Origin of the sequence: Vibrio aestuarianus, assembly GCF_028858425.1 — a bacterium.
Classification (GTDB): Bacteria; Pseudomonadota; Gammaproteobacteria; order Enterobacterales; family Vibrionaceae; genus Vibrio; species Vibrio aestuarianus.
In genome coordinates this window covers 1,553,617-1,611,287 of the sequence record NZ_JAKNYQ010000001.1, presented here as the reverse complement: position 1 = coordinate 1,611,287, position 57,671 = coordinate 1,553,617, and the positions used below count along the sequence as shown (strand labels likewise).

The 57,671-nt window shown below is 43.6% G+C and carries 38 protein-coding genes, 2 tRNA genes and 6 pseudogenes (1 of these 46 running past the window's edge); 18 read left to right on the top strand and 28 right to left on the bottom strand.

Going from position 1 to position 57,671, the window contains the following annotated elements:
• Positions 1-45 precede the first annotated feature (45 nt).
• The 5 genes and pseudogenes from MCT08_RS07600 to MCT08_RS18620 all read left to right on the top strand — a co-directional run.
• Positions 46-176, top strand: a pseudogene (locus MCT08_RS07600) (IS3-like element ISVa4 family transposase); the annotation flags it as partial.
• 151 nt (positions 177-327) lie between these two features.
• The gene (tnpA, locus tag MCT08_RS07595; RefSeq protein WP_274678170.1) at positions 328-636 is read left to right on the top strand and encodes an IS66 family insertion sequence element accessory protein TnpA; all 309 of its coding nucleotides are present in this window, start codon (positions 328-330) and stop codon (positions 634-636) included.
• The gene (gene tnpB, locus MCT08_RS07590; protein ID WP_168524632.1) at positions 630-977 is read left to right on the top strand and encodes an IS66 family insertion sequence element accessory protein TnpB; all 348 of its coding nucleotides are present in this window, start codon (positions 630-632) and stop codon (positions 975-977) included. Before tnpA (MCT08_RS07595) ends, tnpB (MCT08_RS07590) begins: the two co-directional genes overlap by 7 nt.
• An 86-nt stretch (positions 978-1,063) precedes the next feature.
• On the top strand, positions 1,064-2,587 hold the full coding sequence (gene tnpC, locus MCT08_RS07585) for an IS66 family transposase (protein WP_274678169.1): 1,524 nt from the start codon (positions 1,064-1,066) through the stop codon (positions 2,585-2,587).
• 27 nt (positions 2,588-2,614) lie between these two features.
• A pseudogene (locus tag MCT08_RS18620) lies at positions 2,615-2,713 on the top strand (SDR family oxidoreductase); the annotation flags it as partial.
• A gap of 692 nt (positions 2,714-3,405) precedes the next feature.
• Here the strand turns inward: MCT08_RS18620 and MCT08_RS07580 are convergent.
• Together MCT08_RS07580 and MCT08_RS07575 are read right to left on the bottom strand one after the other, a co-directional pair.
• On the bottom strand, positions 3,406-4,776 hold the full coding sequence (locus tag MCT08_RS07580; RefSeq protein WP_168521950.1) for an L-serine ammonia-lyase: 1,371 nt from the start codon (positions 4,774-4,776) through the stop codon (positions 3,406-3,408).
• Between the two features lie 11 nt (positions 4,777-4,787).
• On the bottom strand, positions 4,788-6,329 hold the full coding sequence (locus tag MCT08_RS07575) for a sodium:solute symporter family protein (RefSeq protein ID WP_274678168.1): 1,542 nt from the start codon (positions 6,327-6,329) through the stop codon (positions 4,788-4,790).
• 348 nt (positions 6,330-6,677) lie between these two features.
• Between MCT08_RS07575 and MCT08_RS07570 the strand changes: the two genes are divergently transcribed.
• The 4 genes from MCT08_RS07570 (at position 6,678) to MCT08_RS07555 (ending at position 11,640) form a co-directional block, all read left to right on the top strand.
• On the top strand, positions 6,678-7,973 hold the full coding sequence (locus tag MCT08_RS07570; RefSeq protein ID WP_274678167.1) for an MFS transporter: 1,296 nt from the start codon (positions 6,678-6,680) through the stop codon (positions 7,971-7,973).
• A gap of 126 nt (positions 7,974-8,099) precedes the next feature.
• A complete protein-coding gene (locus tag MCT08_RS07565) occupies positions 8,100-9,116 on the top strand; it encodes a nuclear transport factor 2 family protein (protein WP_274678166.1) in 1,017 nt (338 codons plus the stop codon).
• A 177-nt stretch (positions 9,117-9,293) separates the two neighbouring features.
• Positions 9,294-10,379, top strand: a complete 1,086-nt coding sequence (locus MCT08_RS07560; RefSeq protein WP_274678165.1) for a porin — start codon at positions 9,294-9,296, stop codon at positions 10,377-10,379.
• A 256-nt stretch (positions 10,380-10,635) separates the two neighbouring features.
• The gene (locus tag MCT08_RS07555) at positions 10,636-11,640 is read left to right on the top strand and encodes a LacI family DNA-binding transcriptional regulator (protein ID WP_274678164.1); all 1,005 of its coding nucleotides are present in this window, start codon (positions 10,636-10,638) and stop codon (positions 11,638-11,640) included.
• A gap of 509 nt (positions 11,641-12,149) precedes the next feature.
• Here MCT08_RS07555 and MCT08_RS07550 read toward each other — a convergent pair.
• The 13 genes and pseudogenes from MCT08_RS07550 to MCT08_RS07495 form a co-directional block, all read right to left on the bottom strand.
• On the bottom strand, positions 12,150-13,394 hold the full coding sequence (locus MCT08_RS07550; RefSeq protein ID WP_274678163.1) for a cyanophycinase: 1,245 nt from the start codon (positions 13,392-13,394) through the stop codon (positions 12,150-12,152).
• 73 nt (positions 13,395-13,467) lie between these two features.
• Entirely contained in the window at positions 13,468-14,946 is a 1,479-nt protein-coding gene (locus MCT08_RS07545) for a YfcC family protein (RefSeq protein ID WP_053310592.1), read from the bottom strand.
• Between the two features lie 30 nt (positions 14,947-14,976).
• Entirely contained in the window at positions 14,977-16,119 is a 1,143-nt protein-coding gene (iadA, locus tag MCT08_RS07540) for a beta-aspartyl-peptidase (RefSeq protein ID WP_274678162.1), read from the bottom strand.
• Between the two features lie 724 nt (positions 16,120-16,843).
• Entirely contained in the window at positions 16,844-18,175 is a 1,332-nt protein-coding gene (locus tag MCT08_RS07535; protein WP_274678161.1) for a hypothetical protein, read from the bottom strand.
• A gap of 54 nt (positions 18,176-18,229) precedes the next feature.
• The gene (gene hhe / locus MCT08_RS07530; protein ID WP_274678160.1) at positions 18,230-23,938 is read right to left on the bottom strand and encodes a DUF4011 domain-containing anti-phage protein Hhe; all 5,709 of its coding nucleotides are present in this window, start codon (positions 23,936-23,938) and stop codon (positions 18,230-18,232) included.
• Positions 23,939-24,224: 286 nt separating this feature from the next.
• A pseudogene (locus tag MCT08_RS07525) lies at positions 24,225-24,781 on the bottom strand (ISAs1 family transposase); the annotation flags it as partial.
• A pseudogene (locus tag MCT08_RS18670) lies at positions 24,775-25,042 on the bottom strand (DEAD/DEAH box helicase family protein); the annotation flags it as partial. The pseudogenes MCT08_RS07525 and MCT08_RS18670, both read right to left, overlap by 7 nt.
• A gap of 72 nt (positions 25,043-25,114) precedes the next feature.
• Positions 25,115-25,958 (bottom strand): annotated as a pseudogene (locus MCT08_RS07520) (type I restriction endonuclease); the annotation flags it as partial.
• Positions 25,933-26,865 carry a hypothetical protein gene (locus tag MCT08_RS07515; protein ID WP_274678684.1) on the bottom strand — a complete coding sequence of 311 codons (933 nt, stop codon included), beginning with the start codon at positions 26,863-26,865 and terminating at the stop codon, positions 25,933-25,935. The gene MCT08_RS07515 and the pseudogene MCT08_RS07520, both read right to left, overlap by 26 nt.
• 278 nt (positions 26,866-27,143) lie before the next feature.
• Positions 27,144-27,323, bottom strand: coding sequence for a hypothetical protein (locus MCT08_RS07510; protein ID WP_274678159.1), 180 nt, complete (start codon positions 27,321-27,323; stop codon positions 27,144-27,146).
• Positions 27,324-27,346: 23 nt separating this feature from the next.
• Positions 27,347-27,670, bottom strand: coding sequence for a hypothetical protein (locus MCT08_RS07505; RefSeq protein ID WP_274678158.1), 324 nt, complete (start codon positions 27,668-27,670; stop codon positions 27,347-27,349).
• A complete protein-coding gene (locus tag MCT08_RS07500; RefSeq protein WP_274678157.1) occupies positions 27,667-28,878 on the bottom strand; it encodes an Arm DNA-binding domain-containing protein in 1,212 nt (403 codons plus the stop codon). The genes MCT08_RS07505 and MCT08_RS07500 overlap by 4 nt, the downstream gene beginning before the upstream one ends.
• Complete coding sequence (locus MCT08_RS07495) at positions 28,871-29,107, bottom strand: hypothetical protein (RefSeq protein ID WP_130200629.1); 237 nt, start codon at positions 29,105-29,107, stop codon at positions 28,871-28,873. The genes MCT08_RS07500 and MCT08_RS07495 overlap by 8 nt, the downstream gene beginning before the upstream one ends.
• 126 nt (positions 29,108-29,233) lie before the next feature.
• On the opposite strand from MCT08_RS07495, the gene MCT08_RS07490 reads away from it, so the two are divergent.
• Positions 29,234-29,434, top strand: a complete 201-nt coding sequence (locus tag MCT08_RS07490; RefSeq protein ID WP_242506669.1) for a helix-turn-helix domain-containing protein — start codon at positions 29,234-29,236, stop codon at positions 29,432-29,434.
• A gap of 512 nt (positions 29,435-29,946) precedes the next feature.
• Positions 29,947-30,669 carry a hypothetical protein gene (locus tag MCT08_RS07485; RefSeq protein ID WP_274678156.1) on the top strand — a complete coding sequence of 241 codons (723 nt, stop codon included), beginning with the start codon at positions 29,947-29,949 and terminating at the stop codon, positions 30,667-30,669.
• A gap of 635 nt (positions 30,670-31,304) precedes the next feature.
• On the opposite strand, the gene MCT08_RS07480 is transcribed toward MCT08_RS07485, so the two are convergent.
• Positions 31,305-32,318 (bottom strand): IS110 family RNA-guided transposase, encoded by a 1,014-nt coding sequence (locus tag MCT08_RS07480; RefSeq protein ID WP_274678155.1) that lies wholly within the window; start codon positions 32,316-32,318, stop codon positions 31,305-31,307.
• Between the two features lie 137 nt (positions 32,319-32,455).
• Positions 32,456-32,938 carry a tetratricopeptide repeat protein gene (locus tag MCT08_RS07475; protein WP_274678154.1) on the bottom strand — a complete coding sequence of 161 codons (483 nt, stop codon included), beginning with the start codon at positions 32,936-32,938 and terminating at the stop codon, positions 32,456-32,458.
• Positions 32,939-33,176: 238 nt separating this feature from the next.
• On the opposite strand from MCT08_RS07475, the gene MCT08_RS07470 reads away from it, so the two are divergent.
• Positions 33,177-35,813, top strand: a complete 2,637-nt coding sequence (locus tag MCT08_RS07470) for an Ig-like domain-containing protein (protein WP_274678153.1) — start codon at positions 33,177-33,179, stop codon at positions 35,811-35,813.
• Positions 35,814-36,479: 666 nt separating this feature from the next.
• On the top strand, positions 36,480-37,952 hold the full coding sequence (gene ltrA / locus MCT08_RS07465; protein ID WP_274678152.1) for a group II intron reverse transcriptase/maturase: 1,473 nt from the start codon (positions 36,480-36,482) through the stop codon (positions 37,950-37,952).
• Positions 37,953-38,732: 780 nt separating this feature from the next.
• Here ltrA and MCT08_RS07460 read toward each other — a convergent pair.
• Both MCT08_RS07460 and MCT08_RS07455 read right to left on the bottom strand, forming a co-directional pair.
• Positions 38,733-39,500: an ABC transporter ATP-binding protein gene (locus MCT08_RS07460; RefSeq protein WP_261927055.1), complete on the bottom strand. Its 768-nt coding sequence runs from the start codon at positions 39,498-39,500 to the stop codon at positions 38,733-38,735.
• Between the two features lie 2 nt (positions 39,501-39,502).
• Positions 39,503-40,555: a FecCD family ABC transporter permease gene (locus MCT08_RS07455; protein ID WP_274678151.1), complete on the bottom strand. Its 1,053-nt coding sequence runs from the start codon at positions 40,553-40,555 to the stop codon at positions 39,503-39,505.
• A gap of 208 nt (positions 40,556-40,763) precedes the next feature.
• On the opposite strand from MCT08_RS07455, the gene MCT08_RS07450 reads away from it, so the two are divergent.
• From MCT08_RS07450 to MCT08_RS07435, 4 genes are all read left to right on the top strand, one after another.
• Positions 40,764-41,846 (top strand): ABC transporter substrate-binding protein, encoded by a 1,083-nt coding sequence (locus MCT08_RS07450; protein ID WP_274678150.1) that lies wholly within the window; start codon positions 40,764-40,766, stop codon positions 41,844-41,846.
• 312 nt (positions 41,847-42,158) lie between these two features.
• Entirely contained in the window at positions 42,159-42,584 is a 426-nt protein-coding gene (locus tag MCT08_RS07445) for a LexA family protein (protein WP_274678662.1), read from the top strand.
• Positions 42,572-43,828 carry a Y-family DNA polymerase gene (locus tag MCT08_RS07440; RefSeq protein ID WP_274678149.1) on the top strand — a complete coding sequence of 419 codons (1,257 nt, stop codon included), beginning with the start codon at positions 42,572-42,574 and terminating at the stop codon, positions 43,826-43,828. The genes MCT08_RS07445 and MCT08_RS07440 overlap by 13 nt, the downstream gene beginning before the upstream one ends.
• Before the next feature lie 344 nt (positions 43,829-44,172).
• Positions 44,173-45,342 (top strand): helix-turn-helix domain-containing protein, encoded by a 1,170-nt coding sequence (locus tag MCT08_RS07435; RefSeq protein ID WP_274678148.1) that lies wholly within the window; start codon positions 44,173-44,175, stop codon positions 45,340-45,342.
• A 73-nt stretch (positions 45,343-45,415) separates the two neighbouring features.
• Here MCT08_RS07435 and MCT08_RS07430 read toward each other — a convergent pair.
• The 7 genes and pseudogenes from MCT08_RS07430 to MCT08_RS07400 form a co-directional block, all read right to left on the bottom strand.
• A pseudogene (locus MCT08_RS07430) lies at positions 45,416-45,822 on the bottom strand (tyrosine-type recombinase/integrase); the annotation flags it as partial.
• A gap of 26 nt (positions 45,823-45,848) precedes the next feature.
• A complete protein-coding gene (gene tnpC / locus MCT08_RS07425) occupies positions 45,849-47,411 on the bottom strand; it encodes an IS66 family transposase (RefSeq protein ID WP_274678147.1) in 1,563 nt (520 codons plus the stop codon).
• Positions 47,412-47,470: 59 nt separating this feature from the next.
• On the bottom strand, positions 47,471-47,824 hold the full coding sequence (gene tnpB, locus MCT08_RS07420; protein WP_136677075.1) for an IS66 family insertion sequence element accessory protein TnpB: 354 nt from the start codon (positions 47,822-47,824) through the stop codon (positions 47,471-47,473).
• Positions 47,821-48,141 carry an IS66 family insertion sequence element accessory protein TnpA gene (tnpA, locus tag MCT08_RS07415; RefSeq protein WP_081245520.1) on the bottom strand — a complete coding sequence of 107 codons (321 nt, stop codon included), beginning with the start codon at positions 48,139-48,141 and terminating at the stop codon, positions 47,821-47,823. The genes tnpB (MCT08_RS07420) and tnpA (MCT08_RS07415) overlap by 4 nt, the downstream gene beginning before the upstream one ends.
• Positions 48,142-48,206: 65 nt before the next feature.
• Entirely contained in the window at positions 48,207-48,854 is a 648-nt protein-coding gene (locus MCT08_RS07410; RefSeq protein ID WP_274678146.1) for a peptidase M15, read from the bottom strand.
• A gap of 324 nt (positions 48,855-49,178) precedes the next feature.
• Positions 49,179-49,255: transfer RNA gene (locus MCT08_RS07405), tRNA-Val, on the bottom strand.
• 38 nt (positions 49,256-49,293) lie between these two features.
• Positions 49,294-49,370, bottom strand: a tRNA-Val gene (locus MCT08_RS07400).
• 272 nt (positions 49,371-49,642) lie between these two features.
• Here MCT08_RS07400 and MCT08_RS07395 point away from each other — a divergent pair.
• Positions 49,643-50,704, top strand: coding sequence for a GGDEF domain-containing protein (locus MCT08_RS07395; RefSeq protein ID WP_274678145.1), 1,062 nt, complete (start codon positions 49,643-49,645; stop codon positions 50,702-50,704).
• On the opposite strand, the gene MCT08_RS07390 is transcribed toward MCT08_RS07395, so the two are convergent.
• Together MCT08_RS07390 and pulA are read right to left on the bottom strand one after the other, a co-directional pair.
• Positions 50,692-51,366: a DUF2726 domain-containing protein gene (locus MCT08_RS07390; protein ID WP_053309403.1), complete on the bottom strand. Its 675-nt coding sequence runs from the start codon at positions 51,364-51,366 to the stop codon at positions 50,692-50,694. The genes MCT08_RS07395 and MCT08_RS07390 overlap by 13 nt on opposite strands.
• A gap of 330 nt (positions 51,367-51,696) precedes the next feature.
• A protein-coding gene (gene pulA, locus MCT08_RS07385) for a pullulanase-type alpha-1,6-glucosidase (RefSeq protein ID WP_274678144.1) crosses the window boundary here: on the bottom strand, positions 51,697-57,671 show its 3' portion. Its footprint extends 67 nt past the window's final position; only the last 5,975 of its 6,042 coding nucleotides appear in the window; its start codon lies beyond the right edge, outside the window — the gene reads right to left on this strand; its stop codon occupies positions 51,697-51,699.

The following is a 57,671-nucleotide window of genomic DNA, read 5'->3' as shown; positions in this document are numbered from 1 at the left end:
CTTGGATGGTATTTAAGCCTTATCACTACTTATAAGAAATCTGATATGCCACCAAAACTACAAGTGCAAATCCTCCTCAACAGAAGCTTGAATATGCCAAGATGATGGTTGAAGATGTTTACACCAATCAACAGATACAAGATATCAGTGGTACTTGTTAATCAGCTGTAGTGCGCTGAAAGCGCCAATATAAAGAAGAAATGTTAAGCATGACACCCACTAATAGGAAGGCAAGGTAACAGTAGAAGAGAGGTAAGCGTCGATTTAACCCCACCTACTAATATTTCCGCATGCTCGGCATAGTGATTCCATAACTAAGGAGTCACCATGAACCCATCCAATAAACCTCAGTTCTGGGCTGAAATCATTGAACAGCAGAGCCAAAGTGAGTTATCCATTGTCGCGTTCTGCAAAGCAAATCAATTGACGGAACATACTTTTTATTACTGGCGTAAAAAACTTTACGGCGGGGGTCAATGTCAGCTTGTCCATCCTGTTGTGATCGAAGATAAACCGAAAATAAAAAGCAATATTCAATCGGTAGTGCTCTCACTACCAACAGGAATAACGGCTGAGTTGCCCGCTGAAATGCCAGCACACCAAATCCAGAACTGGTTACAGGCACTGATGTGTTAACACCAAATTCGGGTATTTATCTGGTCTCTGGTATTACCGATATGCGTAAGTCCATTGATGGCCTGTCACTGATTGTTGCTGATGTACTGGACATGGATCCGTTCAGTGAAGCCTGGTTTATCTTCTGCAACCGTGGACGAGATAAAATCAAAATTCTCTTTTGGGATACCAATGGCTTCTGGCTTTATTACCGCCGACTGGAGAAAGGCCGCTTTAAATGGCCGAAACCAAATAAATCGGGTCACGTAGCTATTTCCAGACAGCAGCTTCAGTGGCTATTATCAGGGCTTAATCTGGAGCATCCTAAGGCTCACCAGCCCTTATATGGTCTTGAAGTGTGAGCTAAAACCATGATCGATATAAAGGGCTTGAACGATCCTTTTCCCCTGTCAGACTAACAGCATAATCTTGACCAAGAGCCTGACAAATGAATGACCTTCCTGATGATGTAGAACAACTGAAAGCGATGCTGTTAGCGCTTCAGGAAGCCAACCTGGCTAAGGATAAACTGCTACAGGCTCAGCAAGAAGAAATGGCTGAGCTTAAAACACGGGTGGAACTTCTACTTGAGCAACTCAATCTCAGTAAATCCAAACGGTTCTCTTCCCAAAGTGAAAAGGTGGCTAAAGGTACCTTTAACGAAGCAGAGCAGCAAAATGCGTTGAACAAGCCAGCCCATCATAAAAAAGGACGTAAGCCTTTACCCGAAGAGTTAGAGCGGGAAGTTCAGGTGCATACGCTGAATGCGCCACACTGCGAATGTTGCGGTCATGAACTGCATAAGTGTGGCGTGGAGACTTCGGAAGAGCTGAAGATCATCCCTCAGAGAATCAGTGTGCTCCGTCATGAACGAACCAAATATGCTTGCCGCCAGTGCGAGCATACCGAAATCAGTAGTAAGATAGTGACAGCTCCAAGACCCGCTAGCATGATCCCCAAAAGTATCGGCAGCCCAGAAACCTTCGCCGCCATCGTTACAGCAAAATATGTGGATGCATTACCGTTATACAGACAGGTTGATATCCTCAAACGCGGTAATATCGATATCAGCCGAGGTACTTTGGCAAACTGGTGCGTTCAGTTAGGGAGTAAAATTGACGTCATTATCGACCAGATGAAAGCCCGTCTGTTATCAGAAAGCCTTATCTGCGCAGATGAAACCACGGTACAGGTGCTATCGGAGCCAGGAAAGACAGCTCAGAGTCAATCCTACATGTGGGTCTACCGAAGTGGCGAGTTCCATACGACTCCCGTAGTCATCTACGATTACCAACCGAGTCGAAGTGCAAATTGTGTAAAAACCTTCTTGGGTGACTACTCCGGGTATCTACTGTCAGATGGATATCCTGCCTATGACACACTGAAAACAGTAACACAAGCGGGTTGCATGGCACATGTGAGACGTAAGTTCACCGATGCTCAAAAAGCCCAACCAACAAAGAAAGTGGGCCGTGTAGAGAAAGCGTTGAACTATATTGGAAAACTCTACGGCATTGAACGGGAAGTCAGAGAGCTAAGTCCAGAAATACGACAGCAGATTAGGCAACAAAAATCCAGCCCCGTTCTTGATGAGTTCCACAAATGGCTGGTCGGAATCAAAGAAACACAATTACCTAAGGGAAAGCTCGGGGTTGCTATCAACTATACGATAAACCAGTGGCCAAAACTCCTTACCTATCTGGCAGACGGAAATATCAGCATCGATAATAACGTGACTGAAAGAGATGTGCGTCCGTTTACGACTGGGCGCAAAAATTGGATGTTCTCAACTTCAGTTGGCGGAGCAAAGGCCAGTGCAAACCTCTATAGCCTAGTCATGACTTGTCGCGCTAACGATATCAATCCGTACTTCTACTTCGTGCACCTGTTCAGGGAATTACCGAAGCGCTCTTCAAGTGATGATCTGACCGATCTTATGCCATGGAATGTAGAAATCCGTGAGGCTGAATAAGGCCTCACTGGTTAATTAAGCGTTTACGAAGAGAGTGTTAAAGGCATGCTTAATGTTATCCACAATTTAAAACTTAAACATTCAGGTTCATTTTTTGTCTACGATGGTACTCAATTGCCATGGTAAGCCTAGTAGTTACGTCACAAACAAACTCTAAGGTTAGGTTATGCTTTTAACCTTTATAGTTTTAATCCTTTCTATTGTCGCTTTGCTCGGATGGTATTTACACAAAGTCTCCCGTGATATTTCCCAAATTGACTGGGAGTGGGGTGATGATGAAATTCTATAAATTGATATTGCCTGCATCTATGGCTAATCAGATTACATATTAGGGAAAACTGCGAGATTTCTCTGATACTGAATAAATACTTTAACGCGAAATGGTACAGAAACAAGCCAACTTTAACCTCGCTGACTTGGTGCAACAAAAATGAAGTGCGGAAGTCAATGTAGTGAGCGGTGAGTACTCGCCATTCGCGTGCTTTGCGATGGTCTATTCCACATAAGAACCAAAAAAGCGAGCACAAAACTCGCCTTTATCTATTTGATTTTAAATGTAATTATAGCAAATCAACAGACTACTGGGCAATGACGAATTCTTCGTTAGTTGGTTTTCTATTGGTATCACAAATGCTTTAATGCACCACCTGAAACACTTTTGGACAGAACCTCGTCAATGAGTTTGCTAAATTAGAGGTTCAGTTATAACTTTAAGTATTGAAAAATAGCTTTTACTTATCTACTTGGGTTAAGTAAGCAATTCTTACATAATTGTCATAATGGTAGATAAATTTTAGATGTCAGATAATAATTACACCCTAATCACAAGGTGGAGACAGATGAATTAGTGCTAATCCTCCTAATGACGTTTCTCGATACTTTTTGTTCATGTCCTTGCCAGTTTGGTACATGGTTTCAATTACCTTATCTAAAGAGATCAGGCATTTGCTGTTACGTTTGAGTGCCATACGAGAGGCGTTAATCGCTTTCATCGCTCCCATGGCATTACGCTCAATGCACGGCACCTGAACCAAGCCCCCTATGGGGTCACATGTCATACCCAATGAGTGTTCCATGGCAATCTCAGCAGCAATACAAATCTGCTCATTGCTACCACCTCGAAGTGCGGTCAAGCCTGCTGCCGCCATAGAAGAAGAGACCCCCACTTCGCCCTGACACCCTACTTCGGCCCCTGAGATCGATGCATTGGTTTTGTACAAAATGCCAATCGCACCAGACACGGCGAGAAAATCCTTTAACTGTTTTGTATCTAGCTCTTTGATAAAACGATGGTAATACATTAGCACTGCTGGAATAACACCCGCCGCGCCATTGGTCGGAGACGTCACGACTTGGCCGCCAGCGGCGTTTTCTTCACTTACGGCAAACGCAAACAGGTTTATCCAATCCATGATTTCCATTGGGTCGTTTTCGACCGCAGCGTTTGCTTCGAGCTTTTTCAACAAATTTGGCGCACGGCGAGTGACATTCAAACCACCATCAAGAATACCTTCCGTTTCGAAACCGCGTTCCATGCAACGCGTCATCACACGCCAGATCTGTTCTGCGCGCTGATTGATGGCTTCCATATCCTGAAACGCTTGTTCGTTTTTCAGAATCATGCCGCCTATGCTCATACCGTTCTTCTCTGCTTGTGCCAACATTTCGTCTGCGCTGGAGAATGGGAACTCAACCTCTACGGGTGCACTCGCACTGCCATTTTGCAGTTCATCCGCCGTTGCGATAAAACCACCACCGATAGAGTAGTAAGTTTCAAAACCAACCTGATTGCCGTGCGCATCTAACGCAGTAATCGTCATGCCATTCTCATGCAAAGGAAGGTTTTCTTCATGGAACAACATATCCGTTTTGTAGTTGAATTCAATTTCATGACGGCCATCGACAGACATCATGCCCTCTTCAATCGCCTTGCGCATCGCTCTGTTCGCGGAAGCAATTTTGATGGTATCTGGCTTGTTACCCAACAGACCCAAAATCGTTGCACGGTCAGTATGGTGACCAATCCCCGTTAACGAAAGTGAGCCGAATAAATCGACTTGAATACGAACCACTTTTGCCAAGTTCGATTCAATCAAACGTGTGAAGCGGTAACCCGCGATCATTGGACCATTAGTGTGAGAGCTAGAAGGACCAACACCAATCTTGTAAATATCAAAGATGGACAGCATAAACTTACCTATTACGACAATACAGCATAAAGCCAATCAGGGAGAACCATACAAGCAGCAATGGTCGCCACGGCGAACACCAATAGCCCGTAATGGCTTGCAGTTGGCTTTGCAAAAAGATGTTTTTGATTATTGATAAAGATTTGTTGCTCGGCAGTCACTGAGCCCCAACGACGGCTCACTAACACACCAAACACAAGGAAGACAAACGTACCGATAGGCGCAAACCAAGGCCACGCTACATTAAGCGACATTGCAACAAATACCGCAATGACGCTCATAACACTGCCGATCACAATGCCGCTTTCATTGGCTTTGGTCCAGAATAGCCCCAGAACAAATGAACCCAAGCGAATGCCGACAAATATTGAGGTTAAACTGGCGATAGTTTTGAGCACAGATTCGTTCGACACTGCAAGGAACGCAGGCACAACAACCATCGCTGCCGACAATAGACCCATTTTCCTTGCAACTCGCTCATAATGTTGGTCACTGGCATTATTGCGAACAAACCGTTTGTAGATATCAAACGTGGCAACGGTTGCCATTGAGTTATAAGAGGAGTCTAACGTTGACATCGCTGCCGCCGCGAGTGCAGAGATGACTAAACCGACGACTATTGGATTGGTATGGTTGAAGACAAAATCCAAAATCACTTCATTACTGTTCTCAAAGGATTGGTCTTGATAAAAAACGCTCAGCAGCACGCCAAGCACAGCAAAGAAAAGGTAAATGAAAAAAGAGCCGTAGCCACACAATAACATGGACTTCTGTGCCGTCTTTTCGCATTTTGTCGCCAACGTGCGTTGGATAATCAACTGATTGGTACCATACACACTTAAATGCAGAAAGCTCACCGCAACAACGCCTGCCCACAATGTGGTATCCACGCCTAAATCAAAGTCTAAGTTGATGATATTCAATTGGTTACGAGAAAGGTAATCTGCTGTATTAATCTCAGTGATTAGAATGGAAAAGATGGCGATACTGCCCGCAACCAACACTGCGGATTGCAGCATATCGGTCCAAATAACCGTGGAAATACCACCTGCATAGGTATAGCAAGCGGTGAAAATACTGATGTAGATAATGGCTTCCGAAATACTGATTGGCAGAACTTGCACCAATATCAGTGCTACCGCGTACAGAATCACTCCCGCAGAAATGCATTGAACCACAATAAAGACAATCGAATTGATGGTTCTTGCATATACCCCAAAGCGGTGCTCTAAGTATTCATAAATCGAGGTTAGGCCAAGCTTATAAAACACCGGAACAAAGAAAACCACAGCGAAAAAGATCACTATTGGATAGTTTAAGTGAACGCTCATCGCTTCCATGCCAGAGCTATAAACCCAGCCCGGCATACCAACGAACGTCATTGCGCTGATGTAGGTTGCAAGAATCGACACACCTGCTGTAAACCAACCAAACTGTTTTCCACCAGTCGAAAAGTCGCCACCGACGCTATAGCGCCTATTTACTAAGTAGCTGATAAACAAAGTAGTTAGCACATAAAGAGCAATAACCACAAAACTTGAGTACGTAACCATTTTAGATTCCGTTTATTGTCTGTCGCAAAATAATTCGCCTCCAATAGTACTCATAAATGGATACTTCCCCTAAAAAATCCACAATAAGTGTGACTATCATCACTAACATAGACAATTAAACGTTCAATTCGACCCATAAATCACAAACATGTGGGAAAATGAGATCAAGATCACCAAACCACCCAAAATGGGTTCGTACTCATTTTAAAATTGACTTTGATCACAGATCTAATAACCACAAAAATTCTATTATCTCTCCCGAAATGAAGACGGTGTGATGAAGCTTAAGAATCACCACACAATAATCAACACTACAAACACCCTATATAAAATAAAGGTTTATCGGTCATGACTACTAAAAAACACATGAGCGAAGTTCCTATGATTCAAAGGGTAGCTGCTTATCTTGCAATTCTAGTTGGCTACTTTTTCTATTGTTATAACTTTGTGATTATTGACTACGTACGCCCATACATCGTTGATGCGTATGATGGTATTAACTTGGCGGATACCGCTCAGTTCTATACATGGCAGTCGGTTGGTGCACTTATTGGTGCTCTAAGCTGTGCATGGGTGGCATCAAACTTTGGTAAGAAGTCGACTCTTATTGTCATCACAGCACTGAACGGCGGTGCAACCATCATCAACATGATGTTTACTGACTACGCTATGTGGGCAGCGATGCGTTTCATTATCGGTATTTCTTTAGGTGGTTACTTCACGGTAGCTGTAAGCTTGATGATCGGCCTCTTTACACCAACGGTTCGCGGTAAGTTAACCGCATTCGCTTCTTCTATGTTCTCTGTGGCTCTGATGGCAATGGGTGCGTACGCAGCGTTTATCTCTAGCATTGACGCTCCTTGGCAGAGCCTAATGTGGGTAGGTGGTATTCCTCCTTTAGTTGCCGCTGCATTAATGATCTTCGTCCTGCCTAGCGACAAGAAAGTGATCGCTTACGGCGAAGAAGGACAAGCTGAAGCTGAAGCGTCAAACACACCAGCACAAAAAGGTTCTTGGGGCGAAATGCTAAGCGCGCCTTACCGCAAGCTAACCATCACTTGTCTATTACTGGCGGGCCTTAACTTCTACGGCTACCAATTCTTCTCTGGCTTCGTGACAACTTACCTAAAAGAAGTTCGCCAGTTTGACGGTTCAACTATCGGTATCATCTTCTCTATCTCTGCATTCGGTTCTCTATTCGGTGCTTGGGTATGGGGCGCAATCGCGGATAAGTACGGCCGTAAAGTGAACGCGTTTGGTTTCATCCTTGCGGGTGTAATGGCTTCAGTATTCTTCGTAGCGCCAAGCGACGTGATGATCGGCAGCCTAAACATGCTGGCTATCCTAGGTCTTATCTATAACTTCGGCCTAGCAGCTTCTGCGGTATGGGGTGGTTACTTCTCTGAATTGTTCCCAGCTCACCTACGTAGCTTCGGTGCAGCACTGTTCCACGGCGGTCGTATCATCGGCATGTGGGCACCAATGGTGTTGGTATTCATCCAAGAGCGCAGCGACCTTGCGACAGCAATGTGGGGCTCACCAATCGTATGGATTGTTGCTGGTCTACTGTGGCTATCTCTACCAGAAACACTGAAAGGCGGTATCTTCGACAAAAACAAAAAAGCGGAAACAGCAAAAGCTTAATCCCCTTTGGTTGAAGGTCTCTCAGGCAAGAAACAAACATCAATCCGGCTGAATAGTCAGCCGGTAACAAAATCCAAATCGAGTCCTGTTCCGAATGTTGACTCGACAACACAAAGAGAAATTATTATGTCTAAATATCAAGAAGCGAAACGCGTTGTACGTGAATACTTCAGCGCAATGGAAAACGCAACTCACGAGAACGTGGCAGAAGTACTAAAAACACATACTTCAGAAGATTACCTATGGCGTGGTGTTTACCCATTCCGTGAGCAACAAGGCGCTCAAGCAGCGGCTGACGTGTTCTGGGCTCCTTTGATGAAATCAATGACTCGCATGCAGCGTCGTCAAGACATCTTCATCGGTGGTGAGAACGAAGTAACATCAGGTGAAATTTGGGTAATGAGCATGGGTCACTTCATGGGTCTATTCGACGCTGAATACCTAGGCATGCGCCCAACAGGCAAGATCATGAACATCCGTTACGCAGAATTTAACTGTGTTGAAAACGGCAAAATCACTAAAACTGGCTTGTTCCTAGATCTACTTGGTGCGATGGATCAAGCGGGTTGCTACCCACTACCACCATCAACAGGTAAGCACTTCGTATATCCTGGGCCTCGTAACCACGACGGTCTGCTGTTCGAAGACGCAGCACCAGAAGAAGGCGTAGCAACACTAGCACTAGTGAACAAGATGGTTGATGACCTATCTGCACTAAACGACAGCGGCGCAATGGGATGCCCACCAGAAGTTCTTGAGAAGAGCTGGTCTAAAGACATGATCTGGTACGGTCCATGTGGTATCGGTGCGTCTTACACAATCCCTCGTTACCAACAGCAGCACCAATTGCCGTTCCGTAACAACCTAAAAGACAAGAAGTTTAACGGCCACGTATGTCGTTTCGCAGAAGGTAACTTCTCTTGTTTCTTCGGCTGGCCAAACCTATCTAACACGCCAATCGGTGGTTTCCTAGGTATGACAGGTGGTGAAGTACGTGCAGACATGCAAGTGGTTGACGTTTACTACCGTGACGGCGACAAGCTATCTGAGAACTGGGTACTGATCGACCTTCCTTATTGGCTAAAACAGCAAGGTCTAGACGTGTTCGAGCGTACTCAACAGATCCTAAACCCTTCTCTATAAGAAGCCCTAGGGGCGGATTGTCAACCCGCCTTTATGTTGCCTGAATCCCCTCTCGGTTCAGGTGACATGCTCCCAACTCGTGCCTCAAGGATGGGGCATAACCTCAAGATAGAACCCTTATTCAAAACGGGCATGAACGCACGGTGGCTTTCTGCACCCTGAATAATGAGATTGATGATGAAAAAGTCGACCCTTTCTGCAGTGATTTTAGCAGCGCTTACTTCTAGCTCAGCCTTTGCTGCACACACTTTTGTTAATGACGCTGGCGACAGCCTAACCATCGATGGCCGTTTCGATCTTCGCTACCAAGACCGTGGCGGTGATGACAACGGCGAATGGAACAGCGGCAGCTCACGTTTCGGTTTGAAAGGCCAAATGGGTCTGGATAACGGCTGGACTGGTTTCGGTCACGCGGAATGGGGCTACAACTCTGGCGCGAACGGCGACAACATTTACGATCGCTTGCTATACGCAGGTGTTGATCACGAAAAATACGGCAAGATTGCTGCGGGTACTAAGCAGTGGTCTACCTTCTACGACGTAGCATGGTACACCGACTTAGGTCGTGTATTCGGCACTCGTGGCTCAGGTGTTTACAACCTAGCTGACTGGGGTATCGCATCAGGTGCTGGTCGTGCAGAAAACTCAATTACGTACCGAAATTCAATTAATGAAAAAGTGAGCTACGGCTTTACTTACCAAACCACGCGTGAAGATGTCGCTCTAGCAAACAATGCGACAGCCTCACTGAAAAACGGCATGGGTGCGTCGATCACTTACAAACCCGTTGATGGCATAACACTTGGTGCGGCTTACCATCAAAATGAAGTTACCGATCTAGACGCAAGAGTGGTTGGAGTAGAAAACGGCGACAACATGCGCATCATGCTACTGGGCGCAAACTACAGCAACGGTGGCTTTTACGCGGGTGCGACTTTCCACGTTGGCGAAAACTGGGAAGCGGTAAGCCAAGGCGGTACGGACCTGATGTTCGATACCCTAGGTGGCGAAATCTACACTTACTACCACTTCGACAACGGCCTACGCCCAACGTTGAACTACAACTACATGGAAGATCGTGGTGACGAGACGCAAGGTTACGAGCGTAACTTGCTGATTCCTGGTCTTGAATACCACTTCCAGAAGAACAAATTCCTAGTTTGGACTGAATACCAGTTCGACCTAGGTAAAGATCAGTACGATGGCAGCAAATTCGAAAACCGTGATGATCAATTCGCGGCAGGTATTCGCTACTACTTCTGATAACCACGAGATAAGTTATTCCGGTTACATAACTTATCCGATTCAGTGGAAATGGGAAATAAGAGCAAGCCTTACCTTTTTGGGTAAGGCTTTTTTCATATACTAAATATGAAATGTGACTTGGGTTCTACCCAAATTACACCACCAAAGGCAAACTAACCCATTATTTACTTAAATCTTGCTTATTTCCATTTATGACTACGTACCTATTTGTGTTACCCTAGTCACAGTTAAACTGACTTATGAATCAACTCACATGAATCCTGCAAAACAAACCGTAACATCGAAGGACGTCGCCAAACTGGCTGGCGTTTCTCAATCTACTGTATCGCGTGTGTTTGTTCCGGGTAGCTCAGTGTCAGAAAAGACCAAGCAAAAGGTCTTCGAAGCCGCGAAATCCCTAAACTACCGTCCAAATGCTTTTGCACGTAGCCTGACCACAAACGAATCTAAGTTGATCGGTTTGGTATTCCCAGATGCGGACTACCCTATCCACATGAAAACACTTCAATTAATTTCAAGTGAATTGCAGAAGCAAGGCTACTCAGCGGTGTTGATTCCATGGCAAGTGGATGATGAAGACAACCACTCGATCCCAAACATCTTCCAATACCGAGTAGATGGTGTGATCGCCGCTTCGGCCACCTTCAACAAATCACTTTATGAAGAGTGTGAAGAGTTCAATATCCCTATAGTTCAGTACGCACGCGTCGTAGAAGGCACCAAGAGCAGTTACGTCATCAGTGACAACTACGAAGCGGGCCAACAGGCCGCACAAGTGTTACACGATAGCGGTGTGGAAAATGCGGTTTACCTGACAGGTGAAGTGCCAACGTTTACCAACGACGAACGCCAAAGTGGCTTCTGCTCAGAGTTTGAAGATCTAACAGGTAAAACGCCGCGCATCATTGAAGCAAGCTACGACTATGCAGGTTCACTGGATAAAGTACGTGCCATGCTGGCCGATAAGAATCGTCCGGAAGCCGTGTTCTGCGCGACAGACAACCTTGCAATGGCTGTTATGGACATTGCGCGTATCGAATGTGGTATTCGCATACCTCAAGATCTGAAAGTCATCGGATTCGACAACATTCCACAAACGGAATGGTTGAGCTACCAACTGACCACTTTCCGCCAAGACTTCCGTCGTCTCGCTCGTGAATGTGTAAAGATCATCGTTGATCAAATAAAAAATAAAAACAGTAGCTTGGTGAAGATGATGGTGCCGGTCAAATTGGTTAAAAGAAGTACTACGTTGTAAGGCATTGCCCTTGATACTCTAGAGTTTTGCTAATTAATAGGTATGGAGTCAAGAGTTCGATGGGCATTTACACTAAACAATTTCGGGGCATAACCAAGCCAACACTAACTTCACTAACTAAGGGGCAATTACAGAAGTCAATGTAGTGAGTAATCGCTGTGTCGCCATTCGCGCGCTTTGCGGTGATCTATCCAACATATGATCACAAAAAAAAGCGAGCACCAAGCTCGCTCATATTTGTTTGATTTTAAATGTAATTACAGCAATTCAACCGACTACTGGGCAATGCCGAATTCTTCGTTATTGGGTTTCTATTAGTATCGCATCTACTCATAGGAATTTGGACATTTCCAAGTTGCGTTATTGCTAATTTAGCAAATAATGCATTCTCAAAAATATACCCAAAGTCGCTTCCAAATAGTAAACAGCATTATCCGGAAGCCACTTTGTACTAGCGAACAGAATCGACAATTCGCCGACTTTAAAAACAGATTAGGCCAGAAAAACTTCTAGTCATTGAACTGAACAAAAATCGGTTCAATGTTCAGTTTTAAGTGCTCAAAACTGTAGACGTCTGCTGTGATATCTTGACTCCAATAACCTTGAGTTTTTTCATCCTGATTAAAGGTAAGTCTAACCCCTTGATTCTTTCCATCTAGAACCCACGATACTGCTTGTGCCGCACTTTTATTGTCTAATAAATTAAAACCAATGAACTCATCTAAGTTTCTATTCGAACTCATGATACCGCTGACTGATGCACTGGGTACGTCAAAATACTCATGACCCACGGTTTTATAGCTTTTAGGACGAGATTTATAAACATGTGAGGATAGGTTGTATTCATCGCCTGGCTGCAAATAACTTAAACGAATATTTGACACTTTGAGTGGGTATTGATTCTGTGTGTGTTTCGCCGAACTCACATCAACGACTGTAACCCCCCCTTGCCCTACAACGGTTGCAATATCATTCTTGACAACCATGGCTGTACCTTCGTCTACGCCATAACCTGGCTGACTATCAGCCTGTTCCAGCAAAGAGACTATCAAGCGCCCTAAACGGGCTTTGCGGTCAAAGTGCTGATCGATAGTACCGTAGGTGAAGAAGTTAACACCTTTACGAGTGACGACAGGTCCATATTCTTGCTCATCCATGCTCGTATAGTCCTGTTTAAAGCCTTCGAACAATGCGCCTGTACTGTTTCCACCAGCGATCATGGTTTCTGACATAATCGCCGCGCCCGCACTTGTTCCCCCAATAACGCCTCCGTTATGGAACACTTCTCGAATTGAACCGAGCACTTCCGTATCCGTCCCATCTTTATTAAGTAAAACTTTGGTGATTAAGGTTTGATCTCCACCGACAAACCATATGGCGTTCAACTTCTTCACGTCATTTGCCAATTGTGTATCGTTACCATTGGCTACCCATGTCGATTCATCCGTATCTTTTGTTTTTTTGTCATCTTTTACTGCAAGCGGTAGCAATACGACATGATTTTTACTGACACCAAGTTGAGAGAAGATTTCTTGTAGCTGGATAAAATTTTTGTTAATTGAGCCTGTCGCTGCGGGCACAATACCAATTCTCACCTCGTCGCTATCGACCGAGTTAACAAATGTTTCATAAACGTCCATTGTCGCTGAAGATAACGCACCTCCAGCAATCACTAACGTCCCATGCTGTTCTTCCGCAGCGGCAGGGAGTGCCAGTGTCATAGCGAGTGTTACAGTAATTACATGTTGTTTCATAGGGAGTTCCTTTTCATCAAATGAGGGGATAAAAAAGGCAGCCATCGCCGACTGAACAATGACTGCCAATGGGCTATGACATTGACCCGAAAATGAACAGAATGATGCTAGTAATGACGAAAACCGTACCAATAAATGGCATTACCCACTTAAAGAAACGTCCATAAGGGATTCTCGCTAGCGCTAAACCTGCGATCAGGTGACTCGATGTTGGTGAAAACATATTTATCCAACCTGTAGCAGATTGATAAGCAGTAATAACCAAGTCACGGCCCACATTAGAGAAATCAGCAAGTGGCCCCATTAAAGGCATTGAAACCGTGGCAAGACCCGAGGTTGAAGGAATGAAAAAGCTGAGAACAATATGAACATAGTAAGTGACTACAACAAACACACCGGATGGTAGGCCACTCACGAGCCCTTCAGCCCAATGCAGAATGGTATCAATAATCGCGCCATCACCCATGACGACATAGATACCACGCGCGACTGCAACGACTAACGCAACACCAATTAAATCTCTAGCGCCCTCAAGAAATGTCTTTATAAAGTCACTCTCAGGCATACGATTAATTAATGCGACTAAGATCGCTGCGGAGAAAAACAGGGTTGAAAGCTCATCGAACCACCACCAAAGCGTTGGCATAGCATTGATGCCCATATCTTCCCATGGCACAACACCGTACACCATCACCATGAACGTACCGAAAAAGACTGCCATGGTCATTTTTCTAGCCGGGGTAAATTCTAACGCTTTGACTTCATTGGTCAGGTCATCCTCAAACTCAACACCATTCAGTGCTGACTTTTCAGGATCTGCTTTAGAGCGGGCTGCATAGCGCATGACAAAGACAACAGAAACGACAAAGAATATCGCCAACATGATAAGTCTTAGAATGATCCCGTCACCAATTTGTAACCCCGTAAATCGAGAGGCAATACCGGTAGCAAATGGGTTCACGGTAGACGCTAAAACACCTATCCCTGAGCCCAACAATATAACGCCGGCAGTGACCATACGGTCATAACCTGCTGCTGCCATGACGGGTAAAATCAACGCCCAAAATGCAACGGTTTCTTCAGCCATACCATATGTCGACCCCCCAATCGCAAACAAAAACATCAATATGGGGATCAATAACTGCTCTCGTCCCTCAAATTTATTAACGACGGCAGAAACCCCAGCATCCATAGCACCTGTTTTCATTGTGATAGCCAAAAAACCACCGATGACCAGAACAAACAGTGCTACATCCGCCGCTTTATGGAAGCCTTTAATCGGTGCCATGAGAACATCAATAACACCTTGAGGTGATGACTCTAACTCGGTGTAAGTGCCAGGAATAGGAAGGAGTCGTTCTCCTCCACTATAACTTGATGCTTCTTGTGCCGTGATAAGTTGCTGCGTGTCCGCGGTTTTATAATCGTATTTCCCTGCAGGAACGACCCACGTTAAAGCCGCTATCATTGCGATAATAGCAAATAATATGGTGTACACCGTCGGCATCTTGAACGTCTTTTTAGGCACGCTATCCATTATTTTTGTTTCCATGTTAACCTCTTTACAAACAGAATTTGATCTTTAACAGGTATAGACTTGATGACCTAGAGCCCAAACAGCTTCTATGTCTAGAGTGTCTTTGGAGAGCATAACCATATCGGCATCAGCTCCAACCTGAATGTGTCCTTTTTGGACCAACCCCAGTGCTTGGGCTGGGTTTTTGGTGATACAAGCTAGTGCTTTTTCGAAAGAAACATCAAACTCAAAATGAGATTGTTTTACTGAATCGAAAAGACTAGAAATACGTCCAACATCAACACCGATGGTATTACCATTCTCATCAAATCTAGGAAGGCTCGCATTCGCGTCAGAACTCAAAGTGATAAGTGATGGAGCAACTCCTGCCTCTAGTGCAAGCTTTATCGCTTTTGCACTGATGACTTCACCATCCTGAATAAGTCCTTCATTGGTACTGGTTGTAAAATCGATATACCCCCCTTCTTGGCCGTAACGTATAGCGTCCTCAAAAAGGTGGGGATTGCGATTACAATGAGTGGGGATGAAGTGTTCATGTGAGATGTCGGATTGTTCTACAACATTTCGTATTAAAGAAAGTTGCTCAGGGCTATCCCCCATATGACAAAAAACCACACCTTTCTTCCCTGCTAGTGACGCAGCGGTTTTCGTTTTTCGGGCGATATCTAACAAGTCGTCAAAACTGATCACCGACGCTCTATGATCGGCCAATGCCACTTCACCAACACCGATGATGTCTGGGATATAAAGCAAATCGCTTTCCACTGATGTGGTCAAGGTTTTTAGTGGGATATGATATGAACCAGAATAGAAATAAGCCGAGAGGCCATACTCTTGCAATTCGCGGCATTTTCCCAACAAGTTGGAAACGGTCCGTGTCAGAGAATCGGTACCAAGAGCACCTACGAGCGTAGTCACACCACACTCCATAGCCTCATTAGCAAAAAGCTCTGGGGTTCTATTTTTAAATCCACCTTCACCACCGCCACCGCAGTAATGAACTAAACCATCCACAAAACCAGGAACAATACATTTTCCTTCCGCATCTAAAACTTCAACAAATGCTGGGGTTTGAGGACAAGAATCTTGGTCATAGATGGCCTCAATTTTATTTCCGGCGATCAATATATGCTTAATGCCTATATATTCAGGCGTGTATAGACTTGCATTCGTGATTAGACGAATCATAAGGATATAACTCCTATATCGTTACTAAAATCTGAATCACTCTAAAGTCATTAGAGTGATTTAAAAGGCGACGCACACACCGCCAGCATCAATTATTTCAACTGAATACAGGTGGCGAAAACATGCAAAATCACATGAACTAGAAAGCTCGATAGAGTTACATTGAGTACGTCGATTGGATTTTAAAAACGGAAAAGAGTGCTACTCGTTGCACCATTCACTTAAAGCATGGCGACTGAGTTTGTAGAAACCGATGAAAGTACACGCGGTAATAGAAGAAAATACGCAACGCAAAGCATATTTATAGTTAAATGTAATCTGGGTTATCAGACTCATACTATTACTCCGCGTGTTGTATGGGGTTGTTGAAAAAAACGTACTCCTTTTTTTTGTGAAATTCAATTCGCCCCCACCCACTACCAGGAACTATATTGCGAATTGTTATTCATGAAATTAGCAAGAAAGCCAGAATAAAACCGTTCAGACCCAATAATAATCCAAAAAAAATAGAGCTATATTTACACATAAACATTCATAATTTTTGCAATTGATCACATTTAGTTTAGTCACATTAGCTTTTTCATCTATCAAAAACACCCAAAAACGTAATGTGATTGGTGTAGTTGTACAGCAAATTTGGTCACATAGTTAGGTAAGCGCATCATAAACACCGCATTCTAATCGACCTCAGCACGCTATACGATCAAATCTCCCTACCTATCAATTACCATAATCTTGAGCTTTGTTGCTCCAACCATTTTTCTGGATACATATAAACGTATTCACCCCAGATTTTTCTAGCCGATTCAAACTCAATATGGCATTTCTTGTCATGTTGAACTCCATCAGCCTGTGCTGCCTTTAATACATCAACATCATTCAACTGGACGTTATGACGCTTTTCAAAATACCATGACGAAACAAAAGTTTGTTTTGACTGTGAGCAACGATACTTACCATTTTCTATTCGAATGTAATCACGTTCACCAGAATTATTTGCAGGGAATTCCTGTTGGCTAATCACATCAGCTTTGTTGTTTTTCACTGGTTCCGTATCAAAAATACAAAGGCGAATTTGTCCATCTTCAACAATAAGTTCTAATTTGAGTTGCCGGTGCAGATACCTCAAATTAGGGTGAGGTCTGTCATACTCATCTGTGATTGCTGTCATCTGAGATTGAGCTGTTTCTGATAAAAGTCCTTTGGGTATAGTACCTAACACAACACAGCCATCTGTGCCCTGACCACTATCACCAAAGTTTATGTCATTTGCGGCTGTTTCAATTTGCCCCCAAAACAGCACTACGGTGCATCCGGTTAAGTCTTCAACCAATTGCAACTTATAGCCGAAGTTCTCTTTTGAACGAGAGGTTTTCTCAGCATAATCGCGAGCAACAGATAGAAGGTTCTGTCCATCATGAGTCTTGGTGTGGCTTCGATTGACTTCAGTATAATCAATCAACAAATCGTCAAATCCGATCCGCTCCACTTTGATGTAAGCAGGAGCCGTATTCGTTGCCGTAAAGATTTCTTTAACTTTGAGTTTCTCACGATAAGTAACCTGAGATTCTATGTTGGATAAATCACAAACCAACCCATTTAAATGGTTGTACACACCATTCTCTCTAACACGCAGTATATCTCCCGGATTTAAGTGGCTGATGTTAGCACTGCACAGCTCGTAATATTCACTCACCATAGAAGGGCTGATCACTGCTGTAGCGTTAAGTCGGGAAGAACGAGGCGTAGTGACACATTCTGGAAATATTTCGCTATAAAAGCTTGCACCGCTTTCGGCATAAGCCTTATCTGCCAGCTTTTGAGTTCTCTGATAGTGATCGCCTGTCTCTGGAATCGAAGTGTTATCATCGCTACTCACCGACGCATTCGACTCTTGAACCTGAGCAGGTTCAGGCTCTACTATGAGGTTTGATGAGTCAGTTACCTTTGCAGGGCTAAGCTCGATTGTCGCAGAGTCGTCAGACGTAGAGACTTCCGCTTCATTGCTTTTATTTTTTTTATTTGAAAATAGTTTTAATAATTCGTGAAAATACATGTTTAATTCTCAGTCTCTAACTCGATTTCGCCGGAAAGCAATTTAGGATGCAATTTAACACTCAATGCTTTCGTAGTCAGTGATAACCTCTAAAACATCATCGAGATAGTCCGCCGCCTCTTTAGCGGAAGTATTCTGTCTAAGATAAGCAGGCACTCTCAACGTAAACTCCTCATGAGTCATTGGCCTGTCCATAATCAAGTGTTCAATCATATCTGGACGCAGCAACTTCTCATGAGGTTCAGTATTTGGATACTTTTTCTCAATGACCAATTTGTATCGAGTTAGAGCCTCCTCTAGCGTTCTAGCTGCTTTATGACTCAACTCCTCTGCTGGCTTCTCTTTAACTTCAGAAATCGATTCCGTGCTGGTTTGCTGCTTAATAGGTGTAGAAAGCCTTTTGAGCTCTTCAACAATGGGTTTCAACTCAGCTGCAGGATGTTTAAACCAATCCGTTGACCATATCCGGCGAATATTCCAACCCAGTCCTTCAAGAACACCCTGCCTTACTCGGTCTCTGTCACGAGTGGATTTACTACTGTGATACGTCGCCCCATCACATTCAATCCCCATTAGGTATCTACCTGGCATCCCAGGGTCTCGCACAGCGATATCAATGAAGAACCCTGAAACTCCGACTTGCGGGACGCATTCGAAGCCCTTTTTGGCCAAGGCGTCCATGACTGAAACTTCAAAGTCACTATCAGGTTCTTTCTGCTGAACGCCATCATGTCCAATCAACTGACCATGCTGAGCATACTTCAGGTAACCCTTCAGCGAAGTGACGCCCAAGTTGCTGTTTTCGTTCAAAACAATCTGATCAGCTGTCATTGAGCTGTAAATTTGGATGCGTTTCTTAGCACGAGTAAACAGAACATTCAGTCGTCGCCAACCACTTGCACTGTTTATTGGGCCAAAGCGTTGAGGAATATTTGCCGCACCTTTCTCCTGAGGCCCGTATGTGAACGATATGAAAATCACATCACGTTCATCACCCTGAACATTTTCCAAGTTTTTGATAAATAGAGGATCATCACTGCGTTGATTTAATTCATACACCTCGCGTAATAGCTTATCTTTGCCAATCAGACGCTCTAAATCCGCTTCAATGTAATCGCGTTGTTTGGAGTTCATTGCGACCACACCAAGGCTCTCTGATGATTTTGAAAGCAGGTGCTCCCTAATCGCAGCGACAACGGCATGAGACTCGCCGTGGTTAACACTATTCAAAAACTGCCCTTCATGGACGTGATTGAATTTGATACCAAATTCATCCGATTGCCCCCAAGGCGATGGGAACACAACCAAGCTGCTGTCGTAGAAACGATGGTTAGAGAAAGCTATCAGACTTTCATGCCGCGAACGGTAATGCCATTTAAGTTGTCTCTTCTGGAAATGATCACTCACTGCATCAAGAATGCTCTCTGCATCATCAATTACGCCAACGTCCTCTTGATCATCTTCCGAATCATTCGACACTGTTTTTTCAAAGAATGACGTAGGTGGTAGCTGCTTGGAGTCACCCACTACTACAATTTGTTTACCACGGGCAAAACAGCTGAGTGCATCCTGAGGCTTTACCTGTGAAGCCTCATCCATTACTACGATGTCGAAGGTAATACTGCCAGGCGGGATATACTTAGCAACGGCCATCGGGCTCATCATGAAGCAAGGCTTGTATCCCACAAGAGTTGAGCCTGCGCGAGACACCAGATTACGTATAGAAATATGACGCGTCTTTTTCTTAATCTCATGGTCTAGCAGAGCATCTTCCGTGTAGCTTGCAACCTTAGCCCCTCTTGTTCCACTCGGAATTTGTCTTTCGCTAGCTAAAGCGGCGACACGTTTTCTCTGCAGAATTTTTAGCTCTTCATCATATTTAGTAAACTGTTGCTGAATTGCGGCCTGCTCATGGCCAGACATTTGCGTTAATTCAGGACGCTCTTTGTATATTTCTCGAGCTAGCATCTGATAAGTGGCGAACTTAAGAGCATTTTGAGCCTGTTCAAGCGAGCAGCTACTCTGGCTCAAGTATTGATTTAGCCGAGAGTATCCACCTTTCTCCATACGAGCTTTAGCAAACAGATACTTGACCCAACCATCCAGCCACTCCCCACTTTTGATTGCTTTTTCATTGCGTTCAATGACTTTCTTTATGTCGAACCCACAGTATTCAAACCACTGTTCGCGATTTCCGCTCACCTGTTCAAAAAACACTGACTCATCATATTGAGCACGTCGCATGAGGGCTTCAAGCTCCGAGCCTACTTGTCTTAACTCAGCTATGGACTCAATGCTTGAGCATTGCTTCACGAGAGAAATAATGTCAGGAGAAGAACAGCGCCCGTATAGCTCTTTAACGAAATCCATCGTTGCGGTGATACGAGAAAGCTCAGGAGATGTATGACCCGAGACTGGTACCGATAAAAGCGCGTTGTTGCCAAAATACTTTTCATCCAGCCCCTGATTTAGGAATGACTTAACCCGAGCATCGAGTTGTTTGGCCGAGGTAATTCCCTCCCAAAGTAACTCTTGGGACATATTGGCATCGACAAGAAATCGCTGACATGAAAACAGTTTTTTCTCAATTTCAATTTTTGCATTTTCAAGCGGCTTGTTGTCAGACGTAAAATCGATGTCTTCCGTAGCAAACGCAGCCAATTTAGGGTAAACCAATGCAAGCCTTCTCAAAGCTTGGCTAAACGAGTCGATTTGCTGTCGAAGACCATCGCTGTTTAGTGTGTTTATTCCCCGGATAAATTCTGAAGGAAGCGAGAACAAAGCCTGAGCAAGCGGCACGCGACGCCCAAATCCAATACCATATTCTGCTCGAACTTTCTGATACCACTCGACCATGGTGCGAGTTTTCGCTATGTCGGTATCTACGCCTTGGAAATGATCTTGAAGCAGTGAACGGAATTTAGTGTCGCTTAGAAACGTATTACTTTCCTCAGACCAAGTAGCCGCCCTTTCTAGGAGGGCTGCAATATCTTGGTTCGAGTGATTTCCAGGCTTTTTAAACCCTGAAACCGCTTTTTTCGCTTCTCGCCACGTCGGCGAAAGCCACGAAAACAGCCCCTTATTTCTATAGGCTTCTGCATAACGTTTTAACAGATCAATAGAGGGTAAAGCTTCAATATCTAAGCTCTCACTCAGTGTACGTCTCTCATCACTTAGAACCTGTACTCGTTGCTCCATGCTTTCCAATTCATAGGCTAGCTCTTCGCTATCCCAAAGTTCGTTTCTCAAAGAGAGATTGGCTGGTGGCAGTTCACACGCAAGACGAACAAACGTATCCAACTCATTCAAGCCTTGTCGGCTACATCCCAAAAGTTGCTGCGCAGCCTGGGGTAAATGAGGAGTCATTTCGCTTCGGACTAAGTCTATTTTCGCACACGTGTCGATAGCAACCTGCAAGGATTTTAAGGTTCTCGCCAGCTCACTAAGACCAAGCGTTCTATCCACGCCCAGTTCAGCCAGTCCACGCATTGCCCGTTCGATATCTTCAACGCTATCTAGGTTTTCAATAACATCTTTTACGAAGTGTTTTCTTAGGTGACCATAGCCTTCCGCAATAGATTGATAGAGAGCCAAATAGCCATCGAGCTCTTCAAGCGACTCTGGCGTAATTTGTTCTATTGCTATGAAAAGCTCATCTCCCTTAGGAGCTGGAATGTCAGCCCAAGAGCTGACAAATGCCTCAGCTTTTATCAAGTGATAATCAGGGTGGACATCGTAAGAGATACATTGGTCCACTAACTCTTCCAGCCAATTTGTGAGGCTTAAATCCCATTGCAGAAGCTGTCGAACCACTTCTTCTGGCTCTACTCCAGATAGTGCTTTGTTCGTAGCGCCATACCAAGGGTGAGAGCACCAATTGTCGCTATCATCAAGCTGCTGACTAACACGCTGTAGGTAGTCATAAAATTGCGTTAACTGCTCAATTTTTTCATCTAGGATGACACGGTTGAAGGTGTTGCCGGTAAGCTCTTCAGGGGCAACGTCTTGAAACTTAAGGTTGGAGCATTCACTACTGTAGCGAGTCGCCGCCATAAGTATCTCATGAATGGTCAACCCGGTGAGCTTCCACTCCGCATTAATCATTTGGACATAGTTCAGCAGCTTCTCGCGAGCGCGTTCATAGCGCTCTACTTGGCGTTCATATTCAGCTATCGAATATTTGAAGTTAGGAGAGTTCGCAATACGCTGGTTAAAGTCATCTAGCACAAGGCGTTTTTTCGCCCCGTCGCTGTGTAGATCAAGACAAAAATCGCCAAGACCCGCTTTATCCATACGGCGCTTAACCACTTCCAGCGCAGCCTGTTTCTCTGCCACGAAAAGGACACTTTTCCCCTGAGCCATGGCTGCGGCCAAAATGTTGGTAATTGTTTGGGATTTACCGGTACCGGGCGGCCCCTCAATCACGAGATTCTTGCCTTTCATCACATCGATAAGCGCGCTCATTTGAGAGCTATCCGCATCTTCAATCATGGGGAAGCTTTGGTGAATGTTCTCTACTTCGTCGAGAACGTAACTTTCTGCTTCACCGCGGAATTCAGATTGTCTAGCTTCATCCTGAAAGAAGCGACGAAAGACCTCATGCTGAAGAATATTACCTTTACCTTCCGGCCACTTTCTTGGGTCAAGGTCTTTGTACATCAGAAGTTTTCCCAAGCTAAGAGTAGCTAGGGTACCAAAACGACGAACCTGCCAAAGTCGAACCGTTTTATCGTTACTCTTTCTGGCAAGTAGCGTGCTAACTTCTTGAAAGTACATTTCAGGTGTAAGAAGCTTATCGTCACTATCTGGTTCGGTAATTTCAGGGAGCGTAAGACCAAACTCTTGCTGAAGTTTTTCACGAAGTACCAAGTTTGGAATAATATCCTCTCCGGTGTATTGTACGCGATATACAGCTAGGCCATTTTGAAAATGCTTTGTAATACTGACTGGCACCATGTAAAGCGGGGCCAAACGCTTCCTACCGCCTTCATCTTGCTCAACCCACTCCAGAAAACCCAAACATAAAAAAAGAATGTTGTTTCCCGTTTCATCGATAGCGGTTCTGGCATCTGTCGACAGCTTTTTCAGGCAGCCATTTAGTTCTGCCTCAAAAAGCAGCGATTGGAGAGCCAGATCTGAGTGCCTGTTATCGTCAACATGTTCCGAATCTCGCGGCAGCTCAAAGCTATTGTGAATACCCAGAATACCCGCCCACTGCTTAGCATCAGGCTGCTTTTTAAGTTCAATGAACTTTTCAAGCTCATCGTCCCATCGAAGAAAACCATGTTCGACAAGTTGTTTTGATGTCGGCTCTGGAACTGGCGTAACATGCATAGCCCTTTCAGACATCAACAATTTCATCAACTGGTCAGGTAGTTCATCGACAAGACGAACAAATGACCGCCCGTTCTGGTCCAAATTCAGCAACCGAGAACGACCACCAGACGTATCTAATAGCCTCTGCCGCATCCCTTCAAAAGCAGAAACAAGAAAGTTGTCGGGATAGACTATGGGCGCGTCGCTATTTCTCATCAGTTCACTCTTTGTAGGTTGATTTTCTGGGGTCTTAGACGCTTGATGAACATTGCTTTTAGCTGCAGTCCGAATGGCTTTAATACGATCTCGCAGATCCGTATTGCGCTTTCTAACTCGACGGGAAGCTAAAACGGCATCAATTTTTTTGAGTATCACGTCATTGTGTTTATGTTTTTCGACTAACTCTTCCAGTTGATCTATTAAGTACTTGTTATATTCGTTGGACATGATTCATCACTGATGTAACTGTTTAACCGACAAAATTAATTTCTCAAGCAAGGCACTAGTGCAATAACCACGATACTAGTTGCACTAATTAATCAAAAGTTCTGTTTTGCCATTATCTTCGATGATAACCGTAAACGCATTGCGATCATCATATTCATTCTTTCTTCAAAGCTAAAATCCTAAGCGATAACTTCACTTTTAGCACTTCCTCAGTAGTTGATACTGTTCGTGAGCTCTTTACTGATGTAGATTTTACCGGTTGAGTATGTGATTCCGTAGATAACCTCGCTAAGGCGCCAGTGTCTCTACGGATACGCGATTCATCTTCTCTAAACGTTACATCTACATCCAATGCATGCTTTCTACCTGCCAGTGACTTCTTATTGCATACAATGCTTGCTGCGCGTTGAGGGATAATGAGCTGATATACCATCGAGTTTCCTCCGATTTTTTACCACTCAATTTTTCTTCAACCGTTGCGGTCACTTTGATTACACTCTGTAAACCATCCCAACGATAATCTTTACCTAACCAGCTTCTATCAACGATTAACTGCTCGCACTGACGAGTTTCAGTGCGTCCGTGACCAACACTTACTTCACTGTACTCGTCATACGTCTCAGAAGTGGTGCCTTCTCGTATTGATTTATGCCACCAAGCATCAAGCTCTGCTTTCATTCCTGAGTGATTGCCTTTTAAGGCTAAGACGTAATCTACTTTACCTTTAACAATCTGCTTAGCAATGTCTTTTTAACATCCCATTGCATCAAGTGTAATGATACAGCTATCAATATCAAGCAATGTGAGTAACCTTGGGATAACGGATACCTCGTTGCTCTTCTCAACAGCAGTTCACGCAGCTTATCACGACCGTCCGTCCGCTTGCGATGGCACTTGCTTAAGCGTTTCATGCGCCATACGAAAGGTATTAAAAAGCTGACCATCAAGATCATTACGGTCTGTCACTACCACAATCGTTGGGTTGTTCATCGCAGGCTGTTGCAATAGTTTGCTTGCATAGCAAACCATCGAGATACTTTTGCCACTCCCTTGAGTATGCCAATCCACACCCGCTTTACCACTGCCGGGCTTGATTATATCTAAGCCTTTTCTCGCTTGAACTTGGTACTACCCCATGCTTTCAGCAACTAAAGGCAATTCGCCATCGGCTTGTTTCGCACGTACAGTGGCTTCGACTGCCGCTCGCACCGCATGGAACTGGTGGTAACCTGCAATCTTTTTGATAACCGTGTCATTATCTGTTTCGAACAAGACAAAGTAACGAATGTAATCAAGCAGCAAATCTGGCTTAAAGAAGCCCTTAACCATAGTTTCAAGTTGATAATCCCAGAGCGGTTTATCGTCTTCACCAGAAACGGTTTTCCACGGTAAAAAGCGTTCTTTGTTTGCAGTGAGAGGCCAACACGCGCCGTCCAACCATCACTCACCACCAATGATTCGTTGAAAACAAACAGATCTGGGATCTCATCTTTGTAGGTTTGCAGTTGGTTGTAGGCATGCCAAATATCAGCATGTTCATCGGCAGGGTTTTTCAGCTCGATAACCGCAATCGGCAACCATTGATGAACACCACCACATCTGGGCGACGGTTGCCTTTTTTACCTGTAATGGTGAACTGATTCACCACCAGAAACTCATTGTTATATGGATTGGTAAAGTCCATTAATCGTGCATGGGTGTGCTTGGTTTTCGTTTCCCCGTCTTCATACACGGTGTACTCAACAGGAACACCTTCAATCAGGTACTTGTGGAAAGCGCGGTTGCTTTTAATCAGTACTGGCGTGTCTGGCGTACTTACCGTATTCACCACTACATCCAAGTTCTCTTGCGGCAGTTCAGGGTTCAATACCTCTAAACGCTCAAGCAAGCGCTGTTTTAAAACGACTTGGTGGTAATCATCACGCTCAGGAGAATCACCATCAGGGGCGATATCGTAGCCATTTTTGTATAGGTAGCCTTGGTCAGTAAACCAATCAAGGCAGAGCTGTTCTAGCTGGTCTTATGTGATCACAAAGACTCCTCATATAATTTTTGCATCTCTTCGCAAAAAGCAAAAAAGTACGACTATTAATCAACACATTCTGAAGTTCTGACATTTGATCAAAGAACACTTCACCTTGTTGTTCTAGTGTCGTTGCGTTCCCAATAAAATCAGAAAGATTCCGATAAATAATTAATGGATGCCACGAATTTTCATTTTTGCTATCCACAATACGATTACTTAACTTCCACCCATTGGGTAACGTTAATTCGCGAACTAACTCGTTATATAAAGAGCTGTCAGTTAGTTTTGAGTGAAGAGGTTCATCGATGTCTATGATGAGTGCCGCTATCGGTTCATTTTCCATTAAGTCATAAGTGGCATGGTCTTCACTATCAATTAGAAAGCCACAGAATATTCTCGGATTCCATCCACCTTCAGAATACTCTTTAGAGACATTATTGAACTCCAACCCAATGCGCCCCCAAGAATCATAGTGACCACAACGTTCATTGATTCCAACGTGGCGTTGATATGCTGGTTTGTTGTATGAAATGCCTCCGTCTAACTGCTGTATGGGCCACTGTTTACTCAGTGTTATTTTGGCAATATCATGATGCGTCTTTCCAGATCCACGATAACCAGCCAATACCAAATTGGTATCCATACCTTGGTTAACCCATTCAATCCAACGTTGTAAGGTACTGACCGCGTCTGCCTGAGTTGGAGTGTGGCTCCTATAGTTCTCCAAACGGCATTGTTTAAAACGGGCACCTACCCCTCTTACCTCACCGATAACTGAACGCGATGAGGCTGTATTATCAACACTCGGCTGACTATGACGACGAATGTGCTCCATCTCTTCAACCGTCTTTGGCGTGATATGAGCAGGAATATATTTGAGAATCGACGTGAAGCGACTCATCGTTTTAAGCTCCCAGGTAAACCAAATTCAATCTTCGGCGAAGCAGTCTCTGTTGTGGTCTTTGGTAATCTCTGTGTATTCTCTGTAATAGGTCGGCGGATTTCGCCACTACAGTCTGGCGGATGGGTAAACTCTGGATTGGCGCAATCCGCCATACTAGTTTGCCCCAAACAGCCAATCAAATTTGGCTCATCAATCCGGTTGTAAATCCGGCACGGCACACCCCTTGTTTTTTCTCCACCAAAATACCCAGTTTTCTTAACTTTGAACGAGCCGTATCAATCTCTCGGCGGGTCATCCCCGCACTCTTCAATCGATTTATAAAACCATCGTTCAGCGTCTTTAGTCCGTTTTGACCAGTACAACGCCTGACTGAGCAGTAAAGCACCGGTAATACCGATGCCCAACTGAACAAACGCACGATGACAAGCAATGGGACGGTCTAAGTAGTCCAACATGCGCTCACCTATTCAAAAGCACCCTAAGTATCACGTCGAGCTTTCCACTCTTTGACAAAATCATCGAGCCGATGTTGTATCAAGCCCATAATTAAATCCGGTGATACACGCCCCGCAGTGAAGTGATAATGCAGCAGTACATTCATCACCCCTGACGCCAACGCTTCAATCATTCCCTCTTCATCCGGTATGACACTGGATACCGGCTCTATTCGCATACGAATTTGCATTTTCACTTCAGACTTAAACGCCAGAATATCGGGCGTGGTATAACGAAAGAAGTGCCCCTGATTTAATACGTCTAGGCATAAGCTGGCACAATGAACGGTCATGGTGTTGTATTTCATTGTTTTTTCTCCTTCATCTGGGTCAGTAAGCGTTCAAATGCTGAGCCATCCTGACGAGTCAGGTTGGGAACATAACGGCTGTAGATTTCGAACAACATTTTGGTATTGGAATGCCCCATCTGACGGGCAATCCATTCCGGTGCCTCACCAGCCGCTAACCAGAGTGTCGCGGCAGTATGGCGAGTTTCGTACGGGCGACGATAAGGTAAGCCCATTTTCCTTAAGGTTGGCTTCCAAACCCGGTCACGAATGTTACCTTTATCCAAAGGATTACCTTCGGCGTTACAAAAGACATACTCTCCTTCCCCAGTCACTTCTTTCTGAGCATTGAGCGCTTCCACCACCATACTCGACATATGAATATCACGAGCAGAACCCAAGGTTTTCGTGGTATCCATCTTCCCCTGAACATAGGTTTCACGGACACTAATTACCCCTAAACGAAAATCCACATATCGCCATTTCAGACCATCGATTTCTGAGGTGCGCATGCCGGTAAAAAAACGTACCAGAAAGTAATTGCGATACTCGTTTTTCACCACATTTAAGAAATCCATCACTTCTTCCAAAGTAAACGGATTCACATCGCGCTTTTCTACCCGCAATGGTTTGATGTTTTCAAACTGGCACCGAAACCCATAGCGGTCAGCCGCTTCACGTAATATCATGCGAAGAGGTGTCATGACATGATTGACAAAATCGGTTGAGAGCTTCGTTCCATCCGGTTTGGTCTGCATTAACTTTGCTCGGTATTTGAGGATATCTGGCCGCTGAATTTGATCGACATTCACATCGCCAAACTCAGGTACGAGATAACCAAACAAATACACTTTCATGCTGTTCACATAACTGGTTTTCCAGCGAACCTCATTTTCACCGAACCATTCGTGTGCAAAATCTTCAAAGGGAATGCTGGTAATTCCCTGCAGCTCCTGCGAAGCCGTTTTATAAGCGCCGAGCAACTCTTCTTTCTTCCGCCGAGCCAAGATGTCTTGCTTGACGAACTTAGATGCAAGATTCGACTCAGGAAAATATTCGCTGTAAACGAAACACCCTAACCTGATATCCGCATCAATCTGATTTAGCAGTTTGGTGAGTTTCCTCTGATTAGCGGCTGTATTATTGAGTAACGTTTGTTCTCTACACCGCACGTTACAATAACGAAAATCGATATATAGCTTGTCTCCCCTTACATTAACGCTACCCATAACATACTCTCCCTGCTGCCATCGGAATATAAACCGCATTTCTTGTCGCACTCTGGTATAATTCCACCTCAACCTCTTCCCATATGTATAGAATTTTTCTACCATGGAAGGGTCGAATGTAGTGTTTACCTTCGATGAATACTGAGTCTCGCAGTTTTGAATTAATGTAGTTGGCGCTAAATTTGATCCGAACTGCGAGCTCTTTCACCGTTAATAGTGTCTGGTCCATAGAGACCTCCTTTTGACTTGTTTTCGTCCTATCAAGACAAATATACGAGTCATTTTTCGTCTTATCAAGACATTTATTCGAATATTTGGTAATAAAAATTTGATTAGATATAAGATTAGAGAATTAGTGGCAGAGAAGTCTAAGCGCGAAGGGAGACGGATAACTTTATCTTATTTGGCTGAGCAAGTAGGTATTCAAAGTTCAGCTATGTCAAAAATTGCTAATAACACAGGATACCATACCAGCGTTACCACCATTGAAGCCTTGTGTAAGTTCTTTGACTGTAAGATTGAAGATGTGATCGAGTATTTACCCGATAGTGATTGAGTTTTGATTTGTCAGAAGTCAGTGTTTGTATTGTCGAAATAGTTCTCCCTGTCTTCTTCTAGAAGAAAATTTCAGCTTATAAGCCCAGCCTATCGGATGGCCAAATCTGCTCAACGGCACGCAAACACGATTCTGGACAAAACCTTTTTAGCGTTTCCACTTAATTTAGAAAAACGTGAATAACATCATGTATGGTAAACGCTCTTAATTCAATTTCTAGTAAGGCTAGTACAGATCACGTATATTTAGTATTAGTTAAAGTTTCCAATGATATAGAGTAATCTTGCAAAAGTGACAATATGGAAGTTAAACAAGTTGCCGAGACACAATTCAGTATGTTTTGACAGCTTAGTGCGGACGTTAAGTCAATGATCGTCACGAGTTAAACCCTAAACATGTTAAGCAATTGCACTCTACTATTGGGCATAATAATTTTTTAACAATATATACACCCAAACTATGTATTCAATTTGTTAGCAGTAATAGCTGAAACTCAAGCGTGGTAAAATTGTATGTCATTTTTTAAAAATATTATTTACTTAGCATCTAAAGCTGCCTCTAAGACCCCTGAGGTTATAAAAACTATTGCTACCGAAACTAACCATTATCTTGAAGAATTAGTAGAAGAGGATAGAAAAACAAACCAATCCAAATCGAAAAGTTCTCATCATACTAGTAACTTACGAGCTGCCCTAGAGCGTTCTGCAAGAGAACAAGAACAAAATCCCACTAAACTCCCCCTAGTAGGCTCTCTCAAAAATGCTCACACAAACCAAGCCAGTTTGAAAAATACTCATCACACTAGTAACTTTGATACTGTCATAGAGAGGTTTGAAAATGAATACAAACAAAAAGCAACTCAACGCCCCCTAGTCTCTAGCCCGGAAGAAATGTCGCAGAAAGCTAAGTTAAAAAAAGAGAAAGATAACTTTTCAAACAAGTACAATTTTCTTTCTGAATATGAAAAAAGCGAATTAATTGAATTGGTTAGCTTTGCTAAAGACAATCACGTTAATACATCTTGGGAGCTTACGAACTTAATAACCAAATATAAATTAGGAAAAAGATTTCCAAACCTAACAGGAGATCTAAAGATGAAAAATGAACACACTGATTGGACATATCGAAACGCTTTATCACCAAGAATATATAAGATTATATGTGATGAGTTAAATCTTAATAATAAAGGAACTAGTTCTAAGGTCGTTTCATTTAGAAAAAATAAAGATTGTTGAAACTAACACGTACCCGTCACCGCGCCCCCACCCATAGGGCATTTTATAGTGAGAAGTCCCAAGGAATAATTGAGTCGATTCATATTATTACTAGAACTTGGGTACAGCTAGATTCTTACTTGTAAATTGCCAACTGTTCGAAACACACTTCGGGGCAGAAGTGTTTCATAGTGATTTTTGCAACAGGTTGTTGCAAAATTGGGATTGGAGTTTGTCCAACAGCCTGTTGGACATTCCATGAAGCAGGCAATTTCCTAATTGTGCAGCAGCTTGTTGCACAAATAAATCTCATGTTGGTGTTATGCGCTCTAGACACGTCTTGGGGCAAATATGTTTCAGCCAGCTCACAATCTGCTCAACGGCACAAATCTGCTCAACGGCACGCAAACACGATTCTGGACAAATGTATGGTACGCCCCGTTTTGCAAGTGATAAATCAAAAATAACGGAGTTGGTTTGCGCTAATGTATTCAGAGTCTGTTTGAGACTTGCATTAGTCCCAGCTCTACGATGAGATCCGCGCCAGATTGTCCTCAAAAGCGTGAAAGCATTCTATGTTGCTGTTCTGTCCATCAGGTCTTCAATCTGGTGGTCTAACCGTTTTGTCATCTTTATATATCATCTGCAAATCTGATTTAAACTCTTATTTCAAAAGCTTTATGAGTCACCATTACTGACCATGCTATCCGAGCCAATTTGTTTGCTAAAGCAACAAGGGCAACATTGAATGGTTTCCGTCGTTTCAGGTCAATAAGCCAAGAGCCAAAGTAACGTTCAGCCGTCCCATCTCTCCAGATAACAGCCCTAGCAGCATGGACGAATAGTTCTCTAAGCTCTTTGTTTCCTCGTTTCGATATTCCGAGCATTCTTGATTTGCCACCAGTAGAATATTGATATGGCGTTAAACCAATCCAAGCAGAAAAATTACGACCATTAGCAAAATCGGTAGGGTTCCCTACAGTTGACAAGCAACAAGAAGCTGTCATTGGCCCAATTCCTGGGACACTTTGTAAAAGAGTTAACAATTCATCGTCTTTCAGCAAGTTTTCTAATTTCTTTTCCTGCTCTTTAACCCATGTATTCAATTGATTGTAATGATCTAATTGTTCTCTAAGCTCCAAAATTAACATTGGTGGAACGGGTTCTTTATCGGCCAAATACTGAAATAGGTTCTTCATGTTGTGATGCCCTCTAGGAAAACTTATCCCAAACTCTAGAAGAATTGAACCAATCCTATTCATGCACGCTGTTCTTTCCTTGAGATAACCTGCTCTGATTTTTCGGACGACTGTACATACTTGAGCTAATTCACTTTTTGGAGAGACAAAACGCATATTTGGACGCATTGACGCTTCTGCAATTGCATCAGCGTCGATGAAGTCATTTTTGTTTGTTTTTACGTAAGGTTTAACATACTGAGCAGGAATCAATTTGACTTGATGTCCATAAGACTCACACCGCCTCGCCAGCCAATGAGCGCCACCACAAGCTTCCATCGCAACAATAACAGGTTCATGAACTGATAATAATTGAAGCAGCTTTTGTCTGTTAAGCTTCTTTCTGAAGACTTCTCTACCTGAGTAATCATGGCCGATAAGATGAAATGTGTTCTTTCCTAAATCGATACCGATAACGCGAATAGTAGTCATGATGGTCACCTTTATTTAACTGAACCTAACAATGTTAAGTTTAGCGTGTGGGTGGGGCGTACCATCTTATTAGCTTGTTAGATGTGATGTTCAAAAACAATCTATAAATACGGGATGATTGTTTCGTACCTATCCCTTTACCAGGTTTTATCTAAATCTTGAGCATATAAAGCAATCGCTCTCTGATAGGCTTTGATTGCCTCGCTGTTCGTAGTTGATACCAGAAGCTCGAGCAGCAATGAAGTTGCTTCTTTATGACGTCCTAAATTGTAAAGACACATAGCGTAGAAAGGCTGAACTTCAATATAACTCGGGTACTCAGTTAAAGTTTGCTCGAAATAATTTAGCGCTTTCGGATACATGCCTAGACTTCGATAGGTACTCGCCAGTCCGAACAGAGCATCAAACCTTTCTACCGACGATAATGAACCAGAAAGAGAAGATAGATAATGCTCGACCGCTTTTTGCTCTTTCCCCTCATTGTCGTATGACCAAGCAATTTGCAAGTGAGCCTTTGCAGCAAATGTTTCATCGTTTAATAGTGTTTTAAGTAAGGCTCTTGATTCATGGTACTTAGACTCTTTGCGTAATTCGATTGCTTGTTTGATGATAGATTCCATAATTATCCTCAATGATTCTTTATGTTCCTTTAAGCCGATGTCGACCCTCACTATGTTTAAATACTGTCAAGGCGTCGACAACAATTTAACATTTTTGGGCCATTTGATTGAATACCAACCGAATACAATCACGTTAGCTAACTCAAGGACACAAAAAAACGTCAACAAATCATTTACTTTCATAACAAATCAAGTACTGTAAATAATATGAAACACATGGATAAAGGATGAGTTCCGTATGAATAAATTACTCGCTTTAATGACAACCTTACTCGTTTCAAATTCCGCTTATTCAGCTACTTATCAAGTAAATAGTAATGCCGCTACAGGCAATGGGACTTTGCGATGGGCGATTGAACAAGCAAATCAAAACCCTGGACCAGACATTGTTGAAATTCCAGCGACCTTTGGCAATAACGCACCTATCTACCCTGGCCTAGCAGGCGGTGGTGTCTCTTTTAACCCGATTGTTATTGAAGATGATGTAATAATTCGTGGACTGGGCAATGATAGAGTAGTCATAGATGACAAGCAAAGGTGGATAACATCTGGCGGCCTTCTCAATACGGGTTACCCGTTTGATTCTGGTGTGACCGTACTCAAGCCCTCTTCATTACTTTTTAGAGTAAACCCGAAGAATGTTGCAGGAAGAGTGATTGATGTCACTATCGAAAATATTGCAGTGACTCATACAGGCAGTGTGCTCAATGCTGATAATGCGAACGTAACTTTGAACAACGTCGCATTGTTTAACAACGTAGTCCAAGACAGATCCTATAACATGATTTTACATGGCTCAACAGATCTGTCTGGTCCAAGCGTTGGTAGCCTTACCATCAACGACAGTCTTATTTTTGAAAACCGAGTTAATAACGGTAAAGAGGTTATTCTAACTTTCAATACCGATCTCACTATCTCTAACACAGCCATAGCAGATAACTCTACTGGGCCCAAAGGGATAAGCTCATCTCGAGTCCTTTCTCATGTATCAGCTCAACGAAGCACAGCGACCATAAAGGATTCGTATTTTTCAGGATTTTCGGCTGCTGGTCTTTCTTTTAAAAGAGCAAATGTTGAAATAACAAACTCACTTTTCGATGGCAGAAGCTCAGTTCCCACTCGTAGTTTACGCGTCGATGATGGCGATCTAACACTGACTAATAGTACTTTGTACTTTACACCACAAACTTCAGGCGGCTTCCCCCCTCTTTTCAATGCGACCCATATTGACCTTTTGGGCTCGGCACAACTTATCGCAAACAATAACTTAATTTTTTCGACGGACCCTGAAAACAATACACTGCCATTGGTCTCTCCATCAGATTGGGACGACACGGCAATGTACCCAAGGGCTGTAAATAAAAATAACTACCTTTCTACTAATGGCGTAGCTGATACAGCTTTGAACCTAAATCCACTTGCTTGCTTTAATCGTAATCGCTGCTTTGTTCCAAATGAGCTATCGGCGCCACTTGTTGATATGGGTGACAATGCAGCCGCGAACTATGTGGATGGCACTCCAATCACTAGCGATTACCTTAAGGAAGTTCGTCCACAAGGTGGGGCCATTGATATTGGTGCGTATGAAAAGCACGAATCGCTTTATCCTCATAATGACACCTATACCACCGAAGAGGGTGTCGCTATTCTCAAATATAGCGCTGATGGCGTTCTAGCCAATGACACCACGCCCGGAGGTTTAGATGCCACTTTAACTAAAGATGTTCTGCACGGCACTCTAATGCTCGAGGCAGATGGCGCATTCCTATATACACCCAACGACGGTTACTATGGTCACGATTCTTTCGAATATGATCTAGGTGGGAAAACGGCAGCAGTAAACATCGATATACAATCAACGAATTGGATCTCTATTCCAGTCAACACTCGACCAACGACTCAGCAAGATACCTATAGCCTTCATACAACGGAAGTGCTGACTATTGATGGTCCAGGGGTTCTTGCCAATGACAGAGACGATCAAAATAGTTCAGAGCCATTTTATCAGGGATTAACATCAAGACTTTACAGTGATGTTTCTAATGGACAGCTTCAACTTAATTCTGATGGAAGTTTCACTTATACACCAGATGCTGACTTTGTAGGTATTGACGAGTTTTTTTATGACGCAGTCGATCAAAACCTCGCACACAGTTTTCCTCAAAGAGTGACTTTGCAAGTCAAGGCGGGTGAACCTCTGATAACTGAGGAAGCTAGCTCAGGAAAAGCTGTCGTAGGTGGTTCAGTAGGTTACTCTGGCTTGATGGTTTTGTTATTGCTCATCTATAGACGTCTAACTTCAGTTAGGAGAGGTCTATTAGCAGTAGCATTATCGTCAGTTGCGTTATCCGCCAATGCATCGACTAATGACAATAGTAATGAGGATAAGGTTTTTTTCGTTAACGCTGATTTAGGGATGTCTTACTTATCTCCCGATTTAGGCGATACACAATGGAAACAAGATGATAAGTACCAGCCTGCTTTTGGTATTGGCTTCGGCTACCAATTCGATTCGAATTTGTCTACCTATGTAAGCTATAACTGGTTAAATGAGGCAACACTAGAATCAGACGCTATCGGCTACCCCAATACTGATGTTCAGTATCACTTGTTTAGAGTGAATGCAAAATACCGTATTAACCAGCTTTGGGGAGAAAACTTTGCCCCTTTCGTAGTGCTTGGGATTAGCTATATAGAGCCGAGTATTGATGGTGCATCAGAGCTTGTCGATGTAGATGAAAATACTCATTTCAATTACGGGATAGGTATTAACCTTAACCGAAATGACTACGGGAAAATCGACTTGCTGTGGGAAAATGTTTCTGACGATTTACAAATTGTCAGCGCACAATTTGTATTTGACTTACCGCTTTAGCCATCTGCTTGAGGCTTATCGAGGGTCCCTTTACCTATAGATAATGCCTTCGTAGCAACTGAAGCCCCAAAGTTTTTGTAACACACTTTGGGGCGTGCGACGTGAGGTCGTATGAAGCGCTGTTCACCGCTTAATGTGTGAACCATCTGTATCACCAGATGAACCTAGGACTCTGAATAAAGTAGCGAGTCTGACAATGTAACGAAGGCTGGTCATGCACCAGTCGGGATCTAAATCGCGAGAGAACGATCCTCCTGATAACCACAATCGGGTGAGTGCTAGGTAGTCAGCATGATGAACATAAGTGAATCCGCATAAGGTGCGTTATATGATGAATCAGCGGAAGTGGTTAATACGCTGTGGCCAAAAGGCATGAGAGTCGGAAAGAGATTGCCCCATGCTCTTTCGTGATCGTCGAACTCTCCGCACTATAGCGGGCATCTACACTGACATTGCGCGACATACGGAACACGGTAAGCCTGTATCACTCCCTCTGGGAAAGCCTTCGTGGCCGATAGTGATGCAGGTATAGGAGGTTGGAAAAAGCGAAGGCTGCATTGTAACGATGCAGATACAGATTCATATCTGATCACGAAAGTGGGCTGACTTCCGACTGGTCTTCCGTTGCAAGAGAATTTGAAGAACTTTATTCAAGGAGAAACGCAAATGATGATTTCAAAAGAGATTAGTGCCTCTCCTGACAGTGCTCAATGGCAATCCACCAATTGGAAAGACGTTGAATCTCATGTTTTAAAGCTTCAGATGCGTATTGCAAAGGCAACACGAGAAGGTAAACACAGCAAAGCGAAAGCGTTGCAGTGGATACTGACTCACTCGCGATCAGCAAAACTTCTTGCTGTTAAGCGGGTATCTCAAAATAAAGGCAGTAAAACGCCTGGAATTGATGGCGTTATCTGGAATACAGATACGCGCCGCATGAAAGCAGTCAATCAATTGAGCAGAAAAGCTTATCAAGCCAAACCGCTCAAGCGTATCTACATCCCCAAGAAAAATGGCAAGCTCAGACCACTGGGTATCCCCTGCATGGCCGATAGAGCGCAGCAAGCGCTTCATCTTCTTGCTCTGGAGCCTGTATCAGAAACACTTGCCGACCCTAACAGCTATGGATTTAGACCAAACCGCAGCACTGCCGATGCAGTCGCACAGTGCTTCAAGTGTCTGGCATTAAAGAAATCAGCTCAATGGGTTCTTGAGGGAGACATCAAAGCCTGTTTCGACAAGATCGGACATCAATGGCTTATGGACAACATTGCCGTAGATAAACGTATGTTGGAACAATGGCTAAAGTCTGGTTTTATAGACAAAGGGTTGTTCTATCACACTGACGAGGGAACACCACAAGGTGGGGTCATATCTCCGACCTTGATGCTTATGACTCTTGCAGGGCTTGAGCAACGCATAAAGTCTACCGCACTCAAAAAGGGTGCAAGAGCCAACTTTATTGGATACGCCGACGATTTCGTCGTCACTTGTGCTTCAAAGGAAGTGCTGGAGAACGATATCAAGCCGTTGATTGCTGATTTCTTAGCAGAAAGAGGCTTAACACTCTCCGAAGAGAAAACGCACATTACCCATATCAGCCGTGGTTTTGATTTCTTAGGTTTTAATCATAGGAAGTACAAAGGGAAATTGCTCATTAAACCGAGCAAATCCAACACACTACTGTTCTTGAGTAACTTGCGCGAACTCATCAAAAAGCACGCAACCATCCCTGTTAACGATTTAATCAAGTTGATAAATCCGAAACTCAGGGGCTGGTCGAATTACTATCGGCACTGCGTTGCGAAACAGGTATTCGGATATGTAGGTCACAAGCTATTCCATACGTTATGGCACTGGGCTAAAAGGCGTCATCCAACAAAATCCAGAACTTGGATCGCGCTTAAATACTTCATCAACCGTCAAGGTCAATGGCAATTTCACGGTTGGCAGAAGATCATGGATATGGATTGCCAGTTCAATCTCTTCCAAATAACCAAAGTGCCAATAGAAAGGCATGTGAAAATCCGAAGTGCAGCGACTCCATTTGACCCTCAATACCAAGAATACTTGGCTAAAAGGAAGTCCAAAAGGCTAGCTCGTAACTCTTGGAACGAACCTGCTCCGACTGCTCTATAAGTTGCTGGGTATCAAACGATGCCTTCGTGGAGGCTTGAGCCTAGTGCAGTGAAAGTTGCACGCTGGGTTCTTAGGGAGACGGCACTTGGTAACAGGTGTCGTCCACCCGACAGAAGTGTTTCATAGTGATTTTTGCAACAGGTTGTTGCAAAATTGGGATTGGAGTTTGTCCAACAGCCTGTTGGACATTCCATGAAGCAGGCAATTTCCTAATTGTGCAGCAGCTTGTTGCACAAATAAATCTCATGTTGGTGTTATGCGCTCTAGACACGTCTTGGGGCAAAAGTAAGCTTGTTCCATTTGGTTCACGGCTGTAAACTATTCCTGAGAGCCTCGGGTATCTCTGCTTTTTCATTGAGCTGCTATTTACTGTCTGGCCAGAAGTAATAGCATCAATTTGAACTTGGCGTAATTGCAAAGCAGCCCACCGAGGACATTCGATAGCCCTGTTCTCTTCCGCTCATTGAGTATTGATCGCAGGTAGCGCGTAATAGAGCCACTTCTAGTGGCTCTTGTCGTTTCTGGGTGGTTGAAAGGCTAACTGAGCTCCCCTCAAACTTGCCGCGTTCATATGTGAGTCGTAACAAACTTCGGGGCATTTTTGATTTTGACTAATTTGTCCAACAGGCTGTTGGACAATTGGTGTCACTGGGACTTCACAGTCACCGTCTCAAACGCAGAAAAGTTCTAGGCACTTTTGAGCTAGTTACTTAACCGTATTCCGTCCCCTCATCGCAGTTGATGAGAGGCCTTTTTTACAACTATTTCACTTCACCAGAGCTAATACGCTCGCGTAGTACGGATAAATGGCACGCCGTGTTCGTCGTTAATCACTTGAGCCTGAACGTCATAAATGCTCTGCACAAGGTCTGACGTTAAGATCGCTTTCGGATGACCACTTGCCACCAGATGTCCGTTTTTCAGTACCAACAAGTTATCTGCATATTGTGCAGCCAAATTAAGGTCGTGTAACACCATGATCGTTACATACTTTCGTTCTCGAGTCTGGCTTACCAAATGTTCAAGCAGTACGTGTTGATAGTGAAGATCGAGCGCACTGACTGGCTCATCCAACATCATGATTTTGGGCTCTCGCATTAACGCCTGTGCGAAGAGAATCATTTGCCGTTGACCACCACTTAGCTTGCTCACATCTTTGTTTGCCAAATGCGAAAGTCCAATCTGGTCTAATATTCCCAACGCTTTATGCAGCGTGTCATTGCCCACTCGCAAGCTCAACGCGTCTAACTGTCCAAGCAACACAACTTCAATCGCTGTTAGGTTCACGTCTAGATTGATGTCTTGTGGCATATAGCCAAACTGGCTTCGCCACTGTGAAAGCAAATTATGCGTTAGCGAATTATCACCATAATTGACCACACCGGACTCCAATTTGATGTCACCAAACAATGCTTTAAGCAGCGTACTTTTACCTGTACCGTTTGGCCCTAGAATTGCGGTTACTTGACCCGGCTTAAGTTCAAAGTCGATATTTTTAGCCAGACTTAATGAACCAATTTGAATGTTAATTTGCTTAGCTGTCAGCATCGTTACCCTCGCTTCGCGATAATCAACCAAAAAAAGAACGGTACGCCAATAATCGCGGTCACTATTCCGATTGGGAACAGCGCACCGGGCACGATCACTTTTGAAAGAACAGACGCAGTAGAAAGAAGAAACGCGCCGATTAGGAATGAAAGAGGTAAGAAGAATCGCTGGTCTTCGCCAACCAACATTTTGGCAATGTTAGGCGCGACAATACCAACAAATCCAATGATGCCAACAAAACTGGTCACCGTTGCTGTCATCAAGGCAACGATAAATAATGTTTTCAAGCGCAGCTTAGCGACATTAACACCGACACTTTTTGCTCGCTCTTCACCTAAACGCAGGGCAGTTAATTTCCAAGAATCTTTGAGTAACAAAGCAACACCAGCCACCACAACTAACGAGGTGATCAACAAGTTCCCCCACGTGGCTTTCGACAAGCTACCGAACAGCCAAAATAGGATTTGCTGACTTAATTCTGGGGACGAGACAAACTGCACCAACGACAATAGCGACTGAAAGAGAAATAATAATGCAATACCCGCCAGTATTAACTGACCTGAGCTGATATGTCGCATTGAGGCCAACGCGAAAAGAAAACACGCAGAAAGCATGCAGCAGACGAAGGCACCGAGCGGGACAGCGTAATTACTATCTAAGCCCAATGAACCGAAATAAAGCGTAATTGCAGCACCAAAGCCCGCAGCCGCAGCCATACCTAGCGTGTAAGGACTTGCCATCGAGTTGTTTAACAACGTCTGCATCTCAGCGCCACCAACCCCGAGCGAACCACCGACAACAATCGCCATAAGTGCAATCGGCAAACGTAAGTTGGTCACAATGACTTGTGTGGATGCATCAACCTGAAACGGTAAGCCGATAAACTCTAAAATCGCATACAGAACCCGACTTGCATCCAACATTGATGGCCCTGTCATGATATCGAGCACAAAAGAGATGACCAAAATAAGACAAAAAACACTCAGTACAACAAAGCGTTTCCGCTCATACTTTCTCTGATTTTCAATGGCTTGTAACACTGCTTCGGATTGCATTTAACGCTACCTGATTTCCTAAAGGATAGATTTTCTTTTTCTACTGCATCGCCGCTTGTTCAGTACAAACCGCGCCGAGTATTAAATTGAGAAAGCATACTAACAAAAATGATAATGATTTGCATAAAGATTAATAAAAAGCTTATTATCGGCAACCAAGATAAAGGACCCAGTGGACACTGGCATATAGAAAAGAGTCTAAGTTACCATGTATAAAACACTACTCAGTTTTGCTGCACTTACTGTCAGTGCTTCGGCATTTGCAGAAATCACCACCGTTACCGACATACTAGGTCGAGAGGTTACCTTCGACGCACCAGCCAAGCGCGCGGTTGTCGGTTTCTATCCAGAAGACTATATGGCCATTGGTACAGAAGCCGCGTATGACAAAGTGGTTGGGATGTCTAAGTACATTTGGCAAGCACGCTCTGCAAACTGGAAGCTCTACGTTAAACACCGCCCTTCTCTTGACAAAATTCCTGAAATTGGTCGCGTCGATACCAATACGTTTTCTGCGGAAAAAGTCATTAGTCTAAACCCAGACGTCCTGATGCTCGCTGACTGGCAATACAAAGGCCTTGGCTCAGAAATTGAACGTATCGAAGATGCGGGAATTTCTGTGGTTGTAGTCGATTACAACGCACAAACTTTGGAGCGCCACCTGAAAAGTACACAGCTGATTGGCGTGATCACTGGTCAAGAAGAGCGTGCAGAAAAAATCGCCAATGAATACAAACAAAACCTAGAGATGATCACTCAGCGACTTGAGTCTACCAACCTAGAAAAACCAAAAGTCTATACCGAGTATGGTGCTGCTGGCGTGAATGAAGTCGGGTATACCTTCGGCAAAAATATGTGGGGTGCGATTGCTACCATGGCGGGTGGAGACAATATTTCAGCGCCGTTTGTTGAATGGTGGGGTAAACTCAACCCAGAACAAATTATCGTTGCTAACCCTGATGTAATTGTCATGACAGGTTATGAATCAGGCAGCTCTGATGATGCAATGGTGATGGGTCAAGGCGTCGATGAAGAACTTGCAAAACAGCGTTTAGCTGGATTTAAACAGCGCATTGGCTGGTCATCTATTGCCGCGGTTAAGAACAACCGCATGTATGCGGCTTACCACGGCGCTTGTCGTACTATTCTCGATGGCGCGATGCTGCAGTTCTACGCTAAAGCAATGTACCCAGAACAGTTTAAAGACCTCGACCCAAAGCAAGCCTACTTAGACTTCTACGCTAAATACTTGCCAGTCACGCCAAGTGGTTCATTTATCACGCAGTTGTAGCCTGTTTTGAGATATGCCAGGTTGAACGCTTTCGAAATGCAGTTCAGGCACCCTATATTCGGTCGTATACATTGGACTCATTTCGCATTACTAAAACTTGGTCAATATTCTTTTTCCAAAATCTTAACTATATCTGCGCTGAAAAGGAATGGGGCTGTTTTGAGTTGATTACGCAACATGCGTTTCGCAAGCTGCGTAATAACATTGAAAGACGCTTTGGTGCATAAGTACATTATTTTACTTCTACCGTTCTTGACGACAATACGATTTAGCCCCAGAATAACTGTATGCATGCACAGTTATTTTGAGTTTATGAAAGTTATTCCAATTCTTGCAAGTGCAGGTATTACAGGTTTTGAATCTCCAGCAGCGGAATACGCTCAGTTGGGAATGAGCCTTGACGAACTACTAGTTGAGCATCCTAGTGCTACTTTCATCGGGCAAGCAATGGGGGAATCTATGCAGGGAATTGGCATCTTTGATGGTGACTTGTTGATTGTCGACCGACATGTCACCGTTCAAAACCATGATGTTATCGTGGCTAATTATAACGGTGAGTTCATTTGTAAAATGATCGATATGACACGTCGATTACTCTTATCAGCAAATGAAACTATGATGCCTGTCTACATTAGTTCTCAAGATACTTTTTCGATTGAAGGAGTGGTTATTCGTTCAATTCGGTGCCACCGACCAAGCTACCTGTTATCTTCTGGTGGTAAAGCATGTACGCGCTAATTGATGCCAACTCTTTTTACTGTAGTGCTGAGCAGGTTTTTCGTCCGGAGTGGCGAGGCAAGCCTCTCGTCGTACTATCAAACAATGATGGCTGTGTAGTAGCAGCTAATCGTCAAGCAAAGGAAGCCGGAATACCTAAGTTCAAACCTTATTTTGAAGTCAAGGCTTTATGTGAAGTAAAAGGCGTAATTGCACTATCCTCTAACTATGAGCTCTATTCTGATTTGTCAGCAAAAATGATGGAAGTCATCGGCCGATTTGCACCTGACCAGCACATTTATTCTATTGATGAGTCCTTCCTGTCCTTCCATCGAACATACCCTGCAATCAAAGATTTGCAAGAGCATGGAAATTTAATTAGACGAACCGTTTGGAAAGAATGTCGTTTACCTGTTTGTGTTGGCATGGGTACAACGCTGACCCTTGCCAAAATTGCTAACCATGCAGCTAAAAAGATTCGAGGCTATCAGGGCGTTTGTGTTATCGACAATGACAAAGAACGTATTGAGATATTGAAGAAATTAGAAGTCGGTGATGTATGGGGAATTGGCAGACGTATTTCGGCTCGTTTGAAACATATGGGTATAAATACGGCTTACGATTTGGCGCAGTACGCACCAGAAAGAGCACAACGGGAATTCTCTGTTGAGGTAGAGAGAACGGTTCGTGAGTTGAATGGTGTTGCTTGCAAAGGTTGGGATGCAGCTAGAGCAGATAAAAAGCAGATTTACTCGACTCGTAGTGTCGGAAAACGAATAACAGAACTTGAAGAGCTTGAACAAGCTTTAAGTAAACATGCAGCTATCGCCGCCAGTAAAGCACGTAAACAAAAGTCGCTGTGTAAAGTGATGTTGTGCTTTGCTTCTAATTCACCATTTGATGATAAGCCTTGTAGTTTCCGTGTCGTTCATCGCTTTCCTTATCCCACTTCTGACTCAATCCAGCTTGTCAAACTAGTATCCGATGTAGCTAAACAATTGTTCAAGCCTGGAGTGCGCTACTACAAGATTGGAGTAGGATTAATCGAATTAGTTGACGGACGACATCAGCAATTAGATCTGCTAAATCAAACTCCGAGTAATGATAAGTTAATGACGGTGTTTGATAGCCTCAATAATAGGTACGGAACTGATACGCTTTTCATTGGTTCTCAAGGTATAGAGCAGAGATGGGGGATGCGAAGAGAAATGCTTACCCCTCGATATACGACCAAGTGGTTAGATATACCTAAAGTAAAGTGTTAGCAGCTCACTTCTGGACACTTCCAAGTTGCATTTTCCCTAATTTAGTAAAGCATGAATTAACTGAAGTATGGCAACTTGCTTAGTTGGGTGTCCAGTATCACAGGTGCAGATCAGTAAAATGCGAACCGCAGCAATTGGTGAACTTTATCTGGAAAGGCATAAGCTACTGATAAATAGAGTATTATATAAAATCACTTTAACTACCAAAGTCTCACCTCACACTTAAAATGTAATAAATTACAGAAAATTACGCGATTTTAGTAATTACAATTAAGAGTCCAGTTGGTATTGTTTCTTCAACATCCAAATGGAGAAACAAAATGCTACATCTAACCAAAAACGATTTGATTTTGTGGGTAACCCATGCAATCGCTCACTTTGAAAGCCTTGGTAAAAAGCAAAAAGACCTAGCGCACGCGCTCGGCATTGAAGCGACACGTTTAAGTGAAATGAAAACTGGAAAAGGGACTCTTTCTCCAAATCTGATAGAAAGGATTACTGAGCTATGTGGTGCTCCACGCAGGAACCCTGGAAGGTTCGAATATGCTGAGTTATACCCTGACCTAGATACTTTCTTTTCGAACTTGTTACCCGTTACTGAGAATCGCTTTTACAGAAAGATCCTCACTATGCTCTCAAACTCAGATTACTTGGATGCGATAATCAACCACTGTAGTTCCAACGAGGCCGATGACTTGGAAACACCCGTCAGCCGAGAGCAAACTATTTATAATATTAATAGCCTTATAACCAATAAAGAATTTCAAAGTGTTTGCCTAAACTATCAAAAACACCTTCTAGATTCGGGGCTGTCATGGACATTTAAATGGGCAAATACTGAGAAACAAGGTTGGAACTCAAAAGATAAACTGACAATCGAAAATGTTACAATCTCGGACGAAAGAATTTTCCATAGTCTGTACTTAGCCTGGCGCTTAAAACAATACGTGATCGAGTATGAGTTTGGTAACGAACGATTAATCAACATCAACCCGACTAAAGATCGAACTTCTATCGTAATGACTGGGGATCGCATATTAACATTGCAATCCGAATCATCGGTTAACTATCCAATAAACAAAGAAATAGAAAAGATTTTAGGAAGTGCTAGTAGTTACAAAGATATCCACTCAAGTCATAGCCCTTTTGGAGAACAACCTATTTTTTCTCGGAGAAAACAGGAACCTAAGCCAGATTGGTGGGGTGATATCAGGTGCGAGGTGTATTTAAGTGAAAATATGAATTACCACTTTTTGATCCATATGACAGCAGAAACTATGGAGTTTGAAGATCAAAACATTTTGGAGTATCCAACCGACTTGAATGATCGAGAACCAATAGTTCAACCAAATGATAGGATCGCAATTATCACCAACATTAGTTCTTTAGAATTGTACCGACAAGTCGAGGAGCTCAGAAAATGGGTAGGTATGCCTAGCGACAATTTATACAAGCTTAAGCAAAAAATTGCGAAAGCAGGAGGATACGTCCCTGAGGCTATTGTTCTATTATAAGCTTAATATTAGATAGTTAGGATTAGGGACCTACAGGCTTTTCAAAGATAGAGAAAAGCCTGTTTCACTACGTTTAGCCGTCTGTTTTCTCAGATAGCCTCAGAGCATCCTCTAGCTCAACTCCAAGGTATCGAATTGTGTCATCTAGCTTCGAATGTCCAAGTAGGATCTGTACAGCCCTGATGTTTTTCGTTCTGGCATAGATTAAAGTGGCTTTAGTACGGCGCATGGAATGAGTGCCGTAATAGTCAGCATTCAATCCCAGTTTTTCAGCCCAGTTTCTGATAATTGAACGATAGAATGAGTAGCTGATTGGTTGCCCTTTGCGGCGACAACTTGGAAATAAAAAGCTATTTGTATCTAGGGATGCACAGTAGACCCACCTACTAATACTCTGTTGCGTTCTCGGAGTAATCTCATAGTGTACATCGGTACCTGTTTTTTCTGGATGCATTGCACCCTCTCATAAATTACTCCGTATGCGCCCCATGATCCCACGGGGCGTTTTAATTTGAATGTGAGAAGTTCCAGGGAAGCAGTGAGTTGATATCAGGCTCAGACTTTGCCAGCTCTTTCATACATTTGACCATGTAATCGTAGAGTATTAGCCCGTTAGCTTTTGATGTCTCGATGATGCTGTACAACAGCGCACTGGCATCGGCACCATTGGGATTATTGGCGAAGAGCCAATTTTTTCTGCCAATGACCAGAGATTTGATTGCGCGTTCTGCTCGGTTGTTGTCGATAGATAAATGCCCATCTTCAACATACCGTATCAGTTTAGGCCACTGACCCAAGGTGTACTTTATGGCTTTACCAAGAGGACTCGATTCGATGACTTTCTGCGTGGTTAACCAGTCATATAGGTCATCCAGCATGGGTTTGGCACTGGATTGTCTCTCAGACCAACGCTCTTCAACCGAAGCGAGTTTTAATCGGGATTCAAGTGCGTACAACTTTTGTATTTTTGCTAACGCCACAGCCGCTTTACCTGATTTTCCTTTGCCCTGAAGCTTTTTCGCATCCATGAACTTACGACGTGCGTGAGCGAAGCAACCGACATTGGTGACTTGGGGTAATCCGTCATAAGCACCGTAACCATCACTTTGCAGATAACCTGAGTAGTCGCCTAAGAAGTCTTCAGGACAAGCTCTCGCGCGACTGTTTTGATAGTCGTACAAGACGATGTTTTTCATGTCAGGAAGTCTGGCTTCGGGCGAGTCGGCTCCTGAGCAGTACAACCACATATAGCATTGCTTGTCTTCCTTAAGCACATTGAGCGGTGTTTCATCGGCGTGGACCACCACTTGCTCAAGTAAGTGTGCTTTTAATGCCTGATAAAGCGGTTTGAACTTTTCGCTCACCTGGATGACCCACCTTGCCATCGGGGTTCTCGATAACTCGATACCCGACTGTGTAAACAGGGTTTCCTGACGATACAGCGGAAGCGCGTACTGATATTTACCGAGGATAATGTTGGCAAGCATACTTTCAGTGGCGAAGCTTTTGGGGATGATGCTCTCTGGAGCAGGCTGCTGGTGAATACGGCTCGTCTCTGCTTTTTGTTCGCACTGGCGACAAGCGTATTTCGGGCGGACAACCTCCAACACTTTTAATACCGCTGGCGTGAACTCCAGCTTTTCACTGCGGTCTTCGCCGATTTTATGGAGAGTATGCTGACAGCAAGGGCATTGCTTATCGTGCTCATCAAGGTCAAGAACAAGAACAAGAATTTCACGCGGTAAGTCTTTAGGCAGTGGTTGACGTTTACCACGACGTTTGGTGGTGGTCGTTGTCGTGACAACTTCCTCTTCAGCTTTAGCGGCTTCGCATTCCGCTTCATTGAAGAGGTCACCCTGCGCTTCATTATAAGGTTTTAACGCTTCCGAGCGTTTAGCGAACTGGCGGTCAAGAGCGAGCTTAAATTGCTCAATTAAGGATTGGCGCTCTTGTTGCCATTGAGCCTCCTTTTCTTGCCAGCCTTTTTGTTCAGACATCAACGCTTTCACCATAGCTTGAAGCTCGGCGATGTCTTGGCTTTCTGGGTTAATATCAGGCGTCTTTTTCATGGCATTTATTATACTAAAAATACCACTCCAAGGCTTGGTATAACTGACTTTTATCGAGATTAACTCATTGTAAAACTGTCTATTTTTATCGGCTTATGGCCGATTATAGTGAAGCCAGATAACAGTCTGTCTAGGTCAAATTGAGTCAGGGTGTATACCTGCTTTTTCTCTTGAGTGGGCCATTTGAATTTGGCTTTTTCCAACCGTTTATACCACAGAGCGAAGCCCGTTTTATCCCAGTACAAGACTTTGACTTTATCGCGTTGTTTATTGGTAAACAGGAACAGCGCACCGCTTCCGAGCGGTAAATCGGTTTCAGATTCAATAATCGCCGCCAGACCATTAATGGACTTTCTAAAATCCACGAACTCCCGATACAGGTAAACATTAGGGGCACTCAGCATTCTCTTCATGACAGTGCTCCGATTAACTCTGCCAGATACGAGGCAGGTGTTCCCTGGGGGATGCTGAGTTCAACGTCATTAATCAATAGTGTCATGTTGGCAATCGGTGTTTGAGTCATCTGGTAGCGTGTCGTTTTTTCAACGACTTCAGCTTTAACGAATCCACTGCTCTTAGGTTGCTCTATGAACTTTAGTTGCTGTCGCTTGGCATGGAAGGTTGAAAGGCTCAGCCCATTTTGTTCACAGAACACGCGTTGAGACAGATGACTGGATTCGTATTGATCGAATAGGGTATGCCATTCTTGATGAGAGAGTCTTTTTGCCATTTCAAATCTCCTTGAGGTTGGAGATTTGATCTTATGGCGTGCCGAGATTGATTAGAATGTGGGGTTTATGACGCGCTTACTTTAGAACTCAGTTCATTGAGCATTAGTATATATTCTTCCTCATGAGTCCGACCAAAATTATCCATCCCGGGCTTGGTCAATGTCCCCTTGCCGTTAGCGATGTAACTTTTAATTACTTTCTTAGGCTTCTCATGCCAAGAGATATTAAATGCCGCTAGTTTGGGAAAGAAATACATGGAGGAATAACCAGGAACATTATCGTGAACCCACCAGGCGAGAGCTTGCCAATTACCGGTTCTTTCGTAATACGGAACAAATGAATTAACCACAATACAAGCCGTAGCACCTAAACAACCATCACTATCTCGATAATCCCATATATGGCCAGCGTAGTTAGCTTCATTACGTGAGCAGTTGTACTGGTTCTTATTTTCGGCACCTTTTGCATTTACAGCCGGTGAACGATATGCAGAACGGATAGAAATACGACCGAAATGATTTTGAATCGGCTCTAATATTTGTTCACAAAGTTGAGTTCCGGCTTGAATAGCAATGTCTGGGTAATCGGGAATATTTGGAATACCTTCTATCTGAGAGATTTCTGAATGGAGAAAATCTCGCATAAAAAAATTCTTTGATAACCTGACTCGCCCAAACTCTTCCAAAGACTTAACTGTTGCTGGTTTTTTCATGAACTTCCTATTTCCTTACTTATCCATATAGACAATTTATTGCATTAGTTAGGATAGATGGAAGTTAAAAGTTTGCCCTGACTTCACACTAAAAATGAGAATCTACTGGCTAAGCTAAATAACAGAATAGGACTGAAATCTGTCTAAAATCTTATATGGCGTGGTCACCATATGGTCACAATTGTGACCATATGTGCCCAATCAGGTATAGTTCAGTGAATATTGAATGCATAGATATGCAAAACTCAAATAAGAAAACTTGATGGAAGCTAGGTAAAACCTAGAAATAACAAAGCCCGCTAAAAGCGGGCTTTGCATAAAATTTGGTGGGTCTAGGCGAACTCGAATCGCCGACCCCTACCATGTCAAGGTAGTACTCTAACCAACTGAGCTATAGACCCAAATTTTTTGTTCTTATGCATTAATGATGCAATCAAAATGGTGCGTCCGAGTGGACTCGAACCACCGACCCCCGCCATGTCAAGGCGATACTCTAACCAGCTGAGCTACGGACGCATATCTTGTGAACGAAGTGGATATTAACGGCTGTTTTTCTATGGTGCAAGTCTATTTTCTTTGTTTTTGAGCCAGTTGGCGTATCTATCGCCAGCTTGGTTATTTTTTATTCTTTTTGGTGATTTTTCAGTAAAAACTCCAGTCAAACAAAAGCGTGGCACAGATCACGATGTCTAAGTTTATAGGTTATGTGAAACCAAGTATTGATTCAATCCAATTATCTCGTACTATAGCTGTTATTATTATAACTATGCAACATGGTGAAAGCACACATGGATACTAGGCTTTTCAATCAGACTCATCACTTACGGGCCTCCGTTCTCTGTGGTTTAAGTTTACTGCTCACGATTGTCGCGCTGTTCTTCACTATTTTTAATATTTTTTATACTCATAGTTATGAGTTAGCGACATTGGAGTTCATATTCATGTGCTACTCCACCTATGTCTATAGTAAGGCAAAACAAAGTTCTCACTCGCTTGCACATATCTACTTGTATGTTTACTTTCTTATTCTCATTATTGGTGTCGGCACCTTTGTACAGCCAATTGCTAACGGGCTGTTTTTTTGGACAAGCTTCTTCCCTGTTCTACTTTATCTGTTGATGGGAGTTAGGCATGGAAGAATTGCGGCAGGTGTTACTCTCACGGTACAGCTGTTCAACGTTTATTATCAATCGTCGTCAAGCGGTGTATACAACACCATACCAATGATGATTAATCTTGCTTTTTGCTACTGTGCGATATGGACTGTCGCGCACATTTTTGAATCCAACAGAAAAGATACCGAAAACTCATTAAGGTACTTGGCATCAAGAGACACGTTAACGGGTGCACATAATCGATTAGCGCTTATTCATGCTTATGCTCACTTTGAACAATATAAAAGTGACACATCACTGTGTCTGTTAGTGATAGATATTGATTACTTCAAACAAGTGAATGATACCTATGGTCATGACGCTGGTGATAAAGTACTTATCGAATCTGTGTATTTAATGTCCAAGATCGTTGGAGATGACAACCTATATCGCATTGGTGGCGAAGAGTTTTGTGTCACCTTGTTTGACCACGATATCGAGCAAGCTGAGCGCATTGGAGAAAAGCTTCGTCAATGTATCAATCAACACCTCTATTCATATGGTGACAAACGTATCGAACTCACTTTAAGTGTCGGTATTTGTAAATATAGAGATGGTGATAAGCTGGAGACTTTACTGAAATTGGCAGACGTTGAGCTTTATCGTGCAAAGAAAAATGGCCGAAATCAAGTTAGAATATGTCAGACGGATGAACATCTCCAAGAATCCTCAGAACTTACCCATCAAAACTCTTGATTGTCATCATCAAACTCATACACCACATTATAATTTTCAGTGTAAGTACAATGAGGCTGTCGACTGCAAGTAAAGAAGCGACGGCCTTTAAAGTCACCCTGACTGGCAATTTTAATGATCATTGGGCTACCACACTTCTTACAAAATCGCACTTCTTTGTCGGTTTCGATCAAATCGATATGGGCTGCTAATAACCTTCGTAGCTTACTGACTTGGTAGCTATATTTAATATTGGCGCCAATTAAAGGAATACTCGCTGACTTGCACACATGTATAAGCAACTTTTCTCTTTCAACTTTGCCTTTATATAGCTCTTTGCCGTTATCAAGTTCAATGATCACTCTAGGCTCAAATGTTCTCGGGTCACAGACAACGAAATCGAAGTAGCTTTTGGCAATACGGCTATTGGCAATGAACCACTGTTTTTTGTTAAGTTTTGCACTAGGTGAGACCACATTCGACATACAGACTTTGGCCAATACAACAGCGTGATCACCTACGGCTGATTTTAATGCGTTGTAAAACGTGCTTTCAGAAGCATTCAATAACGCGCTTTTTCTCTTGTAGCTGTAGTCTTTTGTATCATCATGTTTAATCACATATTTTTGAATGAATATGAAAAAGATGACGAGCAGTGCCACAATGATAAAAATATTGGTCATACGATAAAAGCTATCCTGAAGTGATTTTCTAACTCATTAATTAATAAACGAAGTTCTAATGATTGGCTAGTTTATTACTGTGGATTTGTCGCAGAGGGTGACTTAATCCACAGGGTAAGCGCTATCAAGGCGAGAGTACGCGCAACTGATGTCTTATTCAAATAGAAAAAGCTCGCCGAAGCGAGCTTTTAATTATAAATTTTCTACTTGAAGCCACAGCGATGTTGGTTACGTTCTTTTACCCCAATCACATAGCATGTCTATGCTCATGGTGATTCATTCACTTACCGCCTACCTGCAACTCCAAGTAGTTTGGCTATAGCATAAAGATCAATCGATCAATAACAGACGCCCAGTTAATGCAGGAACGCTTATTGTCGTTGTGCCAAATTGCGTACCAATTACCTCTTCACTCATTAAATCAATCAATTGAGTTGTCGATTTGATCAACCCCATATCAAGGTTCAAGGTTCGCTCTTCCGTACTGGTATTTAGTACATAAAGGATCTGCTCATCTCCATGCACTTTAAGATCAGCATACAGAGTGTCATCAATCCACACATTGCGTCGTTCACCTTTGGCTAAAGAAGGATACTGACTGCGTAATAACATCAATTTACTGACACTGCTCTTCAGTGCTTGTTGCTGTGGTGAAAATAAAACCGCATCAGCTTTACCGCTAGAACGAGCAACGTGGTCATCACACAAACCTAAAACTGCACAATCTTGAGTTACTTTTGCCGCGAAGTTTTCTACTTCATCACCTATTTCTTCTCCATAATAGAGCGTGATAGGGCCAGAATAAGCAGCAAGGAAACTGAATGCGGCTTGGTGACGAGCGTAATAGTCTCCCAGATTACCTCGTTGAATGAGGTCACCAAAGCGCACCAAGTCATGGTTACCCAGCATTAAATTGGGCATCGCATGGTAAGGGGATTTCGTTCGGCTATTCCAGCTTGCCTCTAGGCTTCTAGCGCTACCGCTTGCTCCAGATTCTTCCACTGCTAATGCTTGTACTAAGCCATAGCGTAATGGGAAGTTAAATGCAGAAGAGAGCGCTGGATTGGCATCACTGCCATAAGCCGTTTGGGTAATATCATCCGCACCTTGCCACACTTCACCAACCATATAGCCGAGCGTACCCCATGATTTACCTGCATTGAAGTTATCTCGCGAGGCTTGTTCGACTGCCGCACGCAGGGTTCGCCACGTATCAAGCGGAACTTGATAAGCTTGATCTAAACGCCAACCATCAACACCAAATTCACGAATCCAATAGGTGGCAACTTCACTAAAGAAAGCTTCACTCGCTTGGTTTGGATAAGTCACTAACTGCCCCGGATAACCGCTTTCGCCGCTGTGAAGTTGCGGTAATTTCCCGCTTGGTGACGCTTTAACACCGACAGCGCTAGTGTGACCAAATACACCATCTAATAATACGTACAACCCTTTTTGATGCGCTTTGTCGATGAGTTCTTTGAGTTTGGCATTACTGCCAAAATTTGGATCCACATTAAAGTAATCACAAGCAAAATAGCCCGTTGCATCAAGCTTATCATCCCCATTTTGGCCTGCACAGGAGTCAAAGACTGGGGTTAACCATAATGCATTGACATTGAGGCTCGCAATGTAATCCAAACTATTGATGATGCCTTGTAAATCTCCACGGTGGTGGGAATTTCCATAACCCACGCCATAATCAGCGTTTGAGTCTCCATCAACAAACGATTCCACCATCACTTGATAAATGCGTAAATCACACGCAGGGTTAGTATCTTGATAACAGGCATAATCAATACCGGTATCTGACACCCCAACCACCAATTGTGACGCATTTGATGCATCCAGCGTAAATTTCCAAACGCCTTGCTCAGTCACAGTCAACTTGATATTGCCGTTGCCCGCATCTTCCAGCATTGCCGAACCATTTGCGCTGCTAAATCCACCAAAACCGAGATTTAAAGTGCTCCAATCTTCAGAGGCAATTTTAAATTCGTATACGCCAGGCGTTAAATAGCCTTCAAATGCATAGAGACCATTTTGCTGATAAGTTAATGGATTAGTGAGCCCCCAACCATTCATCGAACCCCGAACATACACCGACGTTGTGCCGTAAGGTGCAACGTCAACGGGTGGAGTTTCGACGCTCAGCCCTGATCCTTGTTCGCCTTGTTGTGGCATAACAAAAACGGCCGCGGTTAAAGCAGGAACAGTAAAGCGACCGTTATCAAAGCGACTCTCTTTGACTCGTGCATCCTGTGAAGTTATCAAGGTCGGGTGAAGTTCAAAGCGCTGCGCATTCGGGATCACGACACTTTGCTCTGCGGTATTAGCGTTGATCGCAACCACTATCGCCTCTACGTTTGGATCCAGATCCACACCAGCTGAAATACCATCATTAACCGACATCACTATCATGCCAGGCTGAGCATTTGGCCCCGTATTATGGAAGCGCACGCGGTTCAATACCTCTTGCTCTGAAATCAGTTTAAGCAGCGGTGTTTGCGCACGAATCGAGAGTAATGCTTTGAACGCGTTGTCTGTCCACGCGATATCTTGCGGCGATGCTACCGTGTTAGGGTTGGCAATCACACTTTGAATTGCACTCCAGTTGGCTTGATCTTTATCAGCCCTAGGCAATCCCACATTCCAGTTATTGCTCTGCTTGCTAAAATCAACGCGGTTGTACCAATCACCACTATCGTAGCTATCACGCGCCATCGATTTTGAACGAAGTAACTCAGAGCCCATGTGGAAGAAAGGTACGCCTTGTCCTAGCATCACCGGAGCAAGACCAATGATTTGCATGCGCGCTCTATCAGCCGAGCTAGTTTCCGGTTTCGCTTTATACTGGTTAAAATCCCACAATGTTTGATTATCGTGCTTAGAGACATAGTTGATCGACTCTTGCGGGTCGAGCGTATAGGCTGCACCTTGGCCACCGTATTGAAAATCTCGGCCAAGTACCGTCATTCCACTCGCTGTTTGCAAAGGATAGGCTTGTAAGTTTCCTGCCATACCGTAACGAATTAAATCCATTTTAGATTTCAATTCATCATTAAAGCGATCACCAGCGTTAGCAAAACCTGGGGTAGTTAATAGTGCATCTCCGCTGTCAAAAGGACCACCACCACGTACACCATCGCGCAATCGATCGTTATAAGTGCCAATACCCGTTCCAGCCATTGGCCACTGCGTCGCATTTTCGCCTCTTGCGCCATTAGCAACTTCACCAAAGTTCCAGCCTTCACCATAAAACCAAGTGTCAGGATCAATCGACTTCGCCGCATCATAGATGGCCAGCATGCTGGACTTCATCAAGTGGCCCATCAGATCAAAGCGGAAACCATCAATTTTGTAGTCTTGCGCCCACATCATTACGCTATCGGCAACTAACTTCTCAAACATACGGTTTTCTGAAGCGGTATTATCACAGCAACTTGAGTTTTCAACCGCACCAGTAATTGGATTCAAACGGTGGTAATAACCGGGAACCGCTTTATCCAACACAGATTTATCATACAAGCCTGACGAATAGGTATGGTTATAGACCACATCTTGCACCACTCTAAATCCAAGTTGATGCAGTTTTTGCACCATTTGGCGGTACTCTTTCACCCGTGACACACCATCACTTTGCACTGCATAACTTCCTTCAGGTGCACTGTAATGGAAGGGATCATAGCCCCAGTTGAAGCTATCTAAAGGCCGTACATCCGCCAGTAAAGCTTGCGCTTGTGGCGTATTAGGATCGGTATTTTCCAACAACGAAAGAATGGTTGCGTTCATTGACGTGCCATCAGAACACAATGACGCTTGAGGATTAATGCCACACAATTTTGCTACCGTGTCATTAAGATCAACCCGTTTTTCCACCTCTTCTGGAATAGAGGCTAAATCGTAACTCGGCAACAGGTGAATGGTGGTTAAACCGGCTTGTTTTAAACTTTTTAGTTGTGCAACGCTGTCTCGCTCCTCTTCCAAAAAGGCGAGGTATTTGCCATTGTATGCCGCTGTTCCTTGATTATCACTGTTACTAAAATCGCGAATGTGCAATTCATAAAGAATGTTATCTTCAGGATTGCTCAGTTCAGGGATGGCTTGGTCATCCCAACCGTCCGGTTTTGATTCAGCCGCAGTTAAGTCAACTAATTGCGAATAGAGACTAGATGTGCTGAGTGATTGCGAATACGGATCGGTAATGGTCATCCATTCAAGTTGCGCCGTTTTCGGATGATAAGCTTGTACGCGATAACGGTAAAAACTGTTTTTAAGTGCGCTATCACCTTGGTAGTGCCAAATACCCGTGGTCGGATCTTCGACCATCGGCTGCGGAGAGCGACTACGAAGAGTTTTATCTTGGTCATAAAGATAAAGCTCTACCTGCTGTGCGGTTGGAGCCCACAATGCAAAGTGCGCACTATTACCATCTATCCAAGCACCAAGTTTCGCTTCATCCGCATCATGACTACCCGCCGTATAAAGATTATCAACGACACCGGGGATCTGCACTTTTGTTGCAACAAGCACTTTACCTTCAGTATCTCGAGCGACTGCAATCATTTGTGTTTTCAACAATGCTTTAGCTTGTTCGTCGTTCACATCCAGCGTAAATGCTGTTCGACCAGTTAAATGTGGGAAGCGAGCATTGTTTGTCACCCCTGACAGCGCTAATGGGTAATGCGTAAATTGTTCAGGATGGGTAATGTCACCACCAGCTTGTGCTCGGCTCCAGAGCTCATAACTGGCCGCTTTGCTGTGATCAAACCACGCCAATTGATTCACAGACAGCCAGTGTGCTGCAGCGCCTTCGATGCTGACATTAACTTGCTCATTCGGAGAATAGTTCAGCGCCGTACTACCATGACGTGTGTAAAGCGTATTACCCTTTACAAAATCAAGGATAAGATCATCGCTGCCCAGCGCTTTATCGTTACCACTATGAACAATAAAGTTCATGCAATTGCCGTGTTCTGCTTTTAGTGGAATACGATACATCGCACCGTAAGTTGGATCAATTTCAGAGGCTAGATAAGGGTTACCCCAATCTACGCCATTGAGGGAAGACTCAGAGACTGAGTCACAACTACCGTTATTCCACAGATGTAGCCCCCAACCGTTATAATTATTGTCATCACGCAGGTAATAAATAATCGCTTCTTGATAACGTGGCGTTGGCTCAGTTGTCGAGTTATCTGCCTGTTTCGGTTGCGGGTCAATACTATCGGGGATACCATCACCATCGTCATCGCTAGAGGCAAAATCCCCTAACCCATCATTATTAGTATCAAGGCTTTCTAGGCGATCTCGCGGGAACACATCTTGTTGGTTGTTAACGCCATCACCATCAATATCGTCATCTTCACTATCAGTAATGCCATCATTATCAAGGTCTGCCGGTTGATCGTTTTCATCATCAGCACTTGTGCCTAAACGCTCTTCATCGGCGTTACTCCAACCATCACCGTCACGGTCATCATCTTCGACATCCGCTATACCATCACCATCGCTATCAACAGGGTGGCTAGAAGCGTTATAAGGGTCGGAACCTAATCGCCATTCGGTTTCATCTGACCAACCATCATTGTCATCATCCCAATCGGCGTGATCACCAATACCATCATGATCGGAATCAATACTCTCTTGAATATCATGGGGAAATAGATCGACTAAATCTGCGACGCCATCTCTATCACTGTCGAAACCAATGACTGGCTCACCATTTTCAAGCATCAACGTTTTATCACGAATATCCGTTTTATCTCGTTTGGCCTTTTTGATCTCATTACCAAATAACTGACTGGCTTTCTTTAACGTACTAGAAAGTTCAGGCAGTGTGGATTGCTCGATAGTAGAAGGTAATACTTGAGCCAGCGCTTTCGCCGACTGAGCAACAACAATGTTGTTATCGACATAATCTGCTTTTATATCCAGTGTCGGAATGCGCAGCGCTTTTTTCAGTTCTGCGAGTGCTTTTTTCTCTTTCTGGCCACGCTGCATCTGCACACTAAGGTAGGTCGTAAAAGGGTTAATAACGGGGTAATTGGCAGGAGCCGTCATGACATAACTACGCGCCGTTTTCACCGCTGGTATGTCCTGATCAACGCTTTCCCCTTTAGTGACCGATACCATCAGGTAATGATTTTTTATATCACCGTGCAGACCTTTGACATTAATTTTCGCGATACCATTGTCGTCGGTATAAGCCTGCGGTTCGCCTTGATCAAATTGGTGATTGCTATTTACATCTAGCCAAACATGAGCATTAGTTAAATACCCATCCATGACTTGAACTTCAAGCGAGT

Coding starts and splice junctions, on each gene's coding strand:
- tnpA (WP_274678170.1), top strand. CDS start 328: ATGAACCCATCCAATAAACCTCAGTTCTGGGCTGAAATCATTGAACAG.
- tnpC (WP_274678169.1), top strand. CDS start 1,064: ATGAATGACCTTCCTGATGATGTAGAACAACTGAAAGCGATGCTGTTA.
- MCT08_RS07580 (WP_168521950.1), bottom strand. CDS start 4,776: ATGCTGTCCATCTTTGATATTTACAAGATTGGTGTTGGTCCTTCTAGC.
- MCT08_RS07575 (WP_274678168.1), bottom strand. CDS start 6,329: ATGGTTACGTACTCAAGTTTTGTGGTTATTGCTCTTTATGTGCTAACT.
- MCT08_RS07570 (WP_274678167.1), top strand. CDS start 6,678: ATGACTACTAAAAAACACATGAGCGAAGTTCCTATGATTCAAAGGGTA.
- MCT08_RS07565 (WP_274678166.1), top strand. CDS start 8,100: ATGTCTAAATATCAAGAAGCGAAACGCGTTGTACGTGAATACTTCAGC.
- MCT08_RS07560 (WP_274678165.1), top strand. CDS start 9,294: ATGAAAAAGTCGACCCTTTCTGCAGTGATTTTAGCAGCGCTTACTTCT.
- MCT08_RS07555 (WP_274678164.1), top strand. CDS start 10,636: ATGAATCCTGCAAAACAAACCGTAACATCGAAGGACGTCGCCAAACTG.
- MCT08_RS07550 (WP_274678163.1), bottom strand. CDS start 13,394: ATGAAACAACATGTAATTACTGTAACACTCGCTATGACACTGGCACTC.
- MCT08_RS07545 (WP_053310592.1), bottom strand. CDS start 14,946: ATGGAAACAAAAATAATGGATAGCGTGCCTAAAAAGACGTTCAAGATG.
- iadA (WP_274678162.1), bottom strand. CDS start 16,119: ATGATTCGTCTAATCACGAATGCAAGTCTATACACGCCTGAATATATA.
- MCT08_RS07535 (WP_274678161.1), bottom strand. CDS start 18,175: ATGTATTTTCACGAATTATTAAAACTATTTTCAAATAAAAAAAATAAA.
- hhe (WP_274678160.1), bottom strand. CDS start 23,938: ATGTCCAACGAATATAACAAGTACTTAATAGATCAACTGGAAGAGTTA.
- MCT08_RS07515 (WP_274678684.1), bottom strand. CDS start 26,865: ATGAGTCGCTTCACGTCGATTCTCAAATATATTCCTGCTCATATCACG.
- MCT08_RS07510 (WP_274678159.1), bottom strand. CDS start 27,323: ATGTTGGACTACTTAGACCGTCCCATTGCTTGTCATCGTGCGTTTGTT.
- MCT08_RS07505 (WP_274678158.1), bottom strand. CDS start 27,670: ATGAAATACAACACCATGACCGTTCATTGTGCCAGCTTATGCCTAGAC.
- MCT08_RS07500 (WP_274678157.1), bottom strand. CDS start 28,878: ATGGGTAGCGTTAATGTAAGGGGAGACAAGCTATATATCGATTTTCGT.
- MCT08_RS07495 (WP_130200629.1), bottom strand. CDS start 29,107: ATGGACCAGACACTATTAACGGTGAAAGAGCTCGCAGTTCGGATCAAA.
- MCT08_RS07485 (WP_274678156.1), top strand. CDS start 29,947: ATGTCATTTTTTAAAAATATTATTTACTTAGCATCTAAAGCTGCCTCT.
- MCT08_RS07480 (WP_274678155.1), bottom strand. CDS start 32,318: ATGACTACTATTCGCGTTATCGGTATCGATTTAGGAAAGAACACATTT.
- MCT08_RS07475 (WP_274678154.1), bottom strand. CDS start 32,938: ATGGAATCTATCATCAAACAAGCAATCGAATTACGCAAAGAGTCTAAG.
- MCT08_RS07470 (WP_274678153.1), top strand. CDS start 33,177: ATGAATAAATTACTCGCTTTAATGACAACCTTACTCGTTTCAAATTCC.
- ltrA (WP_274678152.1), top strand. CDS start 36,480: ATGATGATTTCAAAAGAGATTAGTGCCTCTCCTGACAGTGCTCAATGG.
- MCT08_RS07460 (WP_261927055.1), bottom strand. CDS start 39,500: ATGCTGACAGCTAAGCAAATTAACATTCAAATTGGTTCATTAAGTCTG.
- MCT08_RS07455 (WP_274678151.1), bottom strand. CDS start 40,555: ATGCAATCCGAAGCAGTGTTACAAGCCATTGAAAATCAGAGAAAGTAT.
- MCT08_RS07450 (WP_274678150.1), top strand. CDS start 40,764: ATGTATAAAACACTACTCAGTTTTGCTGCACTTACTGTCAGTGCTTCG.
- MCT08_RS07445 (WP_274678662.1), top strand. CDS start 42,159: ATGAAAGTTATTCCAATTCTTGCAAGTGCAGGTATTACAGGTTTTGAA.
- MCT08_RS07440 (WP_274678149.1), top strand. CDS start 42,572: ATGTACGCGCTAATTGATGCCAACTCTTTTTACTGTAGTGCTGAGCAG.
- tnpC (WP_274678147.1), bottom strand. CDS start 47,411: ATGAAAAAGACGCCTGATATTAACCCAGAAAGCCAAGACATCGCCGAG.
- tnpB (WP_136677075.1), bottom strand. CDS start 47,824: ATGAAGAGAATGCTGAGTGCCCCTAATGTTTACCTGTATCGGGAGTTC.
- tnpA (WP_081245520.1), bottom strand. CDS start 48,141: ATGGCAAAAAGACTCTCTCATCAAGAATGGCATACCCTATTCGATCAA.
- MCT08_RS07410 (WP_274678146.1), bottom strand. CDS start 48,854: ATGAAAAAACCAGCAACAGTTAAGTCTTTGGAAGAGTTTGGGCGAGTC.
- MCT08_RS07395 (WP_274678145.1), top strand. CDS start 49,643: ATGGATACTAGGCTTTTCAATCAGACTCATCACTTACGGGCCTCCGTT.
- MCT08_RS07390 (WP_053309403.1), bottom strand. CDS start 51,366: ATGACCAATATTTTTATCATTGTGGCACTGCTCGTCATCTTTTTCATA.